Below are 53,681 nucleotides of genomic sequence, written 5' to 3' on the forward strand. Positions count from 1 at the left end.
GGCACGTGACGCCGCCGGCGGCGGGCGCGTCGCCGGCGCGGTGGGGCCGATCGGCGCGTCCTACCGGCCCGACCTGTGCCCGCCGGTGGCCGACGCGGTGAAGCTTTACGAGGAGCCGGTCCGCCACCTGCGCGACCATGTCGACCTGCTGGCCTTCGAAACGATGGCCTCGGTCGAGCAGGCCGAGGGCGCACTGATCGCCGCCCGCGCGCACAGCGACCTGCCGGTCTGGCTGGCGCTGACGGTCGAGGATGCCGATGGCACACGGCTGCGGTCGGGCGAAAGGCTGGATCGCGTGGCGCCGCTCATCGAGCGGCACCAGCCGGCCGCGGTGCTGGTCAACTGCTCCCCGCCCGAGGTGATCGGCGACGCGCTGGAGATCGTCCGCGGCTTCGGCAGGCCCTTCGGCGCCTACGCCAACGGGTTCACCCGGATCAGCGCCGGTTTCCTCCAGGACGCATCGACCGTCGACGCGCTGGAAAGCCGCGAGGATCTTGACCCGGCCGCCTATGCAGAATTCGCCATGGGCTGGGTCGAACAGGGCGCGACCATCGTCGGCGGCTGTTGCGAGGTGGGACCCGCACACATCGCGGAACTATCCCGCCGGCTGCGGGCCGCCGGCCACGATATCGTCTGAACACGAACGGGAACCGGGGCGGCACGCGGCACGTCGGGCCAGTCTTCCCGCCCCGCCAAAGAACGGAGAAAGACATGGACCTTCCCAACAAAGCGCGCGTCGTGATCATCGGTGGCGGCGTCATCGGCTGCTCGGTGGCCTATCACCTGGCAAAGCTGGGTTGGCGGGATATCGTCCTGCTGGAACGCAAGCAGCTGACTTCCGGCACCACGTGGCACGCCGCGGGCCTGATCGGGCAGCTGCGCGCGACCGCGAACATGACCCGGCTGGCGCGGTATTCCGCCGAGCTCTACACCGGGCTGGAGGCCGAGACCGGGGTGGCCACCGGGTTCCGGCAGGGCGGGTCGGTGTCGGTCGCGCTGACCGACGAGCGGCTGGAGGAACTCTACCGCAACGCCGGCATGGCCCGGGCCTTTGGCGTGCCGGTCGAGGAGCTGAGCCCGCAAGAGGTCAAGGACCGCTACGCGCACATCAACCTCGACGGGGTCAAGGGCGGCGTATGGCTGCCCACCGACGGGCAGGCGGACCCGGCCAACATCGCGCTGGCGCTGGCCAAGGGCGCGCGGCAGATGGGCGCGACGATCAAGGAGCGGGTGAAGGTCACCGGCATGCGCCGCGAGGGACGCCGCATCACCGGCGTCGACTGGACGGCCGACGACGCAGAGGCCCAGGGCCATCTCTCCTGTGACATGGTGGTGAACTGCGCGGGCATGTGGGGCCGCGAGGTGGGCCTAATGGCCGGCACGAACGTGCCGCTCCAGGCCTGCGAGCATTTCTACATCGTCAGCGAGGCGATCGAGGGGCTGGGCCAGATGCCGGTGCTGCGGGTGCCGGACGAATGCGCCTACTACAAGGAGGACGCCGGCAAGATGATGCTGGGCGCATTCGAGCCCAACGCCAAACCGTGGGGCATGAACGGTATCCCCGATGATTTCGAGTTCGACCAGCTGCCCGAGGATTTCGACCATTTCGAGCCGATCCTGCAGGACGCCTGCAACCGGATGCCGATGCTGGCCGAGGCGGGCATTCACACCTTCTTCAACGGCCCCGAGAGCTTCACGCCGGATGACGCCTACCACCTCGGGCTGTGTCCGGAGATGGACAATGTCTGGGTCGCCGCGGGGTTCAACTCGATCGGGATCCAGAGCGCCGGCGGCGCCGGCATGGCGCTGGCGCAATGGATGGAGGACGGCGAGAAGCCCTTCGATCTGGGCGATGTCGACATCGCGCGGATGCACGAGATGCAGGGCAACAAGCTCTACCTGACGCGGCGGGCGTCGGAATCGCTCGGGCTGCTCTACGCGGATCACTTCCCTTACCGTCAGGTGGAAACCGCGCGGGGCGTGCGGCGTTCGCCCTTCCACGCGCAACTGCTGGAGCACGGCGCGGTGATGGGCGAGGCGCGCGGCTGGGAGCGCGCCAACTGGTTCGCCGCGCCCGGACAGGAACGGGAATACCGCTACACGTGGAAACGGCAGAACTGGTTCGACAACGCGGCGGCCGAACACCGTGCCGTGCGCGAGGGGGTGGGCATGTACGACATGTCATCCTTCGGCAAGCTGCGGGTGGAGGGGCCGGACGCCGAGGCCTTTCTCAACCACGTCTGCGGGGGAAACATGTCCGTTCCGGCCGGCAAGATCGTCTATACCCAGTTCCTCAACAGCCGCGGCGGGATCGAGGCGGACGTCACCGTGACCCGCCTGTCGGAGACCGCCTATCTCGTGGTCACCCCCGCCGCGACGCGGCTGGCCGACCAGACATGGCTGCGCCGGCACGCCGGCGACCTGCGGGTCGTCATCACCGACATGACCGCGGCCGAGGGCGTGCTGGCGGTGATGGGACCCAAGTCGCGCGACCTGCTTGCGCGGGTCTCGCCGAACGATTTTTCCAACGCGGCGAACCCGTTCGGCACGGCGCAGGACATCGAGATCGGCATGGGGCTGGCCCGGGCGCACCGGGTGTCATATGTCGGCGAGCTGGGTTGGGAAATATACGTCCCCTCCGACATGGCCGCGCACGTCTTCGAGACACTCGTCGAGGCGGGCGAGGCCGTGGACCTCAAGCTTTGCGGCATGCACATGATGGACAGCTGCCGCATCGAGAAGGCGTTCCGCCATTTCGGCCACGATATCACCTGCGAGGATCATGTGATCGACGCGGGCCTGGGCTTCGCGGTGGACCTGTCCAAGCCCGATTTCATCGGCAAGGCGGCCGTGGCCGAGCGCAGGGAGGCCGGGCCGCAGAACCGCATGGTGCAGTTCCTGCTCGACGATCCGGAACCGCTACTGTTCCATAACGAGCCGATCATCCGCGACGGCGCGTATGTGGGTTATCTAAGCTCGGGCAATTACGGTCATCACCTCGGCGCAGCGGTCGGCATGGGCTACGTGCCCTGTGCGGGTGAGAGCGCGGCAGAGGTGCTGGCCTCGACCTACGAGATCGACGTGATGGGCACACGCGTGAGCGCCCGGTCCAGCCTGAAGCCGCTCCACGACCCGAAGGCGGAGCGCATGAAGGCGTGATGCCTCCGGCGGGAGTATTTGGGGCAAGATGAAGCCCGGGGTGGAATCCACCGGGGCCCGGGTGTAGACGCCGGCCATGTCCGGGGAATACGCGCCGCCGCAGGAGCCATTGACCGTCCTCCATGACGATCACGAGATCGTCGTGGTGGACAAGCCCGCCGGCCTGCTGAGCGTGCCCGGCAAGGGGGCGCATCTGGCCGACTGCCTGTTGGCCCGCGTGCAGGAGGCATTCCCCACCGCGCTGCTGGTGCACAGGCTGGACCGCGACACCTCGGGCGTGATGGTCTTCGCGCTCAGCCCGCACGCGCAGAGGCACCTTGGCCTTCAGTTCGAGAAGCGGCAGGTGAAAAAGACCTATGTCGCCCGGGTGGCCGGCCGGCTGGAGCCGAAAACGGGCACGGTGGACCTGCCGCTGATCGTGGACTGGCCCAACCGGCCGCGCCAGATGGTCTGCCATGAGACCGGCAAACCCGCCGTGACGGACTGGCGGGTGCAACGCCACGGCGACGACGAGACACGCGTTCTGCTGATGCCCCGCACGGGGCGGAGCCACCAGCTGCGCGTGCACATGCAGGCCCTCGGCCACCCGATCCTCGGCGACCCGTTTTACGCGGACGGGCCGGCGGGGGACCACCCGCGACTGATGCTGCATTCCGAGGAATTGCGCCTGCGGCATCCCGATGGCGGCGCCGGGCAAAGGTTTCGCGTCAAGGCGCCGTTCTGACGTCGCCCGGCGGCGCCGGCAAGGAATTGCCGATCCTGCCGCGAAACTTGATCCTTGCGCCCCGTTCCGCCAGCGTCACCGCGTGGGCCGGACAGCGCGGCGCGCTTCGCACACGGGGGGCAGCCGCCTGAAAACACGTCACGATTTCCGCCCGCAGCAACATGGGAGGTCCGTTTTGAATACCACCGTCCGGTTTATCGTGGCCCTTGCGGTCGCAGGCTGCACGCTGGCCCTGCCAGTCACGGCACAGGAGGCGCCCGCGGCCCGTACAATGCTCATCCTCGACGGATCGGGCAGCATGTGGGGGCGAATCGACGGCACGCCCAAGGTCGAGATTGCGCGCGGCGCCGTCGGCGCCATGCTGGAGGATTGGCCCGAGGACCGCGAGATCGGGCTTATGGCCTATGGCCACCGGCGCGAGGGCGATTGCGGTGACATCGAGGTGCTGCACGCGCCCGCGCCGCTGGATAAGTCGTCGATGCGAGAGACCATGGCGGCGATCTCGCCCCGCGGCAAGACCCCGATCGGCGCCGCCGTCAGGCAGGCCAGTTCATCGCTGGCCGGCGTCGATGCCCCGGCCTCGGTCGTGGTGGTAACCGACGGGCTGGAGACCTGCGGCGCCGACCTTTGTGCACTGGGCGAGGAGCTGGCGCAGCGGGGCACACCCTTGACCGCGCATGTCATCGGTTTCGACATCGCGGAGTCCACGGGCCAGCTGGCCTGCCTCGCCGAGGCCACCGGTGGGCAATACCTGAGCGCGGCCAACGCCGACAGCCTGACCGGCGCGTTGCAGAAGGTCAGCCGGCCAGAGCCCGAACCGGCCCCGGAACCGGCCGGACCGCTCTTCGAGGATGATTTCGACCGCGCCGAGCTGGGCGGCAAATGGCAGGTGCAAGCGCCTGACCCGTCTGGATACATTCTCGAGGACGGCGCCCTGCTCACCATGACGGTCGAGCCGGGCTACATGGGCAAGTCCGCGGACCAGCCCAACGTGTTCCGCTGGCACGCGGCCGAGCTGCCGCAGGGCGACTGGGAGATCGCGGCCGACTTCACGGCGCGGATGGGCGAGGTGCAGACGCTGGGCGGCCGCCGCGCGATCGTGCAGGTGGCCCGCTATGCCGATCCGGAGAATTTCATCGCCGCCGAGATCTATCGGCAGGGCAATTCCAACGACGACATGTGGCTGAAGCTGCTGGCCGTGTCGGGCGGAACGACGAGCGAGGCCAAGCTGGAGATCGCGGGGGATGTGCGGGGCTATGACCTGGCACAGATCCTGACGGATTTCGCGGAGAAGGGCGCCCGGCTGAGCGTGGTCAAGCGCGGGCGCGATTACACGGCGCGGCTGAAGATGAACGGCTGGACGATGCAGGAGGGCGGCCCGCAGGTGCTGGAGACCGACCCGGTGACCGTGCTGCGCAGCAAAGGGGCGCCGGCGCTTTATGCCGGCACGATGGGTTCGGAACAGACGCTGGCGTGGTTCGACCGCATCGAGGTGCTGGCGCCGGGCGACTGACGCGGCGCCGCGCTCAGGCGCGCAGCACCCGATCGGTCAGGTTGAGGCGTTCGGCGATGACGGGTTTCAGTGCTGCGGCGAGGCCGGGGTCGGATTTCTGCAACTCTTCCAGCTCGTCGAGCCGATTGGTGGCGACAAGGTGCAGGGCATCCATTCTCGGTGCGCCGTCGGGGTGGCGTGGCAGCTGTGCCACGGGCTGAATGAGGTCGGGCTTCGGTTCGGGCGCGCGGGCGCGCAGCGCGGGCTCGGTCAGGTCGGTTTCGACGAAGGCGTACAGCCCCACGCCCTTGGCCGGCATCGCGTAGGTGCAGAGCGCCATGTCGGAAATGCGCGGATCGGCCAGCCACGCCGCGCGGAGGGCGGGGCCGTCACGTTCGATGCGGTCCTCGGTGCCTTCGCCGTCGGACCAGTTCATCAGCCGGCGGGTGACGAAGTTGTAAAGCTTCTTGCCGGTGGCCATCCAGATGCGCGCGGGCAGGGCCTTGCGCGCCAGCATCCGCTTCTCCGCCGAAGTCAGAAGATGCGGCGCGAAGGCGCGTTTCTGTTTGAGAAGGTGCCGCAGATCCTCGCGTGCCATCGTACGGAACATCCGGCCGCGGCGGCGATGCACCGAGGCGAGCTGGAAATCGATGACCGCGGCGCGGCCCGTGGGTGTCATCAGCCAGTTCTGCGGCTTGGCGATGTCGTTATGGGTGACGCCCGCGCGCCGCATCTCGCGCAACAGGCGCCGGGCATCGCGGTACCAGGCCGGATCGTCGGGCCTCGCCAGTTGAAGCGGCACACCCCTTGTCCAGCTGCGCAGGAGCCCGGTGCCGTCGACCCGCACCAGAACGGGGCAACCCTCGATCCCCTGCACGGCGCGCAGCGCGCGGATTTCCCGGCGCGCCAGTGCCCATGCCAGCGGGCGGGCATAGACCGGCACACCGTCGATACGGCGCAAGACCACCGGAAAGTCAGCCACCCCGTCGAGATGGCCAGAGATCGTCTCGGAGAAGGCATCGCGCTTGTGCACGGTTTCCGGCACGAAGCGTGCCTTGGCGATATCAGGCGCAGTGATCATGGGCGCGCGTCTTACAGCGTTTCGGAAACCGGGAAAAGCCGCGCCATCAGAGCCGGACCCATTCCGGCGGGCAGATATCGGGGTTGGCCGGCTTGCCCGGCGCGAACCACCGGCTCGGCGCGATCACGGTCTTGCCGGGGGTCTGGTTCAGCCATGCCCCCCACCATGAAAAGGTCGAGTTGGCGATGATGTTGTGGTCGCAGAGCGACTGCAGGTACATGTCGAAATGGCCCCGGGTTTCGTCGTTGATGTCGACGACGACCGTCTGCTGGCCGAGCACGAGGTTGTCGCGTGCCCAGCCGGGATCATTGGAGAACACGAAACAGGTGAGCGGTTTCCCCACCTTGGCGGTGAGGTGGTCGACAGCGGCGGCGTAATACCCCGGCGGACAGGCCGCGAAACCGCCATCGGCCACGTAATCGCCCCGCCGGACATGTACCGAAACGGCCACGGTGGCGGCCTCGATCCGCGCGGCCATGTCGGTGTTCGGCGCGTCAAGCGGCGTGGTCAGCGTCAGGTCATGGCGCAGGCGATCGGCCGAGGCGCCGAAATAGCGTTCGGATTGCCAGTAGCCGTGCAGATAGGTGTCGTCGGGCAGGTCGAAAAAGCCCGGGTCGAAGCCGAGCCCATCCTCGCGGTGCAGGCGCGGGGGCCGGCGCAGGTACCGCCAAGCCGCGTAGCGCAGGGGCCCGTCCATCTTGGATGGCGGCAGGCGGTCAGCCTCGACGAAGCGCGCGTTGCGGTAGTGCGGAAAGCACTCTGCACGCTCGTCGCCCCAGCGGATCATGTAGCGCCGGTCAAGCACGAGATCCGTCCCGAGGTGATCGGCCAGCGCCCGCCCGGCAGCATATTGAAAAAGCTGGTTGCCGGCCCCGCCGAATAGCCGCGTGACGATCATGCGCGCACCTCCGGCACGGATGCGTCGCTGTGACGGGCATGGCGCGCGGCACGCCGGCGATAGGCAAGACGCGCCCACTCTCGCCAAACCCGTTCCCGCAGCGATTTGCCTCCGCCCTGGATGGTGGAGCCGTCGAGCTCCCCGCCGATGTCGCGCACGCCCGAGGGAAATATCGCGCCGGGGCGCAGCCCCGTGTGCCAGTGGCTTTGCACCAGCGTGTCCACGGGGCGGTCAAAACGCGGCGCGGCACTCAGCAGGCGGGCCGCCGCGGCGGGGGTAACGATCTGCGCCGTGGTGCGCAGGTCTGGCAGCTGCGGAACGAAGAGGGCGCTGCCATCGCGCGTGTCGACCTGCCATGCCTGTCCCTGGTGCGGACGGGTCTGCAACTGGATGTAGCCCACCGCCGGCAGGTGATCCGCCGCCAGCCCGAGCGCCGTGGCGAAGCGCGGGTGGTCCAGTGCGGCGTCATCCTCGATGATGAGGGCCGCGTCGATTTCCCGCCTCTGGATCTCCGTCCAGATCGCCTGGTGGCTGAGCGCGCAGCCCAGCTCTCCCGTCTTGAGCGGGAAGGGATAGCGCGGCGGGAACAGACCGGTGGCACGGGCCGCGGCGGCCTCGTCTCCTGTCAGCGCCGCGCCATCCACGGCCGGCCATATCTCGCCCTGCACGCCGCACTCCTGCAACAGCCGCCGCGCGTTGTCGCGCCGCGCCGTGGCGCGCGACAGATGCAGGATAAAGGCGTGCAAGCGCATGTCAGGCGTCAGGCGTCCACCCGGACACCGCCTTGACCTCGAGGAAATCCTCGATCCCCCACTTTCCGCCCTCGCGGCCGTTGCCGGATTGCTTCATCCCGCCGAAGGGCGAGCCCAGCCCACGGGGCTGGCCGTTCATCTCGACCATGCCGGAGCGCAGCGCACGCGCGCAGCGGTTGGCGCGCGCGCCATCCTGTGTCTGGACGTAGTTCGTGAGGCCATAGGGCGTGTCGTTGGCGATTGCGATACCGTCCTCTTCGGTCTCGAAGGGGATGATCGACAGCACCGGGCCGAATATCTCCTCGCGCGCGATGGTCATGTCGTTGCGCACATCGGCAAAAACGGTGGGCTTGCAGTAAAAGCCCCGGTTGAAGCCCTCCGGGCGGCCGGTGCCCCCAGCGACCAGGCGCGCGCCCTCGTCGATGCCGGTCTGGATGAGGTCCTGGATCTTGTCGAACTGGACCTGGTTGACCACGGGGCCGATATGGCGCCCCTCCTCCCGCGGCGAGCCGACCTCGACGCCTGCGGCGATCTCGGCTGCGGCTTCCACCGTCTGGTCGTAGATTTCGCGCTGCACCAGCATCCGCGTGGGCGCGTTGCAGGACTGGCCGGAGTTGTTCATGCAATGCAGGACGCCGCGCTTGACCGCCTTCTCGTCGGCATCCGCGAAGATCAGGTTGGCGCCCTTGCCCCCCAGTTCGAGGCTCACCCGCTTGAGCGTGTCGGCGGCAGACTTGGAAATCAGCCGGCCCGCCCGCGAGGACCCCGTGAAGGAGATCATGTCGACATCCTCGTGCGCCGACAGTTGGCTGCCCACGCCCGCGCCATCGCCGTTGACGAGGTTGAACACCCCCGGCGGCAGGCCGGCCTCATCCGCGATCTCGGCAAAGATCAGCCCGCACAGCGGCGACTCCTCTGACGGCTTGAGCACCATGGTGCAGCCCGCGATCAGCCCGGCCATCACCTTCAGCGTGATCTGGTTCATCGGCCAGTTCCAGGGCGTGATCATGCCGACGACGCCGACGGGCTCGTGGATGATCCGGTCATTCGGGGCGTGCTCGCCGAGCGGCTCGATGAACTCGAATGCCTTGGCGGCCTCTAGAATGCCCTTGGTGTTGCCAAGACCGGCCGGCGCCTGCGCCTGCCGTGCCAGGTCGATGGGCGCGCCCATCTCGAGGCTGATCGCCTGCGCGAGATCCTCGATCCGGGTCTTGTAGACCTCGTAGAGCTTCTCGACACGGGCGATGCGTTCTTCCGGCGGCGTTGCCATCCAGCCGGGAAAGGCGGCGCGGGCCGCGGCCACGGCCGCGTCGGTGTCGGCCTGTCCGCCGAGGCTGATGATCGCGCACGGGTCCTCCGTGGCAGGGTCGATGACGTGATGATCCGTTCCGGCCCTGGGGTCCACCCAGGCGCCGTCAATGTAGAATTGACGTTTCTCGATCATGTATGGCTCCGCTTGTTCATGGGCTGGCCGGCCGGGCGGTCGCCCGCGCCGAGGGTCGCGTCACCTTGTCACCCGTGTATCACGGCTGCAAGGGACGGGTTCAAATTCCCGAGCCTGAACGTATGTTGGCGACGAGTCGCTTCAACCTTTACAGGAGACACTTCATGGCACTGCGCATCAACGATACCATCCCCGACCTGACGGTTGAAACCGATCAGGGGACCTTTTCGCTGCATGACTGGATCGGCGACAGCTGGGCCATCCTGTTCTCGCACCCCAAGGATTTCACGCCGGTCTGCACCACCGAGTTCGGCGCCGTCGCGCGGCTGGCCGACGAATGGGAAAAGCGCGGCTGCAAGGTGATCGGTGTGTCGGTAGACGGCGTCGAGGAGCACAAGAAATGGAAAGGTGACATCGAGAAGGTGGGCGGCGCGAAGGCCGGATTCCCGATCATCGCCGATACGGGGCTCGAGGTTTCAAAGGCCTTCGACATGCTGCCGGCCGAGGCTTATCTGCCGGATGGCCGCACGCCCGCCGACAGCGCCACGGTGCGCAGCGTCTTCATCATCGGACCGGACAAGCAGCTCAAGCTGATGATGACCTACCCGATGACCGTGGGCCGCAACTTCGCCGAGGTGCTGCGCGCGCTCGACGCGGTGCAGACCAGCGCGTCCAAGGGCGTGGCGACGCCGGCTGACTGGACCACCGGGCAGGACGTGATCATTCCGCCCTCGGTCAGCGACGAGGACGCGAAAGCCAAGTTCGGCGAGTTCGATACCGAACTGCCCTATCTGCGCTGGACGAAGATGCCCGGCTGAGGGGCAAGGTCCGGCCGGCCGGTTCCGGCCGATATGCGCCGGCCCTCGACAGGGCCGGCATGGACTTCGGGCCGTGAATTGCCTATGCGGACGCGGCAGCAGGGGATCGACATGGGCAGGCGCGACGCGTTCAAGATCGACGGTCACGTGATCGAGCCGGGACGGCGGCGCACAGTCGAGGTGCCCGTCAGCACCCTTTCGGATCACACCCCGGTCAGCCTGTCGGTGCATGTCATCCATGGCCGCAAACCCGGCCCGGTTCTCTTCGTGTCCGCCGCGGTCCACGGCGACGAGGTCATCGGCGTCGAGATCGTTCGGCGGCTGCTGCGGGCCGGGGCGCTCAAGGGGATGGCGGGCACGCTGCTGGCCGTTCCGATCGTCAACAGCTTCGGCTTTCTCAACCACTCCCGATACCTGCCGGACCGGCGCGACCTGAACCGCTGTTTCCCCGGGCTCAGCGAGGGGTCGCTGGCCTCTCGGCTGGCGCACATCTTCATGCGCGAGGTGGTCAGCCGGTCGGACCTTGGCATCGACCTGCATTCGGCGGCGATCCATCGGCTGAACCTGCCGCAGATCCGGCTGACCCCGGGAAATGACCGGCTGGCGGATCTGGGGCACGCATTCGGCGCGCCCGTGATCCTGCCCTCCAAGCTGCGCGACGGGTCGCTGCGGATGGCCGCGGAAGAGGCCGGCGTGGACGTTCTGCTCTACGAGGGCGGCGAAGGGCTGCGCTTTGACGAGCTTGCCGCGCGCGCCGGGGTCAGCGGGATCCTGCGCGTGATGCAAAAGCTCGACATGGTCGGGCGCAAAGGCGTGCCAAAGGTCAAGCATTCCCCGGTCGTGGCGCAGGAATCGCGCTGGTATCGTGCGCCGGTCGGGGGTGTTTTCCGTGGCTACGTGGCCATCGGCGAAGCCGTGTCGCCCGGCACGGTGCTGGGCACGGTTTCGGACCCCTTCGGCGACATCGAAACCGAAGTCGCGGCCGAGGAACGGGGCATTGTCATCGGGCGCACGAACATGCCGGTGGTCTACGAGGGCGACGCCTTGTTCCACATCGCCAAGACCCAGAGCGCGGAACGCGCCGCAGAGGGCGTGAACGCCCATCTGGAAGCCGCACCGCTCTATGACGAGGACGAGATCATTTGACGGATCGGGCACGGCGAACGACCGACGTCAACGACATCACCATCGAAATCATCCGCACCCGGATGAGGCTGCATTTCATGCTGACGCCCAAGGGTGACCGGCAGGCCGGGAAGATCTTCGTCATCGGTCATCCCCGCAACGGCACGACCACGCTGCACCGGCTGTTCCTTGCCAACGGTCTGAACAGCTTTCACGACTCCAGGGATTGGCGGACGGGCCGGTTCGACGCGTTTTCCGATTTTGGACAGGTACGGCCGGTGGCTGCCTATGACCGGACCTATCCCAATGCCCGGTTCATCCTGAATTTCCGCCCGCTGCGGAAATACCTCGTGAGCATCGCCGCTCACCACCGCAGGGTGTTCAGCGTCCAGAATTTCGTGAACGAGGTCTATCGCCGCGCCGACTGGTTCGCATGGTGCCTGCGGCATTTCCGGGGGCGTCCGGATTTCATGGCCGTCAACATCGAGGCCCCCGGCGCGGTGGAACGGGTCGCCGAGTTCTGCGAATTCCCGGTCAGGTTGCCGCCCGAGGGTGCGGTCAACAACGTGTCAAACCGCCCCAAGCTGGCGGAGAATACCCGCAACATCGAGGCCGCGCTCGACGCGCTCGGTCTCTCGGAAGAGGCCGGTCGTGGCTGTCTGGTATCACGCCTGCACCCCGCACCCGAACGCGCCGAATTGCTGGCGGCGCGCGACACACTGCGCGTGGTCGAATAACGCGGCGCCGACGCTCAGGTGACGCGCCCGGCGTTGCGCGGGGCAAGGACGATCGACACGCAGAGCAAGCTGAACACGAATTCGTAGGTTTCCCATTTCGCCATCATGGGCAGGATGCCTATCACCACGGTCGCAACCAGCGTCAGGACCGTGTGGCGCATGGCCGGCACGGGAATCGCCAGACCGTCGCCGAGGCGGCGGAACGCCGACAGGCGCGAATAGAGCAGCGGCAGCACGACGAGATACAGAAGAACCACGAAGGTGAGGATGGGGCCGAAAAGGGTGTTAACCAGCTTCACGTCCCCGACCACGAGGTTGTGAATATTGGTCTCGCGCTGCGCGTTGTGTTCGCGGAAGAATTCGCCGGCCTCCCATCCGAAGACGCGTTGGCCCCACGAAATCTCCTCGCCGGCGCCGAACAGGAACACCACACCGTAGATCAGCGTCAGAATGCCCGCGATACCCGCACCGCGCCCCATCAGGCGCGCCGCATTGCGAAACAGCACAAGCCCGGCAAACAGCAGGCAGATCGCGGTTCCCCATTCGATGGGGCCGTCCTCGGTCGCGAAACCTTGGCGGTACTCTACCTGCAGACCTGTCAGGTAATACCCCAGCGTGAAGAGCAGGCTGGCATTGTAGAGCCCGAAGAGGACCATGTCGGCCATGCCGAGGCGCAAACGTTCCATCGGTTTCATCCGCATTTTCCCTTGCGCGGCCGGTTAGCCGATCCCGGCCCGGCGCACAAGCCGCGCTGGCGGCTCATCCGGCACTCAGCCACCGAGGACGACGCCCGACGGTCGCTGCGGCCTCAGGAAGATCGAGCAGGCAAGCAGCGAGAAAACCAACTCGTAGACCTCCCAGTTCCGCGGCACGTCGATCACGGCCACGACGAGGCTGGCAAGAATCGCGATGAGGCCATGACGGGGCCAAGGCACCGGCACGGCGAGCCTGTCCGCGAGACGGGCGAGCGCCCCGAACCGGGTGTAAAGCAGTGGAAGCACGACGAGGTAGAGCAGGAGAACCGTGGTCAGCACGCTGCCAAAGAGCGTGCGGGCGAGACGGTGCTCGCCGACCATCAGGTTGTGCAAGTTCGTTTCCTGCTGGTAGTTGTGCCGGGCAAAGAATTCAGGGGTGCCCCAGCCGAACAACCTCTGGCCCCACGAGATTTCCTCGCCCGACGCGAAGAAGAAAAGAAGCGCGTAAAGGATGCTGAGCCCGGCCGCACCCCATGCGCCGGCCCTGTGGAAACGGCGCGCGCGCCACGCCAGCAACACGGCGGCGGCGAACAGGAACAGGGCGGTCGCGTTCTCGACCAGCTTGTCCTCGGCCGCGAACTCGGTCGAGAACGCGACTGGCGCAACCTGCCATATCACAAGTGACGCCAGCAACGTCAGAAGGATCGCCAGTAGTGCGAGACGGTCGAGTATCATGTCGGCGCGCATGTCACTGGGTCCGTGCCGGTGGCTGCCTGGGGCGGGGGAGAGAACGACAACCCCCCGGGAAATATCCCGCGGGGGCCGTCTAGTGGTGTCGCAAGAAACTGCGGGCGCGTGTCAGAGAAGACCTTCGCGCTGTGCCTTCTTCCGCGCGAGTTTGCGGGCGCGGCGAATGGCCTCGGCCTTCTCGCGGGCGCGTTTTTCCGACGGTTTCTCGAAATGCTGCCGAAGCTTCATTTCACGGAAAACGCCCTCGCGCTGCAGCTTTTTCTTCAGGGCGCGAAGCGCCTGATCGACGTTGTTGTCGCGAACACTGACCTGCATGTGGTTGTCACCACCTTTCTGAGTTGGAGTTGCATGAAAAATGCAGGAAGTGGCCGTATAGCAAAGCGGGAATAGTTTGTCTAGGGTGACCGGCGTAACCGCAGGAGGTGCCATGACCGACGAGGACGTAAAGGCGAAGCTTCTGGAGGCCGCCAAGATGCACGTGCCTTTCGACGGCTGGGGCGAGTCCACGTTCCGCGCCGCCATCGAGGACTCCGGCGTCGCGCCGGGGCTGGCACGGGCGGTCTTTCCGCGCGGCGGGGTCGACCTTGCGCTGGCCTATCACGAGGAGGGCGACCGCGAGATGATCCGGCGCATCGAGGAGACCGACATGAGCGGCATGCGGTTTCGCGACAAGATCGCTCTGGCGGTGCGTTACCGGCTGGAGGCCGCGGAGGACAAGGAACTGGTCCGCCGCGGCATGGCGCTCTTCGCGCTGCCACAGCACGCCATGGACGGGGCACAGGCGCTGTGGCGCACCGCCGACCGCATATGGACCGCGCTCGGCGACACCTCGGACGACGTGAACTGGTACACCAAGCGGGCGACCTTGTCCGGCGTCTACGGGTCGACCGTGCTCTACTGGCTGGGTGACGAAAGCGAGGGCAGCGCCCGCACATGGGCCTTCCTCGACCGGCGCATCGCCGACGTGATGCAGTTCGAGAAGGTCAAGGCGCAGGCGCGTGACAACAAGTTCGTCGCCGGGCTGATGAAAGGCCCGCTGGCGTTTCTGGGAAACATAAAGCCGCCCCGCGGTCCGCACACGCCGGACATGCCGGGGCGCTGGCCGGGAACGCGCTGAACCCCCAGGAAAACCACATCACCCCGGAGGGAACGAGGGAATGAGCGAGTCGATGAACGCCGTGGAAATCACCGAGGCCGGCGGGCCGGAGGTGCTGCAACTCACCACCCGGCCCGTTCCGCAGCCGCGCAATGACGAGGTGGTCATCCGCGTGGCATGGGCCGGTGTGAACCGGCCCGACGCGCTGCAGCGGGCCGGTATGTACGCGCCGCCCCCCACGGCCAGCGACCTGCCGGGGCTGGAGGCCGCCGGAGAAATCGCCGCGGTGGGTGCAGGCGTCACCGGCTGGTCCGTGGGCGACCGTGTCTGCGCCCTGTTGCCCGGCGGGGGATATGCAGAGTACGCGGCCACACCCGCCGCGCACTGTCTGCCCGTTCCCGCGGGGCTCGACCTGAGGCAGGCCGCCTGCCTGCCGGAAACCTTCTTTACCGTCTGGAGCAACGTCTTCGGGCGCGGCGCGCTGCAGGGGGGTGAGCGGTTTCTCGTTCATGGCGGCTCTTCGGGCATCGGGACGACCGCGATCCAGCTTGCCAGCGTGTTCGGCGCCCGGGTCTTCGCGACCGCTGGCTCGGCCGAGAAATGCGCCAAGTGCACGGAGCTGGGCGCGGAACGGGCGATCAACTACCGCGAAGAGGATTTCGTCGAGGTGCTGCGCGCCGAGGGCGGCGCCGACCTCATCCTGGACATGGTCGGGGGCGGCTACATCCCGCGCAACATCAAGAGCCTTGCCGATGATGGGCGGCTGGTGATGATCGCCTTTCTGCAGGGGCCGAAGGCAGAGCTGAATTTCGCACAGGTGATGACGCGCCGGCTGACCATCACCGGCAGCACGCTGCGGCCTCAGAGTGATCTTGCCAAGGCGGAAATCGCGGACGGGCTGCACGCACATGTCTGGCCGCTGATCGAGGCCGGGCGCGTCGGCCCGGTGATGGATTCCGAGTTCCCGCTGGCCGAGGCGGCGCAGGCTCATGCCCGGATGGAATCGAGCGGGCATATCGGCAAGATCGTCCTCAAGGTGGGCTGATCCCGTGGGGCCTGCGCAGCTTGCGGTTCTCGGGCTCGCTGCGCTGAGCGTGGGGCTCGGTGCATGGGCCATGCGGCGCGACACGCCCCCCGTCTGGAGGTTTGCAGCCCCCGCGCCGGTTCCGGCAGGGGGTGCGCCGCGGTTCGAGACGGTGCTCGACTACACCCCCGGGCGCGGCCAGGCGCATTCCCCCGGCATCGTGGTGGAAAGCGATGGTTTCTCGGTCCTTTGGTTCGAAGGATCCGAGGAGGCACAGGCGGATGTCGATATTCATCACGCCCGCTTTGTCCGCGACGGCGGGGCATGGATGGTCGCAGACAGCGGCCCGCGCCTCACCCGCGGCGGGCTGGGGGCGGTGATGGAACCCCGCCAGATCGTGGTAACGCTCGGCAACACGATCGAGAACGAGGGGGAGACGAACGCGCTCTATGCCACGGTTGCATCGGTGGGAGGCTGGGCCATGGCCTCGGTCGCCGACGTACGCTTGGCAGCGGACGGACCGACCCGGGCGCACAAGCTGAACCTCTCACCGATCCTCAACCGCTCGCACCTGGTGAAATCCCCGATGGTGGCCTATGCCGACGGGCTGCCGGCCCTGCCCGCCTATTTCGAGATGGGGGCGATGCACGGGCTGCTGGTGCGGTTCGACCCGCGCGGCAGAGTGCGCGACACGCGGCGCATCGACGGCGCGGGCCAGCCCATCCAGCCCATGATCGTGGCGCTGAGCGAGACGCGCGGCGTGGCCTTCCTGCGCGATTTCGGCGACAGCCGCAAACTGCTGGTCAGCCGGACGCAGGATGGCGGGCAAAGCTGGTCGCGCGTCGAGATGACGGAGATCGAGAATCCCAGCTCGCCCATCGCCGCGCTCGGGCTGGGCGGCGACAGCATGTTGCTGGCCGTCAACGACGACGGCGACCGACCGGAGGTGCTGCGGCTGGTGCTGAGCGATGACGCCGGGCAGAGCTGGCGCGAGCTGCACCGGTTCGAGGGCGACGGCGCGCTGCGCTACCCGATGCTGCGGCGCCTGGACACGGGGGAGATCGTGTTGGCCTACTCCAAGGGCACCAAGCAGGGCGTGATGGCGCATGTCTTCAACCCGGCCTGGGTGGCGGCGCAATGAGCGGGCTGGGGGCATCGGCCGGGCTGGCCATCGTGCTGGGCTGGGTGATCTTCGCGCTCGCCGGCTGGGCGCTGTCACCCGTGCCGGCGGTCGTTCTCGGCGGGGTGGCCGGCGCAGCACTCGTGGCGGCGTTTCGCGACAGCGTGGCGATCGGCGGGATGATGGCGCTGCTGGCGCCGTTCGGCGTGATGCTGCCGGCACTCGCGCTCCGGCATGCGGCCGTCAAGCTCGGCGTGGCGATGCCGCCCTTCGCCACGTGGGAGCTGCTGGTCTTCGTCGGGCTTTACACCGCGTTCCTCGCCACGGCCTTCGGCGTGATACCGTTGGAGGTCTACAGGCTGGGCTACGCCCCCCTGCCCGTCACCCTGATGGCGCTGGCGGTCTGCGCCTACGCGCTCGCCACCGGGAACTGGTTCGTCGCGGTCGTCGCGGTGACGGGACAGGCGGCGTGGACGTTCGGCTGGGGCAGCAGCAACTGGTTCGACCACGTGCTGCACGCGGCGTTGTGGCCGGTTGCCGTGGTGGCGCTTGTCACACGGCTCTTCTGACGTGCCCTAACCGTCCTCGCCAAGCCTCGGCGAAGGACGCCCAAGGGCGAGCTCGGCATCGGAGAACCTGAACGGCCCGCGCACCCCGGGCACGCCGTCAGGCTCGATCCGCAGCCCGCGCGCCTGCACCTGCGGGTCGTCGAACACCTCGGCCAGGTCGTTGATCGGCCCGGCGGGTATGCCCGCGCCCTCGCAGGCGGCCAGCAGATCAGCCTTGGAGAAACCGCGCGTGCGCGCCGTCAGCAGATCGTTGAGCGCCTCGCGGTTTGTCACGCGGTCGGCGTTGGTCTTGAATTCCGGCGCTTGCGCCAGCTCGTCGCACCCCAGCACGGTGCAAAGCCGCTGGAACTGCGGGTCGTTTCCCGTTGCGATGATGATGTAGCCATCGGCGCAGTCGAACACCTGGTAGGGCGACAGGTTGGGATGATAGTTACCGGTCCGCCCGGGCGGCGTGCCGGTGGCAAGGTAGTTCATTGCCTGGTTCGCGGTGGCGGCGACAGCGCAATCCAGCAACGCCATGTCGATGTGCTGTCCCCGGCCGGTGCGTTCCCGCTGATGCAACGCGGCCAGAATCCCCGCCACGGAATACAGCCCCGTGAAGAGATCGGTTACCGCCACGCCCACGCGCTGCGGCTGCCCCCCCGGCGCGCCGGTTATGGACATGAAGCCCGACATGCCCTGTATGATGTAATCGTATCCCGCGCGGTCGGCATACGGCCCGTCCTGCCCGAAGCCGGTGATCGAACAGTAGATGAGACCGGGATTTATCGCCGACAGGCTGTCGTAATCCAGCCCGTACTTTGCCAGCCCGCCGACCTTGAAATTCTCGATCAGGATGTCGGCGTCACGGACGAGTTCGCGCACCCTGGCCTGCCCCTCGGCCGTGCGGAAATCGACGGTGACGCTGGCCTTGCCCCGGTTGCAGCCGTGGAAATAGGCGGCCGAGCAGTCGCCCTCGCGCTCGATGAAGGGCGGCCCCCAGTTGCGCGTGTCGTCGCCATCGGGGCTTTCGACCTTGACCACCTCCGCCCCGAGATCGGCAAGCGTCTGTCCCGCCCACGGCCCCGCAAGGATGCGGGCCAGTTCGACAACCTTGATACCGGCAAGCGGCGCCTCGCTCATCCCTCGAGCTCGGCGTCGATGATGTCCTTCAGCTCGTCATACGACTGGTTGGAATGCTTCTCGCCGTTGATGATCAGGGTCGGGGTCGAGGTCACGTCGTCGGCGCCGGCGTTCTCGCGATACCATGCGAAGAGCGTCTTGGCCCACTGGTCATCCTTCAGGCAGGCGTCGAGCGTGTCGTCGTCCAGCCCCGCCACCTTGCCTATCTTGCGCAGCCGGTCGGCGATGGCGACCGGGTCCTGCCCGTTGCCGATCCAGTCCTTCTGCTGGTCATAGATCATCTCGGCGATCCCGAAGAACCGTTCCTGCCCGCCGCAGCGCGCCACCATCGAGGCCCACAGGCCGAAGCGGTCGAAATAGACGTCCCTGTAGATGAAATGCACCTTGCCGGTGTCGATGTAGTCCTGCTTGAGCTTCTTGAACTGGTTGTCGTGAAAGCTGGCGCAATGCGGGCAGGTAAAGGATGCGTACTCGATGAGGGTCACGGGCGCCTCGGGCTCGCCCAGCGTCATCTCCACGACCGACGAGGTGTCGACATCCTCCATGTCCGTCGCGCTGTCGCCGGAATTCTCCTGCGCGTTGACGGCCCCGAAGGCCATTTCGGCCTGCGAGGGCGTCGGCGCCGAATTGAGCCAGAACGCCACTCCGGCGACGAGGGCAAGGGCCGCGGCCCCGACTGCGATGAAACGGTTCATGAGTATATCCTTCGCTCAGGGTTTGTGTCTGGATAGAACGTTGCGGCCCAAGGCTGCAAGCGCTTCCCGCAGTCCGTCATCGTCCACGGGCGCGACGAGGTCCGAGGCGGCCCTCTCCACCTCGGGGTCGGGCCGAGGCACCTGCCGCCCGGCAGGCTCGGGCCCCGAGAAGCTGGCCTGCCCCTCGGCAAAGCCCGTCGGTGCGGTTTGCGTGATGCGGAGGCGCGCGATCGCGTTGTAGCCGTAGGCCGCGTTCACGCGTTCGCGCAGCATCTCTTTCTGCATTTCAAGCATGGGCGCCTGCGCGCCGGTGGTCAGCACGGTCAACGTCGCGCCGAATCCCTGTCGTCCGTAACTCACCTCGACGGGGCGGGCGATCGCGGCAATGTCATCGCCCGCGATCTCGGCCCAGCGGGTCAGCACCCGGCTGACGGCGAAGCCGCGCGTTTCGGACACCTTTCTTATCTGCGGCCCCAGAAGGGTCGCGCCGCGCTTGAAGCCATGTGTCGTGCCATTATTGTCAGGCATGGCGGACCTCCCGGTTTGCCGTCCCAATCTATGCGAAACGGCGCGCGGTGCCAGCCCCGCGCCGCAAGTCGGAACGGTAAAAGATGCGTGACACAGCGGCCGCGGAGATCCTCGACTGGTATGATGCCCATGCGCGCGACCTGCCATGGCGTGTTGGCCCCGCGGCGCGGGCCCGGGGCACGATGCCTGATCCCTACCGCGTCTGGCTGTCGGAAGTGATGCTGCAACAAACGACCGTCGGCGCGGTCAAAGGGTACTACGAGCGTTTCACGGCCCTTTGGCCGCGGGTGACGGCACTGGCCGCGGCCGAGGACGGCGACGTCATGGCCGAATGGGCGGGGTTGGGCTACTACGCGCGGGCGCGCAACCTGTTGAAATGCGCGCGCACCGTGGCCGAAGCGCACGGGGGCACGTTTCCGGACACGCGCGACGCGTTGCAGAAATTGCCCGGGATCGGCCCCTATACGGCCGCCGCGATCGCCGCCATCGCGTTCGACGCCCCGGAAGTCGTCGTCGACGGGAATGTTGAGCGCGTCATGGCACGCCTTTTCGACATCCGCACGCCGCTGCCCGACGCCAAGCGCGACCTCGCGGCGGCGGCGGCGCAACTGACCCCGACCACCCGGCCAGGCGATTATGCCCAGGCCGTGATGGATCTGGGGGCGACCATCTGCACCCCGAGGACCCCAGCCTGCGGCATCTGCCCGTGGCAGGCGCGATGCGCCGCGCGGGCGGCCGGCGGGCAGGCCGAGCTTCCCCGCAAGAGACCCAAGCAACCCAAGCCCACCCGTCACGGCATCGCCTATGTCGCCCGCCGTGCCGACGGCGCGTGGTTGCTGGAACGCCGGCCCGACAGCGGGATGCTCGGCGGAATGCTTGGCTGGCCCGGCAGCGATTGGGGCGACAGCCCTGTGCCGGCGCCGCCGGTAGAAGCCGACTGGCGCCGCCTTCCGGCCGAGGCGCGCCACACCTTTACCCATTTTCATCTCCGGCTCGCCGTCGAGGTGGCGGAAGTGCCCGGGCATTCGGATCCTTGGCGCGGCAACTTTCTCTCCCACGGCGAGTTCCGCCCGGCGGCACTGCCCACGGTGATGCGAAAGGTTTTTGACTTGGCCCGTGGAACCTTGGAAAATATCGACCAAGACCGGAGCGGGCGGATGTGAGCAGACAAGGAGAACGGCAATGATACCGGCGAACCGGGTGGCGCGGCTGCACAACGCCCTTCCCTTCTGGATGTCGCTGCTGCTCGTGCCCGTGGCAGTCTTCGGCGCCTTGCAGGGCGGATGGGCGGTGATCCTGCTGCCCGTGGTGACATGGTATTTTTTCTCGGCGCTCGACGCGGTTCTCGGCCTCAACCTGGAAAACGCGGATCCCCGGACCGGCGAGGAGCATCTGAGCTGGTACAAGGTCATCACGCTGATATGGGCACCGGTCCAGTTCTGCCTGCTTTACTGGCTGATATGGTACGTGACAGGGCCGGGCGACGCGCATCTCTCGGCGCTTGAGACAATCGTTCTGTTCTTCGGCGTCGGCGTTATCACCGGCACGGTGGGCATAAATTACAGCCACGAGCTCATGCACCAGAAAGACCGCGGTGAACGTTTCCTCGGCGATGTGCTTCTGGCGATGGTGCTCTACTCGCATTTCCGGTCCGAGCACCTGCTTGTGCATCACCGGCATGTCGGCACCCCGCGCGACCCGGTGACGGCGCGCTACAACGAGGGCTTCCACCGCTTCTTCCCGCGCGTTCTGCGGGAATCGCTGCGCTCGTCCTTCCGGGCCGAGAAGGAGATGCTGGCCCGCAAGGGCAGGCCATGGACAGACCCGTCGAACCCGTTCTTCCGCTACTGGGCGCTGCAGGGTTTCATGCTGCTGCTCGCCTTGCTGATCGGCGGGTTGGAGGGGGTCCTGCTGTTCCTGCTGCAGGCCGGCACGGCCATATGGCAGCTGGAACTGGTGAATTACGTCGAGCATTACGGCCTGACGCGCAAGCACCTGGGCGACGGCAAGTACGAGCACGTCAAGCCGCAGCACAGCTGGAACGCGGCGCACAAGGCGTCCAACTGGCTGCTTATCAACCTGCAGCGCCACTCCGACCATCACTACAAGCCCGACCGCCGCTTTCCGCTGTTGCAGAACTACGGCGAGGACGAGGCGCCACAGCTGCCCTATGGCTATCCGATCATGACCATGGCGGCGATGGTGCCGCCCGTCTGGCGCCGCGTCATGAATCCCCGCGTGCGGCGCTGGCGCGAGATGTACTACCCCGAGATCACGGATTGGCGCCCCTACAGCAAGGCCCTGAACCCGATGCCGCGCTGATGGTCGCATCACGCCGGGCCACCCGGACGGGACCGGCAAGCCGAGCAAGGCCCAGAAGGGTCGGCAGTTCCCCGGCACTCAGGCCACGACCGGGCTGATCCCGCTCAGGACGCGCGCCGGCCTGCGGCAGGCCGAAGGTTGCTGACGGGTGGCCGGCAGGTAGATCGCGTCCGCCGGAAAAGGCGCGGCCACTCCGAAGAACGCGGCAGACCGGCACAGGACCGTGCATTCCCGGCGATCCCGTGCGAACGGGCACGCCCTCAGGTGACCATCCCGTGCACAGGATCGACCAGACGGATACGTATTGTGCGCCGGACACCATGCCGCAACGGGCGCCTGATCACCGCGCCCCGAACCATGCTGGCGCGCTTGGCCGCCACGCCACTCCCGCCGGATCGCGCTTGCGCCGTCACGCCTGACAAAACGCCGGTGAGCTCATACCCCGACATAGCGTTCGACGATGGAATGATCGGCCCGCAGCGCATCGGCGGACAGGATGTCACCGTTGCGCCCGTTCTCGATGAAAGCGACGCGGTCGGCCACCGAGAGAACGGCGTCCACCCGCTGCTCCACCAGGAGGATCGCCACGCCGGACTCGCGCATCTTGACGATGACCTGCCGTATGGCCGCGATCATGGAAGGCTGCAGCCCCTCCGTCGGCTCGTCCAGCAGCAGCGCCTTGGGCCGAAGGCAGAGCGCCCGGGCGGTGGCCAGCATCTGCTGCTCCCCGCCGGAAAGGGTTTCCGCCTTCTGATCCATACGCTCCCGTATTCTCGGGAAAAGGTCGAGCACCTCCTCCAGCACGTCCGCGCCGGACCGGCGGACGCGCAAGCCGATCTCGAGGTTTTGTGCCACGGTCAGCCCGGCAAAGAGCCGCCGGCCCTGCGGGATGTACCCGATGCCGGCCTTGGGCACCTTGTGGGCGGGCAGCCGGCTGACCTCGCGCCCGTCCAGCACCACCCGGCCGGCCATCAGCGGCAGCAGGCCCATCGTCGCCAGCATGGTCGTGGTCTTGCCCGCCCCGTTGCGCCCCAGAAGACACAGGATCTCGCCCCGGTCCACGCGCAGGGACAGGTCGCGCAGCACCTGCGCCCGCCCGTATCCGGCATTGACACCATCAAGTTCCAGCATCACCCGGTTCCCAGATAGGCCGCCTGGACAGCCTCGTTTGCGTGTATTTCCGCGGGCGTTCCCTCGGCAAGGACTTCGCCGAAATTCAAGACCGTCACCCGGTCGGCGGTTTCCATGACCACGTTCATGTTATGCTCGATCAACAGTATCGTGGCCTCGGCCGACAGCTCGTCGACAAGCGCCTTGAAGGCGTCGATCTCCGCATCGGCCAGCCCCTGTGTCGGCTCGTCGAGGATCAACAGGCGCGGACGCTGCACCAGCCCCATCGCGATCTCCAGCAGGCGCTGGTGCCCGTAGCTTAGATTTCCCGCCTCGGCGTCTATCCGGTCGCGCAGGCCGACCCGCGCCAGCGCCGCGTGCACGGCCTCTTCCACCGCCGCCGCGCGTTTCAGCCGCCGGCGCGCGGCAAGCGCCACGTTTTCGCGCACAGGCAATCGCGCAAAGACCGACGTGATCTGGAAGGTATAGGCCATACCGCGCATGATGCGCTTGTGCGCGGGCAGGCGCGTGATGTCGTGACCATCAAAGCAGACACTGCCGGCCGAGGGCTGGATGCGCCCGCATATCATGCCGACCAGCGTCGTCTTGCCGGCGCCGTTGGGGCCGATCAGCGCCCGAACCTCGCCCTCGGGCAGGTCGAAATCCACGCCGCTGACCGCCGTGAGACCGGAAAAGCTCTTGGACAGGCCCCGTGTCGCCAACAGCGTCATGGCAGCCATCCCCAAAGGCGGCGGCGCACCTCACCGGTCAGCCCCTGCGGCGCAAACAGGGTGAGCACCACCAGCGCAACGCCCACGATCAGCATGTAGGCGGTCGTCAGCCCCGAACCGAGGTCGATCAGGTAAAACATGAAGAGCGTGCCGACGAACGGCCCGAGCACAGTGCCCGCCCCGCCAAGAAGCACCCACAACAGCGGCAGGATCGAATATTCCACGCTGGCAAAGGTGGCCCCGACATACCCGAAAAGCAGCCCGTAGCCCGCGCCCGCCGCGGCGGAAACCGTGCCGGAGACAACCATCGCCCCCAGCTTGTGCGCATAGACGTCATAGCCAAGCATACGCACCCGCTCCTCGTTCTCGCGTATGGCGACCAGCGTCTTGCCAAAGGACGTCCGCACGAACCAAAGACAAAGCATGAGGGAAACCGCGAAAAGCAGCCAGGCCGCGAAATACCGGTTCACAGGGTCGCTGAGATCGACACCCCACAGGACGCGTTCGCCCGCTTGTATCACGAACCCCTCGTCGGCGCGCGTGAGCTCGCCGAAATACAGCACGGTCAGATGCCCGGCCTGTGCGAACATGAGCGTCACGATCAGGAACGCGACACCAGAGGTGCGCAAGGCCAGCACCGCGATCACGACCGATACCGCCGCGCCGCCGACGATCCCGGCAAGAAGGGCCGGCGCCGGGTTGAACCCGCCATGCTGCATCGCGAGCCCCATACCGTACATGCCCGCGGAGAAGAACAGGGCATGCCCGAGGCTGAGCAGCCCGGTGTACCCGAACAGGATATTGTACCCCACCGCATAGGCGGCCAGCACCATGATGCGCGCAAGGTTTCCGTGGTGATAGGCGGGCAGGACGAACTGCAGCCCGAACAGGACCGCCAGGAGCCCGCCATGCAGGATGATGATCTTCGCCGTGGCGCTCATGCCGCCCGTGTCCCGAACAGGCCCTGCGGGCGGAACACCAGCACGAGCCCGACAAGCAGTGTTGCGAGGATCTTGGCCAGGGTGGGCGAGAAGAAGACCGAGATGATCCCGTCCGACAACCCGATGAACACCGCGGCAAGCACCGTTCCGGGCAGACTGCCGAGCCCGCCGATGATGACGACGATGAAGCTCAGCAGCAGCGGGTCGGCCCCCATCAAGTAATGCGCCTGCTGGATCGGCACGATCAGCACGGCGGCCAGCGCGGCCAGCCCGGCGCCGAGGCCGAAGACCAGCGCATAGACCCGCTCGACGGGGATGCCGAAGGCCAGCGCCATGTCGCGGTCGGCCTGGGTGGCGCGCATCAGAAGGCCGATGCGCGTGCGCGCCATCATCCCCCAGACACCGGCCAGCACCACCGCCGCCGCCCCGATCACGGCCATCTTGTAGGTCGTGGTGGACAGACCCCAGGGATAGTAGAGTTGGAGCCCGCCATCGGCCCGCTCGACCCAGGGAATGGCGAGGCGCTGGTTGAACGGCGCCTCGACAGGCCGCGCCTCGGGCCCGTAAGTCATGAGCGTCAGTTGCTGGATGATGTAAAGAAGGCCGATGGTGGCCACGATCGTGCGCTCGGGATCATAGCCGATGCGCCTGAGGATCGTCATGTCGGCCGCCGCGGCGACCGCCCCCACGACCAACGGCGCGACAACCAGCGCCGCGGCGAACCCGAGTGCCGGTGGGCCGCCCACGCTGTTGGCGACGTACCAGGCGATCACGGCGCCCAGCATGAAGAATTCGCCGTGGGCGATGTTGACCACGCGCATCACCCCGAAGACGAGGCTGAGCCCCACGGCCGTCAGTGCCAGCACGGCCGCGGTGACCGCGCCCTCGAGCGTGGCCAGCAGGATATAGGGTCCCAGATCCATCCTGCGCGAAGCAATGCCCTGCCGGCCCGTCGAGGGCAAGCGAAATGCCCGGCCCGTCGCGCGATGGCGCACCGACGATCCGGCGCTTGGTGGGCCGTGGCGGCTCGCAAGCTGCCGCATCGGCACGAGTGCGCGGGGGCGCTGCCCCCTCGGCCTTCGGCCTCACCCCCGGGATATTTCAGGGCCAGAAGATCGCGGAACCCGTCTTGCCGGGCCACGCGATCTCCGGGCCTGCTGGAGGATCACATCTCGGCGATCATCTCGGCCTGTTTCACGATGTTCTCGGCCTGCTTGATCGACGCGATGTCCACCAGGCGGCCCTTGTAGGTCGTGGCGCCCTCGCCGCGGGCCTTGGCCTCTTCCATCGCCTTGAGGATCTCGCGCGCCTCCTGAACGGCGGCGTCGGTGGGCGTGAAGATCTCGTTGGCCAGCGCCACCTGCTTGGGGTGGATGGCCCATTTGCCGACCATGCCCAGCGTCGCCACCCGGCGGGCCTGCGCGCGGAAACCGTCATCGTCGGAAAAGTCGCCGAACGGACCGTCCACGGGCAGCACGCCATGTGTGCGGCACGCCGCGACGATGGCGGCCGTCGCCCAGTGCCAGGGGTCGGGCCAGTAGTTCTGGCCGTCGTGGCGCATGTAGTAGTTTTCCTGCGTCCCGCCGATCCCGGTCGTGGACATGCCCATGGAGGCCGCGAAATCGGCGGCGCCAAGGCTCATCGCCGTCAGCCGCGGCGAGGCGGCGGCGATCTCCTCGACATGGCTGATGCCGGCGGCGGATTCGATGATCACCTCGAAGCCGAGCGGCTTCTGCCGGCCTTGCGCCTTCTCCACCGAGGTGACCAGGGCGTCGACAGCATAGATATCCGCGGCACAGCCGGCCTTGGGGATCATGATCTGGTCCAGCCGGTCGCCCGTCTTTTCCAGCAGCTCGACGACGTCACGGTACCACCAGCCGGTATCGAGGCCGTTGATGCGCACCGAGAGCGTCTTTTTGCCCCAGTCGATATCGTTGATGGCCGCGATGGTGTTGGCGCGGGCCACGTCCTTGTCCGTGGGCGCCACCGAGTCCTCGAGGTCAATGTTGATCACGTCCGCCGCCGAGGTTGCCATCTTTTCGAACAGCTTGTCGTTCGACCCCGGGCCGAACAGTTGGCAGCGGTTGGGGCGGGCGGGCGCGGGGGGCTGCAGGCGAAAACTCATCTCTTGACCTCTCTGGCAGGAACTTCTGAAAATATCACGTCAACCGGTATAAAATCCCATGCCCTGCCGCAAGGTGGTTGTGCGCTGCCTCGGGGGTGTCGGCGGCGCCGGGCCGCGCGGCGCAAAGATACCGGCCGCCGCCCAATCAGTGCGCAATTTCTTCGACTCTTTGGCAAAATTTTCGAATTATCTTGCACACATCGATGTTTGGCAAAACGATTCCAAGAACATTTCGCGCCGATTCCATCGGAAACTGCGGCGAATTGATTCCCGGGCCGTGCCCGGGCCCGCGCAAGGAGATTTGGCATGATCGAAACCCCGTACCTTCTCTTCCTCGGCGACGCACCGGACATGCTGGCCGCCAAGGTGGCGATCGGCATCCGCGACTGGCGGCCCGAACACGCGGTCGGCCAGATCCGCCTGCCGGGCTGCGGCGCGGACCTGGGCATGACCGACATGACGCTTGAGGAGGCCAAGGCCGCCGGCGCGAAGACGCTGGTCATCGGCGTGGCCAATCGCGGCGGCGTGATCTCGAAGGAGTGGAAGAAGGTGCTCGTCGCTGCGCTGGAGGAAGGCTTCGACCTTGCCGCCGGACTCCACAACCGCCTGCGTGACGAACCCGATCTCGTGGCCGTCGCGGAGGCGACAGGCCGCGCGCTGCACGACGTCCGAGTGCCGGAGGTCGACTATCCCATCGCGAACGGAAAGCCGCGGAGCGGCAAGCGGTGCCTTGCCGTCGGCACAGACTGTTCCGTCGGCAAGATGTACACGGCCATGGCCATGGAGCGGGAAATGAAGGAGCGCGGAATGGACGCGACCTTTCGCGCCACGGGGCAGACCGGCATCCTGATCACCGGCGACGGCGTGCCGCTGGACGCTGTCGTGGCCGATTTCATGGCCGGCTCGATCGAGTGGCTGACACCGGACAACGATGCCGGTCACTGGGATCTTATCGAGGGACAGGGGTCGCTGTTTCACGTCTCGTATTCCGGCGTGACCATGGCGCTCGTGCATGGCGGCCAGCCCGACGCGCTGATCCTGTGCCACGAACCGACCCGCAGCCACATGCGCGGCCTGCCGGACTACGCTCTGCCCTCGCTCGGGGCGCTGCGGGACACCGCGCTGCCGCTGGCACGCATCGCCAACCCCGCCTGCGAGGTCGTGGGCATCTCGGTCAACACGCAGAACATGGGCGAGGACGAGGCCAAGGCATACCTTGAAAAGGTCGCGGCCGAGATGAACCTGCCGGCAACGGACCCCTACCGGTTCGGTCCGGGCAAGCTGGTCGACGCATTGGCCGCGGTCTGATCCGGCGCCGGGCGGCGGCCGCCCCGCCGGGATGCCTCCGGCGGGAGTATTTCCAGCAAGATGAAGGAGAGGACAGTGCAGCTTACCGTCACGCGCGACACGTTCCGGCTGGCGCAGGTGTTCACGATCAGCCGCGGGTCGCGCACGCTGGCGCAGGTCCTGACGGTCACGCTGACCGACGGCGACGCCACCGGCCGCGGCGAGTGCGTGCCCTACGCGCGCTATGGCGAGACGCTCGACAGCGTGGTGGCGCAGATCGAGTCCCTGCCGGCCGCGCCGGACAGGCTGGCGCTCTACGACCTGTTGCCGGCCGGCGCGGCACGCAACGCCGTCGACTGCGCCTTGTGGGACCTCGAGGCCAAGCGGACGGGCAAGCGGGTCTGGGACCTTGCCGGCCTGCCCGCGCCGGGGCCGGAGGTCACGGCCTACACGCTGTCACTGGACACGCCCGAGGCGATGCGCGCGCAGGCCGCGGTGAACGCGCACCGCCCGCTGCTCAAGATCAAGCTGGGCACACCGGACGACATGCCGCGGCTGGAAGCCGTTCGCGCCGGCGCGCCCGACGCGCGGATCATCGTCGATGCCAACGAGGGCTGGACCGCAGAGGTCTACACCGACCTTGCCCCCCACCTTGAGAGGCTGGGCGTGGCGCTGGTAGAGCAGCCGCTGCCGGCGGACGCGGACGATGCGCTGGCATCCATGGACCGCCCCGTGCCCGTCTGCGCCGACGAGAGCTGCCACGACCGCGCCAGCCTGCCCGCCCTCGCCGGCAAGTACGACGTCATCAACATCAAGCTGGACAAGACCGGCGGGCTGACCGAAGCGCTGGCGCTGAAGGAGGCGGCGCGCGCCGAGGGCTATGGCATCATGGTAGGGTGCATGGTGGGCTCCAGCCTCGCGATGGCGCCCGCGGTGCTGGTGGCGCAAGGCGCCATGGTGACCGACCTTGACGGGCCGCTGCTGCTCGCGGAAGACCGCGAACACGCCTTGGAATTCGACGCGGCCGGCGTGCACCCGCCGAGCCGGGAACTATGGGGATGACCACATGCGCACAGTATACGTGAACGGAGAGTACCTGCCCGAAACCGAGGCGACCGTATCGATCTTCGACCGGGCCTTCCTGATGGGCGACGGGGTCTACGAGGTGACGAGCGTATTGGGCGGCAAGCTCATTGATTTCGACGGTCACCTCGCGCGTCTTGAACGTTCCCTGACCGAACTCGACATGGCCAAGCCCGCGGCCTTCGACGCGCTTCTGGACATCCACCGGGAGCTTGTGCGCCTCAACGACATCGACGAGGGGCTGGTCTATCTGCAGGTCACGCGCGGCGCTGCGGAGCGGGACTTCGTCTTTCCCGACCCCGGGCAAACCGAACCGACGCTGGTGCTGTTCACCCAGTCCAAGCCGGGGCTGGCCGACAGCCCGGCGGCGCGCAAGGGCCTGAAGGTCATAAGCATCGACGATCTCCGCTGGGGGCGGCGCGATATCAAGACGACACAGCTGCTCTACCCGTCCATGGGCAAGATGATGGCCAAGAAGGCGGGAGCCGACGACGCCTGGATGGTCGAGGACGGCGCCGTGACCGAAGGCACCAGCAACAACGCCTACATCGTCAAGGGCAACAGGATCATCACCCGGCACCTCAGCAACGACATCCTTCACGGCATCACGCGCGCGGCGGTCCTGCGCTTTGCGCGCGAGGCGCAGATGGAGGTCGAGGAGCGCCCATTCACGATCCAGGAGGCCCAGCAGGCCGACGAGGCGTTCATCACCTCGGCCAGCACCTTCGTCATGCCGGTGGTGGAGATCGACGGGGTGCCCCTGGGCGAGGGGACGCCCGGCACGGTGTCCAGACGACTGCGCGAGATCTACATCGACGAAAGCCGAAAGGCGGCGATCTGAACCGGCGCCGCGACCGCATCAAGCAGTCAGCCACACCCGGGCGGCCTCGTACGCGTCGCCCGCGAAATGGCGCGCCTCGACGCCGAAGACGCGTTTGCCGACGCTCACAGCCATGTCCTGCCATCCGGCGTCGCCGACCACGGCGGCGCGCTCCACCCGGCCGACATGCCCACGGACCAGTTCGAAATGATCGCGCAGCGCGTCAAGACCCTGCCACCCGTCGAAATCACGCAGATCGATCAACAGGCGGACCGTGTCGTGACGCGCGAGATAGCGGTTGAGGTCCTCGATGTCGTTTTCATAGGCGGCTGCATCCAGCTTGCCGCGCAGGCTGACATGCAGGACGCCATCGCCGATCTCTTCCTGCTGTATCGTGCCGAGGCTTTCGCGCAGCCAGCGGCGGGCCGCCTCCAGCTCCTTCATCCCGAACCGTGCGACCGGGCAAGGCATGAACACAGAAAACGCGGCGACCGCCGTCCTGAGCGCGGCGTTGTCCGTGACCACCGCGGCGCGGTCGAAACCGCGCCAGTGCTTGAGACCCGCGCGCGCGTCCTGCAGCATGGCGCCGAGCGTGAAATCCGCGAACCCGGCCTCGACGATCGCCAGAATGCGCACACGCACACCGCTGGCGATGGCCGCATCGATGGCCGGCAGCAGTGTTTCGGTATAGTCGCTGTCGGTGACGGGCGGGGTCATCCGGACTTCGAGGATACCGGTATCAGTGGCGGACTCGACTTCGATCATGACAGATCCTTTCATTCGCGTTTCACTGTGCGTGTTGGGGGATCACGGCACCAGAACGGCAGCGCCCTGAAGCCGCCCGGCACGCAGGTCATCGAGGGCCCGGTTCGCCGCGCCGAGGGGATACGGCACGGCCTGTGTCTTTACGCCTGCCTGCATCGCCAGCGGAAAGAACGCCGCGCCATCCGCCCGCGTCAGGTTGGCGACAGAGCGGATCTCGCGCTCTTGCCAGAGGTCGGCATAGGGAAACGAGGGAATGTCGCTCATGTGGATGCCGCCACACACCACGCGCCCGCCCTTGCGCAGCGCCTTCAGCGCCGCCGGAACGAGCGCCCCCACGGGCGCGAAAATGATCGCTGCATCCAGGGGGTCCGGTGACGGTTGCGAAGAGCCGCCGGCCCACGCGGCCCCCAGCTGACGGGCAAAGTCCTGCGCGGCGGTGTCGCCGTCGCGGGTGAAGGCCAGAACGCGGCGGCCCTGCCAGACGGCGATCTGGCACAGGATGTGCGCGGCCGCGCCGAAACCGTAAAGGCCGATCGTGCGCGCATCGCCGGCGAGCGACAGGCTGCGGTAACCGATCAGCCCCGCGCAGAGCAGCGGCGCCAGCGTCACCGGGTCGGCCTCGTCATCAAGCGGGAACACGAAATCCGTATGAGCAAGACAGTACTCCGCGTATCCGCCATCGAAGGTATAGCCGGTAAACAGGGGCGCATCGCAGAGGTTTTCGCGGCCCATCCGGCAATAGGGACACGCGCCACAAGCATGGCCCAGCCACGGCACGCCGACGCGCGCGCCCTTGCGCAACCCGGTCACGCCGGCGCCCAGCCCCTCTATGCGGCCAACCACCTCGTGCCCCGGCACGAGCGGCAGCTTTGGGGCGGTCAGTTCACCATCCACGATGTGCAGATCGGTCCGGCAGACGCCGCATGCCTCGACCCTGATCAGAACCTGCCCAGCACCGGGTGCCGGCACGGGCATGTCGCGCGGTTCCAGCGGCTGGCCGGGCGTTTCGAAGATCATCGCGCGCATGTCGACCCCTCCTAGCAGGCGGGAGGCACCGTATCATGGACATGGCGGACGCAGCTTGAGGCAGATCAAGAGCCGGGCGGTGTCACTCGCTATCGCCCACGTTCCGCGCAAAGGCGGTGCGGAACGCATCCTGCTTATCGGGAGAGGCATCCGCCTGGAATTCCGCCTTCCACTGGTCATAGGGCATGCCGTAGAAGATTTCCCGCGCCTCTTCCTTGCCAAGGTCGATGCCACGTTCGTTGGCCGCCTCCTGGTACCAGCGGCTGAGGCAGTTACGGCAGAAGCCGGCGAGGTTCATCAGGTCAATGTTCTGCACGTCGGTGCGCTTTTCCATCAGGTGCTCGCGCAGCCTGCGGAACGCCGCGGCCTCGAGCTCGGTACGGGTTTGGTCGTCCATCGCTGCCTCCTTTCCGCCTACAACATGCGCTTGAGGTAGGGCGGGTTCAAGTCGGCCAGTCGCACGGTCAGGCTGCCTGCATCCGGCAGGTGGGCCTGCAACTGGTCCATGATCATCTGCGCCAGCTCGGCGCGCGTGGCCGCGTCACGGCCGGGAATCAGAAGGAGTGTCGCGTGGGCGAATGTCTGCGGCTCCACCCCGAGTCTGCTGGCGGTGGCGGCGATGGAGCGCACGCGCACGGTTTCGGGACCGCTGACCGAGGGATGGGCCGCGAAGCTTTCCCACAGCCGGTCGCAGAGCGCCTGCAGATCGTGGCTCCGGTCGAGCCCCCTGGAATGTTCGATGACGATATGCGGCATGCGGGGTCCTTTCACCATGGTCCGGGATGCCGCCCGGCGGCGGCTGCATCCGGGAATTTCAACAATTGCGGGAGGACAACGGTTCACACCCCCGCGCGCTCGGCCGCCTCCTGCAGGATCGGGGCAAGACGCCGGGCCCATTCACGCTGTTGCTCTTCGGTCTCGATCAGGTCGTTGCGCAGTTCCAGCAGGACGTTGGGGCGCTCGTGGGCGATGGCGTGGCGGGCGATGGCATCCCCCGGCAGGTGGCCGCCGTAGGGCTCGTTCTCGCCGACGCAAAGGCCGGGTTCTTCCCGCAGGCGGCCGATGAGGGGGCGGGTTAGCCGCTCGTCGGCGGCATAAAGGATGCCCAGGTGCCACGGGCGCGGCGGCCGCCCGTGCAACTGCCGCGTGAAGCTGTGGACCGAGACGATCACCGTGTCGTCCCGCCGCGCCGCCAGCCGGGCAAGCGCAGTGTGATACGGCCGGTAGCAGCGGTTCAGACGACGCTCGCGCTCGGCCTCGTCGGCATGACGGTTCCCCGGGATGATGGTGCCGTCATAGAGTTTCATCAGCAGGGTCGGGTCATCCTCGCCACGGTTGGGGTCGATGACGAGACGCGAGAAATTCGTGCCGATATAGGGGGCGTCGAGTTGCCGGGCGAGTTCCCGCGCCACGCCGTCCGCCCCCACGTCGTAGGCGATGTGCCGTTCCATGTCGGCCTCGGCCAGTCCGAGCGTACCGCCGTTGACAAAGGGCGGCACCGTGTTGGTGGCGTGATCGCAGGTGACAAGCCAGCGCGCCGGCCGGCCGGTGCCCTCGGTAAGGAACGGTTGGTAGGTCATCGGGGTTTCATGCCTCTTGCCGCCCCTTTAGGACAGTTGCGCCGGGAAGTGAAACTGGTAATACGCGCGGCAACGACTGTTAGCGATAACGTGAAAGACTGACGACCATTGACACGCAACAACCGCCCGCGATGATCGGGCGTGAGGGAGCTTGAGGACATCCGCATGAGACGCCACCGCAACGTCAAGATCGTGGCCACGCTCGGCCCGGCATCGGAAACCTACGACATGATCCGCGCGCTGCACGAGGCCGGGGCGGACGTGTTCCGCCTCAACATGAGCCATGGCAGCCACGAGTCGATCCGCGAAAAACACCGAATCATCCGTCAGATCGAGGAGGAACTGAACAGCCCCATAGGCATACTGGCCGACCTTCAGGGGCCGAAACTGCGGGTCGGCACCTTTGCAAACGGCGAGGAGGAGCTGCACGAAGGCGCGTGCTTCCGTCTCGATCTCGACGAAAGCGAGGGCGACGCAACGCGCGTCTGCCTGCCTCACCCCGAGATATTCGCCGCGCTGGAACCCGGCGCGACGCTGCTGGTCAATGACGGCAAGATCCGCCTGAAGGTCACGGCCTGCGGTCCCGATTTCGCCGATACCGAGGTCATGGTCGGCGGCACCGTGTCGAACCGCAAGGGCGTCAATGTGCCGGACGTCGTGCTGCCGCTCGCGGCGCTGTCAGACAAGGACCGCGAGGATCTGGAATTCGCCTGCGAACTCGGCGTCGACTGGCTGGCGCTGAGCTTCGTTCAGCGGGCAGCGGATGTCGAGGAGGCGCGCGAGCTGGCCAATGGCCGCGCGGCGATCCTCAGCAAGATCGAGAAGCCCTCGGCAGTGGAATGGTTCGACAATATCCTCGCCGCGTCGGACGGGATCATGGTGGCGCGCGGCGATCTGGGCGTCGAGCTGCCGGTGCAGAACGTGCCGCCCATCCAGAAACGGCTGGTGCGCAAGTGCCGCACCGCCGCCAAGCCCGTCATAGTGGCCACGCAGATGCTGGAATCGATGATCGAGAGCCCGGTACCGACGCGGGCGGAGGTGTCGGACGTGGCCGCCGCGATCTACGAGGGCACCGACGCCGTCATGCTGAGCGCGGAAAGCGCCGCGGGCGCCTATCCGGTCGAGGCCGTCACCACGATGGACAATGTCGCGCGCGAGGTCGAGGACGACCCGACCTATACCCAGATCATAGAGGCGTCGCGCGTGGTGAACCGCAACAGCGTCGCCGACGGGATCGTGGTCGCCGCGCGAGAGATCGCCGAGGCCACCGACATCGTCGCGATCTGTTGTTTCACCCAGTCGGGAACCACCGCGCTGCTCACCGCGCGCGAACGTCCGCGCGTGCCCATCATCGCCATGACGAACATGCGCCAAACCGCGCGCCGGCTGGCGCTGTCATGGGGCGTGAACTGCGTGATGACCGGGCCGCTGGACCGCTTCAAGATGGCCGTGGTCAACGCCGCCCGCGCCGCGCGGGAACAGGGCTATGCCGAGGCGCTCGACCAGATCGTTGTCACGGCAGGGGTGCCCTTCAACGTGCCGGGCACCACCAACATCCTGCGCGTCGCCCCTTGCCAGGAAAGTTTGATATACTCCACGGATCCGGGCTAGGGTCGGGAGCGACTGGAAACCGACGGCCCGAAAGGACATCCCGGATTGGACCCTGACCTGCTGTTCACCAGCGGTATCGTGCTGGCCGTTCTGGCCATGCCCGCGGCTCTATCGGCTCTGGCCGAGGGGCGCCGGCCCCGCGGGGGCATCATCATGGGCGCGGCCGCGGGTTGCCTTGTCGCATGGGCCAGCATGGAACGGCCAGAGGGCTATTCCCTGAGGGAAATACCCGAAGCCTTCGTGAGGGTGGTCGCGCGCTACCTGATCTGAACGCGGCGGCGCCTAATGCTCCGTCTCGCACAGCCCGTGATCCGCCAAGGAGGCAAGCACGTAGCAATCGCCCGCCGGGCCATCGCCGCTGCAGCCCTCGACGATCCGGGCCAGTTCGCGCTCCAGCGCCTGCAGGCGCCGTATCTTGCCGCGGACATCGCCAAGCTGGGCCTGCGCAAGCTCCGAGGCGTCGTGGCAGGGCCGGTCCGGGTGGCGCTGCAGGTCGATCAGGGCGGCGATCGATTCCAGCGAGAACCCCAGCTCGCGGGCATGGCGGACGAAGGCGAGCTGTTCCAGTTCGGTCTCTCCGTAACGGCGCTGGTTGCCGGTAGTCCGGCCCGACGGCGCGATCAGCCCCATTGATTCGTAGTAGCGGATGGTAGGCACCTTGACCCCGGTCCGGCGTGCGAGATCCCCGATGGAAAACATCGTATACCCCTTGAAGCTATAGCCACTATAGAGACTATGTTTCGGCGCGTCTGAATCAAAGAGGTGATCAATGGCGGGATGTTGCGGCCACGCGGCGCGCTTCGACGGGGTGTCGCGTGACTACAGGCGACGCCTCTGGGCGGTCATCGCGATCAACGCGGCCATGTTTCTCGTCGAGATGGGGGCGGGCCACATGGCCGGGTCGCAGGCGCTCAAGGCGGACGCGCTGGATTTCGCGGGCGACGCTTTGACCTATGGCATTTCCCTCGCGGTGATCGGGGCTTCGGTGCGCGTGCGCACCGCGGCGGCGCTTGCCAAGGGCATCAGCCTCTTGCTCATGGGCGCATGGATTTTCGGCAGCACGGTGCACAAGGTGTTCGTCGTCGGGGTTCCGGAGGCCGGGATCATGGGGGCGATCGGCTTTCTCGCGCTGGCCGCGAACATGGCCAGCGTGCTGTTGCTCGTTCGCTACAAGGACGGCGACGCGAACGTGCGGTCCGTCTGGCTGTGTTCGCGCAACGACGCGATCGGCAATGTGGGGGTCATGATCGCCGCGCTCGGGGTGTGGGGCACGGCGTCAGGCTGGCCGGACCTCATCGTCGCGACGATCATGGCGGGCCTTTTCCTGTCCTCGTCAGCCCAGATCATTCGGCAGGCGTTGCAGGAACGGAACGCCGGCACGGCACGGGGCTGATGCGGCGGCCCGATCCCGCCGCCGACCCCCTTGCCTTGGCGGCGAGACACGCGTATACGGCCCGCTCACCCACGCGTCCGGCCCGAGTGGCATGCCGAGTCGCGTGCAACGACCGACCGAGAGGAGCCGGAAATGCCCAAGATGAAGACCAAGTCGAGCTGCAAGAAGCGGTTCAAGGTGTCGGCCAAGGGCCGCGTGATCGCCGCACAGGCGGGCAAGCGCCACGGCATGATCAAGCGCACCAACAAGTTCATCCGCAACGCGCGGGGCACCACCACGCTGTCGAAGCCTGATGAGAAGATCATCAAGCCGATGATGCCCTATTCGCGCTGAGGAGGACCTGAACCATGGCACGCGTCAAAGGTGGGACCGTTACCCACGCCCGTCACAAGAAAATCACCAACGCCGCGAAAGGCTATTACGGCCGCCGCAAGAACACGTTCAAGGTGGCCACGCAGGCCGTCGACAAGGCCAACCAGTACGCCACGCGCGACCGCCGGAACCGCAAGCGCAATTTCCGCAGCCTGTGGATCCAGCGGATCAATGCCGCCGTGCGCGCCCATGACGAAACCCTGACCTATTCGCGGTTCGTCAACGGGCTGAGCCTGGCCGGCATCGACGTGGACCGCAAGGTTCTGGCCGACCTTGCCGTGCACGAGCCGGATGCCTTCGGCGCCATCGTCGAGCAGGCAAAGAGCGCCTTGGCCAAGTAAGCCGGTCGCTTCGAGGGACCAGACAAGGGCGCCGTCGGCACATCGCCGGCGGCGTCTTTGCGTCGTGCACCATTGACGTCGTGACACGGCGATCAGACATTCGTGCCATGGATCACAAGCAATTCGCCGCCTCCCTTCCGCGCGAGACGCTGGCGCGGCTCTGCCAGACGCGGGACGCGCCCGGGCTGTGGCATCTTGCGGGACATCTCGGGCTGATCGCCTTGTTCGGCACCTGGATCGCGCAGGGCTGGTGGCTGTGGCCTCTGGCGCTGGTGGCGCAGGGGATCGCGCTGTGCTTTCTCTTCACCCTCCAGCACGAGGCGACGCACAAGACGCCGTTTGCCACGCCTTGGCTGAACGAATGCGTGGGGCGGCTCGCCGGGCTGCCGATCGTCCAGCCGTTCGAGTGGTTCCGCTATTTCCACCTCGCCCATCACCGCCACACCAACATCCCCGGCAAGGACCCCGAGCTGATCGCCGGGCAGAAGCCCGAGACGCGGGCGGACTATATCCGTCACGTGTCGGGCCTGCCATTCTGGACGGCGATGATCCGGCAGACGCTTGCCAACGCGGCCGGGCGCGATCCGGGCCCCTTTGTTCCGGAGCGCGCGCACCCGCGGGTACGGGCGGAGGCGCGGCTCATGCTGCTTGTCTATGCGCTGGCGCTCGCCAGTCTCACAGTGTCGCCGCTGCTGTTCTGGGTATGGCTCCTGCCATGCCTCCTGGGCCAGCCGTTCCTCCGGCTCTACCTGCTGGCCGAGCACGGGCGCTGCGCCTTCGTCACGGACATGTTCAGCAACACGCGCACGACACTCACCAACCGGGTCGTGCGGTTCCTTGCGTGGAACATGCCCTACCACGTCGAGCATCACACGCTGCCCAACGTCCCGTTTCACAAGCTGCCGGAACTGCATGACCACATGAAAGGGCGGCACAGGGTCACGGCCGACGGCTATGCAGCCTTTACCGCAGAATATGCCGCCGGCCTGAGATAGCCGTCACAGCATCGGCGGGCAGCTCGCCTTGGCGGGTGGCTGGCCGATATGGTGGGGATTGATGATCAGGTGCCATGTCACGCGGTACCCCGGTGCCCTTGCCCGCGAGTAGGAGCATCCCCCGGGGGTGGTGTACCACTGGCCGCTGTATCCCTCGGGTGGCCGCGGATGGTGCCCATCCTCCCCACGGGGCGACAGGACAAAGGCGGCGGCCTGTCCGGCGACGGCCATGGCGGCGGCGAAGGTTACAAGCGAAAGCATCGGTTTGTGCGGCATTACGGTCTCCGGTCTGTGGATGCGCCCCCGCCCCGCGCCCGTGATGCCATTCCCCTGCCCGCGCGCCGTGGCGGCGCTCCGGCGTTTTCATGGCGCTTCGTCTGCATTCTAGGCGGATTTTACGGGCCGTGCCCGCCGCTTGCATTCACCCGCCCGCACCGCTAGCAGATGCAGCGACGACACTGCCGGAGGCCAGCCGCCATGGACGATCTGCGCGACAAGTATCTTTCCCTCATCGCAGGGGCCGCCGACGAGGCCGCGCTGGAAGAGCTGCGCGTGCAGGCCGTGGGCAAGAAGGGCGAGATCAGCCAGAAGATGCGCGAACTGGGCAAGATGAGCCCGGAGGAACGCAAGGAGGCCGGCCCGAAACTCAACGCGCTCAAGGACGAGATCAACGCCGCGCTGGCCGCCAAGAAGCAGGCACTGGCAGACGCCGCGCTGGACGAGAGGCTGCGGGCCGAATGGCTCGACGTCACGCTGCCCGGCCGCCCCCGCCGGCAGGGCAGCATCCACCCCGTGTCCCAGGTGACCGAGGAGGTCACGGCGATCTTCGCCGACATGGGCTTTTCCGTGGCCGAGGGGCCGCAGATCGAGAGCGACTGGCACAATTTCGACGCGCTCAACATCCCCGGCCACCACCCCGCCCGGGCCGAGATGGACACCTTCTACATGTGCCGCGAAGAGGGCGACACGCGGGCGCCGGACGTGCTGCGCACCCATACCAGCCCGGTGCAGATCCGCTCGATGGAGCTCGCCGGCGCGCCCCTGCGGGTGATCTGCCCGGGTCGCGTCTACCGCGCGGATTACGACCAGACGCACACGCCGATGTTCCACCAGGTCGAGGGGCTGGCGATCGACACCGACATTTCCATGGCCAACCTGAAATGGTGCCTGGAAGAGTTCGTGAAGGCGTTCTTCGAGGTCGACGACGTTGAGCTGCGCTTCCGCGCGTCGCATTTCCCCTTCACCGAGCCCTCGGCCGAGGTCGACATCCGCTGCTCGTGGCAGGGCGGCACGCTGAAGGTGGGCGAGGGCGACGACTGGCTGGAAATCCTGGGCTCCGGCATGGTGCACCCCAAGGTACTGATGGCCGGCAACATCGACCCGGCCTACTGGCAGGGCTTCGCCTTCGGCCTCGGGATCGACCGGATCGCGATGCTGAAATACGGCATCCCCGACCTGCGGGCGTTCTTCGACAGCGATTTGCGCTGGCTGCGGCACTACGGCTTTGCCGCGCTCGACGTGCCGACGCTGCATGGCGGGTTGTCGCGGTAAGCCCAAGGGGCGACAGCAATCGTAGGGTGGGTCGCGCATCGACGGGCAGCGTGCATGTGGCCACCAAATCTCCGCCGCACGCCTCGATCCCGCGCGCAGGCATCACAGCAGACGAGCCTTTGGGGCGGGCAGGATTGCCCACCCTACCCGTCCGCGCCCGCCCATCGACAAACCCGGCATCTGCCCGTAGCCTGATCGCGAAAGGATCTCGCCAATGGCCCTGCATCAGCTTGTCTACGCCTCGCGCCCGTTCGGTTACGACCAGTCGATCCTGTCCAACATCCTGATGGATGCCCGCCGCGCCAACGCGCGCGACGACATCACCGGGGCGCTGATCGCCCGTCAGGACCTTTACCTGCAACTGCTGGAGGGCCCCGGGGACAAGGTGCGCGATGCCTACCGCCGGATCGCGCGCGACGACCGGCATGTAGAGGTGACCTGTCTCGTGGACCGCCCCGTTGCCGCACGCCTCTTTCCCGGCTGGGCGATGCGCGACGACCCCGCGGAAAGCTGGGTCTGGAGCATGGAGGCCGTGCGCGATGGCGCCGTGGAGCGCGCGACCGAGGCCGAGGTGCTGAACATCTTCGAAACGCTGGCATCGCGCAACGTCGTGCCCCCGCGCGACGGCTGATGCCTGCCGCCCAGCGGGGGCGAGGGACGTCGCGCACCGGGAATGGCCCCTGCCCGGGCCACGCCGCCTCATGCCGATAAACCCCTGCGCGGACGCGGGCGGCATCACGCGACCAATGGGCAACCTACCGTCACCCGCCCCAGAGGTGAGCTAACCGCCGCGGAATGACAGCAGGAAGCTTTCGATGAAAACGTGGCAGGCCGGGTCGCTGCTGGCGCGGCGCATCGTGTCACTCTTATGCAGCCGGCGCAGGTTGACAAACCCCTCGCGTGCCTCGGCCGGCGCCTCCTCCAGCGGTATGGCTGCCATCTCCCAGTCACCGAAGATGCGGGCCTCCACCTCTTCCGCGATGACGCGCGCGCAACCGTGATGACGGGGGTCCTGCTCGATCCGTGCATAACATGCCTCGACGGCATCGCGGGGGCCCTCCAGAACCTGCAGGAAACTCCCGTCTTGGTAGATCAGCAAACCTGTGATCCCCGCGGGCGGGTTCGCGCCGCGCGCCGTGCGAAGGATGCTGTCAATATCTTGGGGCCGGAACGCCCCGGATGCCGAGCTGAGATAGATGAGCCTGTAAAGCATAACCAGCCTTCTCCCCGGGAGGCGTGGATTCCAAATGCCGCCGACGAACTGTTGCAAGGGCTTGTGATTTCAAGGGCGTCCAACCGAGGTGCCGGACGCAGAATCCGGCCGCCGCACATGTTGACGCCCCGCACCGGCCCATGCAGGGCTTGGTGAAACGCCCAGCCGGAGGATCGCCCATGCCCCGTCCCCTCACGCTCGCCGCCGCGCAATTCGCCAGCGCCATAGGCGATCTGAAGGCCAATTTCACCGCGCATCACGACTGGGTCGACAAGGCCCGGGCCGCTGGTGCCGACCTGCTGGTGTTTCCCGAGCTGAGCCTTGTGGGCCATTACGGCGCCGAGGAGTTGCTGGACGTGACCATGAACAGCCGCGACCCGCGCCTGCTGGAACTTTCCCGTGCGGCGGGCGAGATGATCGTCATCGCGGGCTTCATCGAGGAGGGGCCGGGCGCGCAGTTCTACAACGCCGCGGGCGTCTACAAGAATGGCAAGCTGGTCTACATCCACCGCAAGATCAACCTGCCCTCCTACGGCAAGCTGATCGAGACGAAGTATTACGCGCAGGGCCGTTTCGTGGACACGCTGGAGATCACGCGCGACTGGCGGCTGGGGTTGCTTATCTGCGCGGACCTGTGGAACCCAGCGTTGACGCATCTGGCGTTCCTGCACGGTGCGACGCTCCTGGTGTCCCCCATCTCCTCCGGGGTCGAGGCGGTGGGGGAGGCCTTCGACAACCCCAGCGGGTGGGCCGCAACGATGCATTTCTACTCGATGATGTACGGCGCGCCCTCGGTGATGGTGAACCGCGTGGGGCCGGAGATGGACCTGACCTTCTGGGGCGGCTCGCGCATCCTCGGACCCTTCGGCGAAACGCTGGCGGTGGCGGGTGATGCGCCGGAACTTATCACGGCGCAGGTGGATTACGGCGAGGTGCGCCGCGCGCGCGCCCTGCTGCCCACCGTGCGCGACAGCAATATCGGGCTGGTCGAGCGCGAGACGAACCGCCTGATCGAACGGCTGGGCGTGCCGGACATCATCCGCGACGACGACCACTGAGCCCCGGCAGGCGGCAATTTGCCCCTTTTATCGGTGCCGGTGGACAGTACCCTGCACACGGCATGGTTCAGGGGGGGGCCGCAGATGCGGACATTGATCGCTGCAACTCTTCTGACCGTTCTGTCGGCCGTGGCCGTTCTGGCGCACGCGTCCGAACAGGGCTTTGTCCTGCTGCTGCCCACCGACATCTACATCTCCGCCGGGGCGGCGAGCGTGGCGCTGACGGTCGTTCTGCTTGCCATTCTGCCCCCCGGCACGGCGCATGCGCTATTCCGGACCGCCCCGCTGCCCAAGGTGCCCGCCACGACGACACGGCATGTCACGAGCTGCCTGGCCACGCTGCTTGTGGGATTTCTGGTCTGGCGCGGCTTTACCGGCCCGCGCGACCCGACGGCGAATCCCATGCCGCTCTTCGTCTGGACGGTTTGGTGGATCGCCATGGTCACCGTGCAGGGGTTGATCGGCAATCACTGGCGGTGGACGAACCCGTGGACCGGCGTCGCCGCCCTGCTGGCGCGCGCGACCGGCACGCGGGCGCCGTTGCGCTACCCGCGCCGGCTGGGTCACTGGCCGGCATTGGCGGGGTTCCTCGCCTTTGCCGGGTTCCTGCTGGCCGATACCGCACCCACCGATCCGGCGCGGCTCGCGGCCGTCGCGGGGTTCTACTGGTACGCGATGCTGATGGGGCTGGTGCTGTTTGGCCCGGCATGGATGACACGGGGCGAGGCGCTGACCGTGCTGATGCGCGCCTACCGGCGCACGGCGATGCTGGGCCGGTCGCGGGGCCGGGCGGCGATCGGTTTGCCGGGCTGGCAGGTGCTGGCCCGGCCGGCGCCGCCGCTGGCGCTGGCCGTTTTCATGGTGGTCCTGCTCGGAACGGGGAGCTTCGACGGGCTGAACGAAACTTTCTGGTGGATCGGGCTCATCGGGCTCAACCCGCTCGAATTTCCGGGCCGGTCGGTCGTTGTCCGCGAGAACCTGATCGGGCTGGTCGTGGCCAATGCGGCGCTGTTGTCCATCTTCGCCGCGTCGCTCTGGCTGGGAGAGCGGCTTGCCGGGACAGGGCGGCCGCTTGGCCACGCCATACGGCTGTTCGCCCCGTCAATCCTGCCGATCGCGCTTGGATATCATGTCGCCCACTACCTGACCGTTCTGCTGGTGGAGGGCCAGTATGTCGTCAAGCTGCTCAACGACCCGATGAATACCGGTGCGAACCTGCTGGGGCTGGGCGACTTCTACGTGACGACCGGTTTCTTCAATACGCCCGGCACCGTCAGGGCGATCTTTCTCGCGCAGGCGGGCGCGGTGGTTATCGGCCACGTCGTCGCCATCCTGCTGGCCCACGCGCTGGCTGTGCGGGACTCGGGGAGCACCCGACGGGCGGTGCTGGGGCAGGCGCCGCTGGCCGTTTTCATGGTGGCCTACACCTTTTTCGGGCTGTGGCTGCTGGCGTCGCCCCGCGGGGTATGACCGGCGCAAACGACTGGACAAACCGCGACACGCTCCGCAGAGTCGGGGCAACTCGCGTCGGGCAACGATGTCTCACGCACGCAACAAGGAGATTTTGCCATGACCAGACGGGTCCAAGGCACGACGCGCCGCGGCGCGCTCAAGACACTGGCGGGGGGCGCCGCGGGGGCCGCAACGCTTCCGCTCTGGGCGAGGTTCACGCACGCGCAGTCATCCGCGCCCATCAAGGTCGGCTTCCAGGTGCATCGCACGGGAATTGGCGCGGCATATGGCCGCTGGTACGACCGCACCACGCAGGCCGCCGCGCAGCTCATCAACGCGGCGGGCGGGATCAATGGCCGCGAGGTGCAGATCATCGCCGAGGATGATGGCACCGATCCCAAGCGCGGCGCCGAGGTGATCGAGAAGTTCGCCAACCAGCACCGGTGCGACGTGGGTTTCGGCACGCTGTTCTCGCACGTTGTCATCGGCTCCGCTCCCCGCGCGGGAGAGCTGAAACTGCCGTATTTCGTCGTCTCGGAGGGCACGCATGTCTCTTCGGGCCAGCTCAACCGCTACACGCTTCAGCCCGGCATCACGGACGTCAAAAGCCAGGTCATCGCAATGGCGCCATACATCGCCGGGAACCTTGGCAAGAAGGTCACGATGATCTTTCCCGATTACGGGTTCGGCTATAACCACCGCGACAACCTCGAGCCGGCGATCGAGGAACAGGGCGGAGAGGTGCTGGCCAAGATCGCCATCCCGCCGTCGGAGACATCGTTCACAAAGTACTTTCCGAAGATCCCGCGTGACACCGAGGTGCTTTATCACGTGATGGTGGGGCCGGCGGTGCTGACCTTCGTCAAGGAGCTGGGCGAATTCTTCGGGCCCTCGCGCCCCGAGATTTTCGGCTTCATCGACAGCCTGGAAGCGGTCGACATGGCCAGCCCGGGGCTGGAATTCCTCGACGGCACGTATTTCTGGGAGGGAATGCCGCGCCACGCACAGCCCGACCAGTCGGAGTACGACAGGTTCTATCGCGAAAAGGTCGGCGTGGATGACCGCGGCGCCTCGGTCAGCGCCCCCACCGACGTGTCGACCTATGGCCACATGTTCGGATGCTGGGAAACGCTGCACATCCTCAAACGCGGCATGGAGGCCGCAGGCTACGCCGGTCCCAAGGATCGCCCTGCCCTGATCGAGGCGGTCGAGGCGATGACCGACATGCCCCATTCCCGCGCGCATCCACAGGGCGCCAAGGTTTTCAACGGCAAAACGCACCAGGTGTTCGGCCACCAGTACATCAGCCGGGTCGAGGACGGGTTCCTGAGGCGGGTGCACACCACGCCGATCGAGGCTTCCTTCTATCCTGACGAGGTGGATTACACGACGCAGCCGCTCTGAGAAGCGGCTGTTCCAAGCTGCGCGCCCACGGGTGGATGCGCCGGGCGGCACCGTCGGCCGGGCCGGATACAGCCGCGCGTGCCAGCGCCATTCCAAGGAGGCAACAGGTGGACCTCACCGACTTCACGACGCTGACCTTCGATGTCTACGGCACGCTGATCGACTGGGAAACCGGAATGGTCAATGGCCTGAAACCGCTGACCGACAGGGTGGGCGGGCTGGACCGCGATACCGTTCTGGAGGCCCACGCCCATCACGAATCGACCGCGCAGGCCTGGACGCCGTCCCGGCCCTACCCCGAGCTTTTGGCCGTGGTCTACAAACGGCTGGCCGAGGAATGGGGAGTTTCCGCGCCGTGGGAGGAATGCCTTGCCTACGGCAACTCCGTCGGTGACTGGCCGGCCTTCGATGACAGCGCGGCGGCTCTGGCCTATCTGAAACAGCACTACCGGTTGGTGGTGCTTTCCAACGTGGACAACCACAGTTTCGCCCTGTCCGAGCGGAAGCTCGGGATCATCTTCGACGCGGCCTACACGGCTGGCGATATCGGCTCCTACAAGCCCGCCGACCGAAATTTCGACTACATGCTCGAAAACCTCGCCCGGCTGGGCGTTGAAAAGCACGGGATCCTGCACGTGGCCGAGAGCATGTTCCACGATCACGGTCCGGCAAACCGTCACGGGTTGGCGAATTGCTGGATCTACCGCCGCCACGACACGCCGGGATTCGGCGCCACACGTCATCCCGGCGACATGCCCCGTTACGACATGATGTTTCACTCCATGGGCGAACTCGCCGCCGCGCGCCGGGCCGGCACGCAGGGCTGAACGCAAACGAAAAGGGGCGTCCCGCGGGACGCCCCTTTCTGATCGCAAAGCGCGGGAAAACGTGCTTAGCCGTCGTTGTCCTGATCGACCGACAGCGCCACGAAGCGCGGCTCGCCCGCGCGGCGGACCAGAAGCAGGATGGACTTGCGGCCAGCCTCTCTTGCCTCGGCGATCTTGTCCTCGAAGTCGGAAATGCTGCGCAGTTTCTCCTGGCCGGCCTCTGCGATCACATCGCCCGCACGCAGCCCCTTGTCATACGCCTCCGACAGGCTCTCGATGTCCTTGACCACGAGGCCGGTGGCGTCCTCGCCCAGATCAAGCTGGCTGCGCAGCTCGTCGTTGAGCGGGGTCAGGGTCAGCCCCATCATGCTCTTTTCTTCCGGTTCCTGCGGGTCCGTGCCGGGTTGCGCAGCCGGCACCGACCCCTCGGCAACCTCGCGCCGGCCGAGCGTCACCTTCAGCGTCTTGGTCTTGCCGTCGCGGAACACCACGACTCGCACCGTCTTGCCGACCTCGGCGTTGCCGACGATCCGCACGAGCTGACGGGTGTCATCGACTTCCTTGCCATCAAAGGACAGGATCACGTCCCCCGCCTTGACGCCGGCCTCGGCGGCAGGGCCTTCGGGCACGTCCGTCACCAGGGCCCCGGCAACCTCCTCCAGGCCAATCGCTTCGGCCACGTCCTCGGTCACGTCCTGGATACGGACGCCCAGCCAGCCGCGGCGCGTCTCGCCATATTCGCGCAGCTGGTCCACGACGCGCGTCACGACATTGGACGCCATCGAGAAGCCGATGCCGATCGAGCCGCCGTCGGGGCTGAGGATGGCGGTGTTCACGCCGACCACGTCGCCGTTCATGTTGAACAGCGGACCGCCCGAGTTGCCACGGTTGATGGCCGCGTCGGTCTGGATGTAGTCGTCATACGTGCCGCTGAGCGCGCGGTTACGCGCCGACACGATGCCGGCGCTGACCGAGAACCCCTGCCCCAGAGGGTTGCCCATGGCGATCACCCAATCGCCCACGCGCGCCGTGTCGCTGTCACCGAAACTGACGAAGGGCAGCGGCTCTTCCGCCTTGACCTTGAGCAGGGCTATATCCGTCTTGGGGTCGGTTCCAACGACCTCGGCCGTCAGCTCCTTGCCCGAAAAGAATTCGACGATCACCTCGTCGGCCTTTTCGATGACGTGATTGTTCGTCACCACGTAGCCGTCCTCGGATATCACGAACCCCGAGCCGAGCGCCGAGGTCCGGCGGGGACGATCACCGTTACGGTCCTGGAATTCGCGGAAGAAATCCTCGAAGGGCGACCCCTCGGGGACGATCGGCGAGGGGCCCGTGCCCTGCGAAACCACGGTGGAGGTGGTGATGTTCACAACCGCCGGGCTGACCTTTTCGGCAAGGTCGGCAAAGCTTTCGGGGCGCGCTTGCGCGGCAATGGCCTGAGCAATGATGAGCCCCATCGCCAGGGCCGTCAGCCAGAACGCCCGCAGCGCGCCCGGATGATCGTTTCGAATCGATATGGCTTTTGAAGACACTGCGTTTCTCCTCCGGTTTCCCGGCCTCTGGGCCGGTCTGGAAAATGGTTGCTTCCAATGTAGGCAGCGGCGTGGCGTTCTCAAAGGGGCATGAATGTTGTCACGAACACGTGACCGCCGTTCCCGACGCTCAGGCGCCAAGCATTTTCGCGCACCACAGCAGCACCAGACCGAACGCGATGGAGCCAAGGCCGATCAGGCGCCGGCGATCTTCCGGCACCGCCCTGAGAGCGGCCAGCAACTGCTCCACGAGCGAAGGGGCCAGCGCATAGACCAGCCCCTCCACGACGAGAACCAGACCGATGGCCAGGAAAACGGTTCCCATTACTGCTCGGCCTGGTCACCGGCTCCTTCGTCCGGTTGCTCGGGCGCTGCGTCGCTGTCGCCGGTCGCGCCGGAGGTATCGCCCTCCTGCAGGCGCTCCTGCTCTTCCTTGATGCGCTCGCGCTCGCGCTCGGGCAGGTCCTCGGAAATCTCCGGCGACGGCGCCATGTCGCGCAGGGTGTCGATATCGACCGAATCCGCATCGACCTTGCCGAGACCGCTGGCACGGATCGGGTCGAACATTTCCGCCAGCAAGCCGCTTTCCGGCGTGAAGACCAGCGACGAGTTGCGCTCGGCCAGCGACCGCTCCACCGCCGAAAGGGACCGGTAGAAGGCGAAGAATTCCTCGTTGCTACCGAAGGCTTCCGCGTAGATCCGGCTGCGCTCGGCATCGGCCTCGCCTCGGATGATCTCCGCCTCGCGCTTGGCGTTCGACACGGTTTCGGTCACGGTCCGGTCGGCGGCGGCGCGCACGCGCTGTGCCGCCTCGTTACCACGTGCGATCTCGTCAGCGGCCTCGCGTTCACGCTCGGCCCGCATCCGCGCGAAGGTCGCTTCGAGGTTCTGCCGGGGCAGGTTGGTCTGCTTCAGCCGGACATCGACGATGTCGAGCCCGAGGCTGTCGGCACTGATGCTTGCCGCTTGCTGGATGCGCCGCGCAAGGTCACCCCGCTCCGCTGACAGGATAGTGTCGGATGTCACTTGGTCAGAGCCGAGCACCTCGCGGATCTGGGCATTGAGGATCGAGGACAGGCGATCTTCGGCGGCCCGTATACCACCGATACCAACGGCCTGGCGGAACTGCACCACATCATCGATGCGATACCGGGCGAACGCATCCACCACGAGGCGGCGATCATCCGACGGCGTCACCTCGATCGTTTCGCTGTCGAAGGACAGGATCCGGTCGTCATACCGCACCACTTCCTGGATGACGGGCAGCTTGAAGCCCAGCCCGGGCTCTTCCACGACCTGCTTGATCTGGCCGAACTGAAGCACGAGCGCCTTTTGCCGTTCGTCCACGACGAAGATCGCGGACAGGAAGACAATGAGAAGGACGACCAGCGCCGGAAGGATTAGGATCGATTTGCGCATGTCACTGGCCTCCGTCTTGGCTGTTACTCGACGCGCCGTTCTGGGTGGTGCCGGAGCGCTTCAACTGGTCGAGCGGCAGGTATGGCACGACGCCATTGCCGTCGCCGCTGCCGGCGAGTGATTCGTCGATGATCATCTTGTCGACGTTGCCAAGCGTCCGCTCGACAGTCTCGAGATAGAGGCGCCGCTGCGTGACGGCAGGGGCCTGGTTGAACTCCCGTGCGACGGAGACGAAGCGGCTCGCCTCGCCGATCGCCTCGTTGACCACGCGTGCACGATACCCCTCGGCCTCCTGCACGATCTGCGCGGCCTGGCCGCGGGATTCGGCCAGAACCCGGTTGGCATAGGCGTCGGCCTCGCGTTGCAGCCGGTCACGCTCCTGCTCGGCGGCCTGCACCTCGCGGAACGCGTCGATCACCTGTTGCGGGGGGTCGGCCGTGTCGAGGTTGAGGCGCACGACGTTGATGCCGCTATCGTACGCGTCCAGCGTCTCTTGGATGCTCTGGCGGGCGGAGTCGGCAATGATGCCGCGGTCACGGTTGAGAATGGGCGACAGGTTGCTGCGCGCAATGATCTCGCGCATCGTCGCGTCCGACACCGCCCGGACCGTCAGTTGCGGGTCGCGGATGTTGAACAACAGCTTCGACGGGTCCTTGACGTTCCAGACGACCTGGAAGTCGATGTCGACGATGTTGGCGTCGGTCGTCAGCATCAACCCGTCGCTGTTCCGGCCGCCGGTGGTGCCGATGTCCTCGGTGCGTTCCGAGGTGACGTTGACCACTTCGTAAGTCATCAAGGGCCATGGCGCGAAGTTGAGGCCCGGCGTGCCCACCGACGAGAAGCTGCCGAGGAACAGCTCGACGGACTGTTCTTCCGGCTTGACGGTGTAGAAGCTCGCCGCGCCCCACAGGACGAGCGCGATCGCCCCGCCAAGCAGCACGCTTCCCCGGCCGAAAGACGGGCCGCCCCCGTCCGGGCCGCCGCCGCCGCGGCCACCGCCACCGCGGCCGCCCATCAGAACCTTGAGCTGGTCCTGACCCTTCTTCACCAGTTCGTCGATCTCGGGCATCTGCGAGCCGCCCTCCGGCGGGCGCCGCCCGCCGCGATTGCCGCCGCGGCCATCGTCGCCGCCGCCGCCGCTGTTGCCGCCCGAATTTCCGCCGCCCCCCCAGGGACCGCCAGAATGTCCAGCCATGTAACCTCTTCCTCTGTTAAGGCGTTGTCATACGCATTTGGTTGTTACCTGTGTGTTGCAGGTCAAAAATCAACCTGTCCGAACCGGTGTCTTCATGGTCACTATCTCCTCGGACATGGTCGGATGCACGGCCACCGTCCGGTCGAAATCCTCCTTCGTCGCGCCCATCTTGACAGCCACGCCGGCAAGCTGGATCAGCTCGCCAGCACCGGGCGCGACGATATGACAGCCAAGCACACGACGCGACTCCCGACTGACGACCAGTTTCATCAGAACACGGTCCGCGCGTCCCGCGAAACTCTGCTGCATGGGCTTGAACGAGGTCGCGTAGATCTCGACAGGCCCCTGATCGCGGGCGTCCTCCTCGCTCAGCCCCACCGTGCCGAATTCCGGCTGCGTGAAGATCGCGGTCGGGATCAACTCGTGATCAACCGGGGTGGGATTGCCGTTGAAGACCGTTTCGACGAACGCCATCCCCTCGCGAATGGCCACGGGGGTCAGGTTGACGCGGTCCGTCACGTCCCCGATGGCATGCACGGAGGGCACGCTCGACTGGCTGTAGCGGTCCACGCTCACCTCGCCGCGGCGGCCGAGCGTGACGCCCGCCTCCTGCAACCCCATGCCGGCGGTGTTGGGATCGCGGCCCGTCGCGAACATGACCTTGTCGAAAACGCGCTCGGTCCCGTTGGTGGCCTTCACGCGATAACCGCCCTCTGCCGGCTCCATCGACAGGATGTTCGTGCCGAGGTGCAGATCGACGCCCGACTGTATCATCTCGTCGGCGATCAGGCCGCGCGCCTCCTCGTCGAAGCCGCGCAGGATCTGCGCCCCGCGGTAGTACTGGGTCACCTCGACACCGAGACCGTTCAGGATGCAGGCGAACTCGCAGGCGATATAGCCACCGCCGACGATCAGCATGGACCGCGGCAGTTCGTCCAGGTGAAAGACATCGTCGGACACCAGCCCGTGCTCGGCACCCGGAAGATCGGGCCTGACCGGGTGGCCGCCCGTCGCCACGAGGATGTGGCGGGCCGACATGGTTTCGCCGGTGGACAACTCGACGGTGTGCGCGTCCTTGAGAACCGCGCGCGCATCGAAACTCTCGACCCCGTTGGAGGACAGGATGTTGCGATAAACCCCCTCCAGCCGGTCGAGTTCGGCATGCAGCCGGCCCTTGAAGGCGTGCCAGTCGAATCCCCCGGCATGAACCGTCCAGCCATAGGCTTTCGCGTCCTCGACGTGACCCGGGTACTCGCTGGCGAAAACCATCAGCTTCTTGGGCACGCAGCCGCGGATGACGCAGGTGCCGCCATAGCGGTCCTGCTCGGCCAGCGCGACCCTGGCGCCGCCCTGCGCGGCCACGCGGGCGGCGCGCACGCCGCCCGATCCGCCCCCGATCACGAAAAGATCATAGTCGAAACTCATGCATCACCCCTGTCTGTTTCCGTGCCGGGCCGCCGGTCGGGCAGGTCCGGCCGCGCGGCGGCGATCGCCGCGCGCAGTCTTTCCAGCCCCTCGGCCCCGACGATCCTGTGCGCGAAGGCGACGTAGCGCTCCTTTTCCCCGGGCGGCCTGTAGGCGAGGATGCTGGCGCGGCGCCCGCCATCGAGCTTGGCCCAGGTCATCTGCGCGAAGGGGACGTGAACATCCCGCACCACGTGCCGTATCGTGAGGCCGTCCTCGCCGACCCGCACAGGCACGCCCCGCCGCGCGAGATCGAGCAGGAGGTACGCCGCCCATGCCGTGAAAACGCCCCCCAGGACCAGCAGCGCGGTGCTGTCCATGCGCAGCCCGTCGCGCATGTTCCACGCCGCCAGCGCCCCCGCGACCAACGCGGTCACGGCCACGAATATCGTCTGCTGTGGCGTGCGGCGTATCTGCATACTCAGTCCTGCAGGTCCGTGAAAAGGTTCTCGGATTCGACGAAATCCAGCCGGTCCTCCTCGACGGTGCCCTCGTTGATGTCGCGCGTCTCCACCCTGCCGTCGCCGTGGCCGAGGATCACGATGTCGCAGATGTCCATGAACAGTCCGTTCTCGACAACTCCGGGCATCTGGTTGAGCACCATCGCCATCTGATGCGGGTTGCCGATGCGCCCCAGGTGCAGGTCGAGGATATAGTTGCCCTCGTCGGTCACGAAGGGATGATCGCCGTTCATCCGCAATGACGCGTCCCGCCCCAGCACGTCCATGCTGACGAGCAGTTCCTCGATCAGCGCCCGCGTTGTCTGCCAGCCGAACGGGATCACCTCCACCGGCAGGGGAAAGGCACCAAGGTTCTCCACTTCCTTGCCGATATCGGCGATGACGATCATCTGGTCGCTGGCCGTCGCGACGATCTTTTCCTGCAACAGCGCGCCACCGCCACCCTTGATGAGGTTGAGGTTGCCATCGAACTCGTCGGCGCCGTCGATCGTTATGTCGAGCCACTTGGCCTCGTCGAGGCTGACGACGTCGATGCCCACCTCGCGCGCCAGCTCGGCGGTGCGGGCCGAGGTCGGCACGCCGCGGATACGCAGCCCGTCCTCGCGCACCAGCTCGCCCAGGCAGCGCACCATCCACGCGGCCGTGCTGCCGGTGCCCAGCCCCACGCGCATGCCGTCCTCGACGAAATCGACGGATCGCTTGGCGGCGACGAACTTGGCCTTGTCGATGGGCGACAGCTCTCCGGACATCGTGCGCAACTCCCAACTACCTCACCGCGCTTATAAGTGAGATGCCAGAACGGTGCGAGCGGAAATCCCGCCCCACGGCACCGCGATGCCAGGCCGCGCAGCCCGCTTGCGCGGACTACGCGGGACAGGTCGCAAACCGGCAATTCATCCGGCCAGCGGCCGCCTAGACTGCCCGCATGACCCGCTATCGCCTTCATTACGCACCCGACAATGCCTCCCTCGTCATACGGCTGGCGCTGGAGGAGCTCGGCCAACCCTATGATACGGTCCTCGTCGACCGCGCGGCGCGCGGCCACAAGTCGCCCAATTACCTTGCGATCAATCCGGCGGGGCTGATTCCCGTTCTGGAAACGCCCGATGGCCCGATCTTCGAGACCGGCGCGATCCTGCTGTGGCTCGCGGACCGGCACGGGGCGCTGGCCCCACCGGCCCCAGGCGCCGCGCGCGGCGCCTTTCTCAAGTGGCTTTTCTTCACCTCCAATACCTTGCATGCGGGGATGCGGATGCGCTTCTACCCCGATCAGTACGTGGGCGCGGACACCGCGGCGCAGGCGGCGCTGCTGGATCACATGAAAGGGGAGATCACGCGCCACCTGTCCCTGCTGGAGACACAGGCCGCGGACGCGCCCGGCTGGCTCGGCGGCGCGCAAGTCTCGGCGCTGGATCTCTACCTCGCCTGCCTGCTGCGTTGGCTCCAGCTATACCCCGCTCTGCGTTACGGGACGAACGGCAATGACTGGTGCGATCCGGCGAATTGGCCGCATCTGCGGGCGATGGCGACGCGTCTGGAACATTGCACCAGCGTTTCCGCTGCCATAAATGCCGAGGGGCTGGGGCCGAAACCGTTTACCGCCCCGCGGCATGCGACACCACCAGAGGGCAGTGCGACCTGATGTTCCTTTCGGTCTTCGAGATGTTCAAGGTGGGCATCGGCCCGTCCTCGTCGCACACGATGGGGCCGATGGTGGCGGCGGGGCGGTTCCTGGACCTCATGCGCGCCTCGCCGTTCGAGTTCAGCGGTG

At 66.9% G+C, this 53,681-nt stretch carries 60 protein-coding genes (1 of these 60 running past the window's edge); 30 read left to right on the top strand and 30 right to left on the bottom strand.

Annotation, left to right across the window (positions count from 1 at the left end; all coding sequences use genetic code 11):
• From ACH13J_RS07810 to ACH13J_RS07825, 4 genes are all read left to right on the top strand, one after another.
• Positions 1-637 (top strand): homocysteine S-methyltransferase family protein (locus ACH13J_RS07810; protein ID WP_397542766.1); only part of this gene is annotated, 637 nt, incomplete at its 5' end.
• A 74-nt stretch (positions 638-711) separates the two neighbouring features.
• Complete coding sequence (locus tag ACH13J_RS07815; protein WP_397542767.1) at positions 712-3,159, top strand: FAD-dependent oxidoreductase; 2,448 nt, start codon at positions 712-714, stop codon at positions 3,157-3,159.
• A gap of 76 nt (positions 3,160-3,235) precedes the next feature.
• Positions 3,236-3,883, top strand: coding sequence for an RluA family pseudouridine synthase (locus tag ACH13J_RS07820; RefSeq protein ID WP_397542768.1), 648 nt, complete (start codon positions 3,236-3,238; stop codon positions 3,881-3,883).
• 175 nt (positions 3,884-4,058) lie between these two features.
• The gene (locus tag ACH13J_RS07825) at positions 4,059-5,396 is read left to right on the top strand and encodes a vWA domain-containing protein (RefSeq protein WP_397542769.1); all 1,338 of its coding nucleotides are present in this window, start codon (positions 4,059-4,061) and stop codon (positions 5,394-5,396) included.
• Positions 5,397-5,409: 13 nt separating this feature from the next.
• Here ACH13J_RS07825 and ACH13J_RS07830 read toward each other — a convergent pair whose 3' ends face one another.
• From ACH13J_RS07830 to ACH13J_RS07845, 4 genes are read right to left on the bottom strand one after another with little or no spacing between them, the layout of a single operon-like run.
• Positions 5,410-6,456, bottom strand: a complete 1,047-nt coding sequence (locus tag ACH13J_RS07830; protein ID WP_397542770.1) for a serine/threonine protein kinase — start codon at positions 6,454-6,456, stop codon at positions 5,410-5,412.
• A gap of 46 nt (positions 6,457-6,502) precedes the next feature.
• Entirely contained in the window at positions 6,503-7,354 is an 852-nt protein-coding gene (locus ACH13J_RS07835) for an alpha-1,2-fucosyltransferase (protein ID WP_397542771.1), read from the bottom strand.
• A complete protein-coding gene (locus tag ACH13J_RS07840) occupies positions 7,351-8,106 on the bottom strand; it encodes a glycosyltransferase family 25 protein (protein WP_397542772.1) in 756 nt (251 codons plus the stop codon). The genes ACH13J_RS07835 and ACH13J_RS07840 overlap by 4 nt, the downstream gene beginning before the upstream one ends.
• 1 nt (position 8,107) lies before the next feature.
• Positions 8,108-9,550, bottom strand: coding sequence for an aldehyde dehydrogenase family protein (locus tag ACH13J_RS07845; protein WP_397542773.1), 1,443 nt, complete (start codon positions 9,548-9,550; stop codon positions 8,108-8,110).
• Between the two features lie 164 nt (positions 9,551-9,714).
• Here ACH13J_RS07845 and ACH13J_RS07850 point away from each other — a divergent pair, with 164 nt between their 5' ends.
• From ACH13J_RS07850 to ACH13J_RS07860, 3 genes are all read left to right on the top strand, one after another.
• Positions 9,715-10,368: a redoxin domain-containing protein gene (locus ACH13J_RS07850; protein ID WP_397542774.1), complete on the top strand. Its 654-nt coding sequence runs from the start codon at positions 9,715-9,717 to the stop codon at positions 10,366-10,368.
• 111 nt (positions 10,369-10,479) lie between these two features.
• The gene (locus tag ACH13J_RS07855) at positions 10,480-11,514 is read left to right on the top strand and encodes a succinylglutamate desuccinylase/aspartoacylase family protein (protein WP_397542775.1); all 1,035 of its coding nucleotides are present in this window, start codon (positions 10,480-10,482) and stop codon (positions 11,512-11,514) included.
• On the top strand, positions 11,511-12,230 hold the full coding sequence (locus ACH13J_RS07860; RefSeq protein ID WP_397542776.1) for a hypothetical protein: 720 nt from the start codon (positions 11,511-11,513) through the stop codon (positions 12,228-12,230). Before ACH13J_RS07855 ends, ACH13J_RS07860 begins: the two co-directional genes overlap by 4 nt.
• 14 nt (positions 12,231-12,244) lie before the next feature.
• On the opposite strand, the gene ACH13J_RS07865 is transcribed toward ACH13J_RS07860, so the two are convergent.
• From ACH13J_RS07865 to rpsU, 3 genes are all read right to left on the bottom strand, one after another.
• Entirely contained in the window at positions 12,245-12,916 is a 672-nt protein-coding gene (locus ACH13J_RS07865; protein ID WP_397542777.1) for a hypothetical protein, read from the bottom strand.
• A gap of 84 nt (positions 12,917-13,000) precedes the next feature.
• Positions 13,001-13,672, bottom strand: coding sequence for a hypothetical protein (locus tag ACH13J_RS07870; RefSeq protein WP_397542778.1), 672 nt, complete (start codon positions 13,670-13,672; stop codon positions 13,001-13,003).
• A 111-nt stretch (positions 13,673-13,783) separates the two neighbouring features.
• Positions 13,784-13,990, bottom strand: a complete 207-nt coding sequence (gene rpsU / locus ACH13J_RS07875; protein ID WP_057812606.1) for a 30S ribosomal protein S21 — start codon at positions 13,988-13,990, stop codon at positions 13,784-13,786.
• Positions 13,991-14,102: 112 nt separating this feature from the next.
• On the opposite strand from rpsU, the gene ACH13J_RS07880 reads away from it, so the two are divergent.
• The 4 genes from ACH13J_RS07880 to ACH13J_RS07895 are packed head-to-tail and all read left to right on the top strand — an operon-like array spanning position 14,103 to position 17,484.
• Positions 14,103-14,792: a COQ9 family protein gene (locus ACH13J_RS07880; protein ID WP_397542779.1), complete on the top strand. Its 690-nt coding sequence runs from the start codon at positions 14,103-14,105 to the stop codon at positions 14,790-14,792.
• 40 nt (positions 14,793-14,832) lie between these two features.
• Positions 14,833-15,816 carry a zinc-binding dehydrogenase gene (locus ACH13J_RS07885; RefSeq protein ID WP_397542780.1) on the top strand — a complete coding sequence of 328 codons (984 nt, stop codon included), beginning with the start codon at positions 14,833-14,835 and terminating at the stop codon, positions 15,814-15,816.
• A 4-nt stretch (positions 15,817-15,820) separates the two neighbouring features.
• Entirely contained in the window at positions 15,821-16,936 is a 1,116-nt protein-coding gene (locus ACH13J_RS07890) for an exo-alpha-sialidase (protein WP_397542781.1), read from the top strand.
• Complete coding sequence (locus ACH13J_RS07895) at positions 16,933-17,484, top strand: hypothetical protein (protein ID WP_397542782.1); 552 nt, start codon at positions 16,933-16,935, stop codon at positions 17,482-17,484. Before ACH13J_RS07890 ends, ACH13J_RS07895 begins: the two co-directional genes overlap by 4 nt.
• 6 nt (positions 17,485-17,490) lie before the next feature.
• Here the strand turns inward: ACH13J_RS07895 and ACH13J_RS07900 are convergent, their stop codons facing one another.
• Genes ACH13J_RS07900 through ACH13J_RS07910 form a run of 3 tightly spaced genes read right to left on the bottom strand, consistent with a single transcriptional unit; the run spans position 17,491 to position 19,829 of the window.
• Positions 17,491-18,606: a CoA transferase gene (locus ACH13J_RS07900; RefSeq protein ID WP_397542783.1), complete on the bottom strand. Its 1,116-nt coding sequence runs from the start codon at positions 18,604-18,606 to the stop codon at positions 17,491-17,493.
• Positions 18,603-19,301: a thioredoxin domain-containing protein gene (locus ACH13J_RS07905; protein ID WP_397542784.1), complete on the bottom strand. Its 699-nt coding sequence runs from the start codon at positions 19,299-19,301 to the stop codon at positions 18,603-18,605. Before ACH13J_RS07905 ends, ACH13J_RS07900 begins: the two co-directional genes overlap by 4 nt.
• 15 nt (positions 19,302-19,316) lie before the next feature.
• Positions 19,317-19,829 (bottom strand): DUF721 domain-containing protein, encoded by a 513-nt coding sequence (locus ACH13J_RS07910; protein ID WP_397542785.1) that lies wholly within the window; start codon positions 19,827-19,829, stop codon positions 19,317-19,319.
• An 83-nt stretch (positions 19,830-19,912) separates the two neighbouring features.
• Here ACH13J_RS07910 and mutY point away from each other — a divergent pair, with 83 nt between their 5' ends.
• Positions 19,913-20,992 carry an A/G-specific adenine glycosylase gene (mutY, locus tag ACH13J_RS07915; RefSeq protein WP_397542786.1) on the top strand — a complete coding sequence of 360 codons (1,080 nt, stop codon included), beginning with the start codon at positions 19,913-19,915 and terminating at the stop codon, positions 20,990-20,992.
• A gap of 19 nt (positions 20,993-21,011) precedes the next feature.
• A complete protein-coding gene (locus ACH13J_RS07920; RefSeq protein WP_397542787.1) occupies positions 21,012-22,151 on the top strand; it encodes a fatty acid desaturase in 1,140 nt (379 codons plus the stop codon).
• Between the two features lie 435 nt (positions 22,152-22,586).
• Here ACH13J_RS07920 and ACH13J_RS07925 read toward each other — a convergent pair whose 3' ends face one another.
• The 5 genes from ACH13J_RS07925 to ACH13J_RS07945 all read right to left on the bottom strand — a co-directional run bounded on the left by ACH13J_RS07925 (position 22,587) and on the right by ACH13J_RS07945 (position 27,058).
• Positions 22,587-23,282, bottom strand: coding sequence for an ATP-binding cassette domain-containing protein (locus tag ACH13J_RS07925; RefSeq protein ID WP_397542788.1), 696 nt, complete (start codon positions 23,280-23,282; stop codon positions 22,587-22,589).
• On the bottom strand, positions 23,282-23,992 hold the full coding sequence (locus ACH13J_RS07930) for an ATP-binding cassette domain-containing protein (RefSeq protein ID WP_397542789.1): 711 nt from the start codon (positions 23,990-23,992) through the stop codon (positions 23,282-23,284). The genes ACH13J_RS07925 and ACH13J_RS07930 overlap by 1 nt, the downstream gene beginning before the upstream one ends.
• Positions 23,989-24,933, bottom strand: a complete 945-nt coding sequence (locus ACH13J_RS07935; RefSeq protein ID WP_397542790.1) for an ABC transporter permease subunit — start codon at positions 24,931-24,933, stop codon at positions 23,989-23,991. The genes ACH13J_RS07930 and ACH13J_RS07935 overlap by 4 nt, the downstream gene beginning before the upstream one ends.
• Positions 24,930-25,856 carry an ABC transporter permease subunit gene (locus tag ACH13J_RS07940; RefSeq protein ID WP_397542791.1) on the bottom strand — a complete coding sequence of 309 codons (927 nt, stop codon included), beginning with the start codon at positions 25,854-25,856 and terminating at the stop codon, positions 24,930-24,932. The genes ACH13J_RS07935 and ACH13J_RS07940 overlap by 4 nt, the downstream gene beginning before the upstream one ends.
• A 242-nt stretch (positions 25,857-26,098) precedes the next feature.
• Positions 26,099-27,058: an L-malyl-CoA/beta-methylmalyl-CoA lyase gene (locus ACH13J_RS07945; RefSeq protein WP_397542792.1), complete on the bottom strand. Its 960-nt coding sequence runs from the start codon at positions 27,056-27,058 to the stop codon at positions 26,099-26,101.
• A gap of 306 nt (positions 27,059-27,364) precedes the next feature.
• On the opposite strand from ACH13J_RS07945, the gene dgcN reads away from it, so the two are divergent.
• The 3 genes from dgcN (at position 27,365) to ACH13J_RS07960 (ending at position 30,269) form a co-directional block, all read left to right on the top strand.
• Positions 27,365-28,366, top strand: coding sequence for an N-acetyltransferase DgcN (gene dgcN / locus ACH13J_RS07950; RefSeq protein WP_397542793.1), 1,002 nt, complete (start codon positions 27,365-27,367; stop codon positions 28,364-28,366).
• Positions 28,367-28,441: 75 nt separating this feature from the next.
• Entirely contained in the window at positions 28,442-29,407 is a 966-nt protein-coding gene (gene dgcA, locus ACH13J_RS07955; RefSeq protein WP_397542852.1) for an N-acetyl-D-Glu racemase DgcA, read from the top strand.
• A 4-nt stretch (positions 29,408-29,411) separates the two neighbouring features.
• On the top strand, positions 29,412-30,269 hold the full coding sequence (locus ACH13J_RS07960; protein ID WP_397542794.1) for a D-amino-acid transaminase: 858 nt from the start codon (positions 29,412-29,414) through the stop codon (positions 30,267-30,269).
• 18 nt (positions 30,270-30,287) lie between these two features.
• Here ACH13J_RS07960 and ACH13J_RS07965 read toward each other — a convergent pair whose 3' ends face one another.
• From ACH13J_RS07965 to ACH13J_RS07985, 5 genes are all read right to left on the bottom strand, one after another.
• Positions 30,288-31,013 carry an STAS/SEC14 domain-containing protein gene (locus ACH13J_RS07965; protein WP_397542795.1) on the bottom strand — a complete coding sequence of 242 codons (726 nt, stop codon included), beginning with the start codon at positions 31,011-31,013 and terminating at the stop codon, positions 30,288-30,290.
• A gap of 42 nt (positions 31,014-31,055) precedes the next feature.
• On the bottom strand, positions 31,056-32,039 hold the full coding sequence (locus ACH13J_RS07970) for a zinc-binding alcohol dehydrogenase family protein (RefSeq protein WP_397542796.1): 984 nt from the start codon (positions 32,037-32,039) through the stop codon (positions 31,056-31,058).
• Positions 32,040-32,121: 82 nt separating this feature from the next.
• The gene (locus tag ACH13J_RS07975) at positions 32,122-32,436 is read right to left on the bottom strand and encodes a DUF1244 domain-containing protein (RefSeq protein ID WP_397542797.1); all 315 of its coding nucleotides are present in this window, start codon (positions 32,434-32,436) and stop codon (positions 32,122-32,124) included.
• A 17-nt stretch (positions 32,437-32,453) separates the two neighbouring features.
• Entirely contained in the window at positions 32,454-32,795 is a 342-nt protein-coding gene (locus ACH13J_RS07980; protein ID WP_397542798.1) for a 5-carboxymethyl-2-hydroxymuconate isomerase, read from the bottom strand.
• Positions 32,796-32,878: 83 nt separating this feature from the next.
• Positions 32,879-33,619: an N-formylglutamate amidohydrolase gene (locus ACH13J_RS07985; RefSeq protein ID WP_397542799.1), complete on the bottom strand. Its 741-nt coding sequence runs from the start codon at positions 33,617-33,619 to the stop codon at positions 32,879-32,881.
• 165 nt (positions 33,620-33,784) lie between these two features.
• Between ACH13J_RS07985 and pyk the strand changes: the two genes are divergently transcribed.
• Positions 33,785-35,230 (top strand): pyruvate kinase, encoded by a 1,446-nt coding sequence (pyk, locus tag ACH13J_RS07990; RefSeq protein WP_397542800.1) that lies wholly within the window; start codon positions 33,785-33,787, stop codon positions 35,228-35,230.
• A gap of 45 nt (positions 35,231-35,275) precedes the next feature.
• A complete protein-coding gene (locus ACH13J_RS07995; RefSeq protein ID WP_397542801.1) occupies positions 35,276-35,500 on the top strand; it encodes a hypothetical protein in 225 nt (74 codons plus the stop codon).
• A gap of 12 nt (positions 35,501-35,512) precedes the next feature.
• On the opposite strand, the gene ACH13J_RS08000 is transcribed toward ACH13J_RS07995, so the two are convergent.
• Complete coding sequence (locus ACH13J_RS08000) at positions 35,513-35,929, bottom strand: MerR family DNA-binding protein (RefSeq protein WP_397542802.1); 417 nt, start codon at positions 35,927-35,929, stop codon at positions 35,513-35,515.
• Positions 35,930-35,999: 70 nt separating this feature from the next.
• Between ACH13J_RS08000 and ACH13J_RS08005 the strand changes: the two genes are divergently transcribed.
• From ACH13J_RS08005 to ACH13J_RS08020, 4 genes are all read left to right on the top strand, one after another.
• On the top strand, positions 36,000-36,623 hold the full coding sequence (locus tag ACH13J_RS08005; RefSeq protein ID WP_397542803.1) for a cation transporter: 624 nt from the start codon (positions 36,000-36,002) through the stop codon (positions 36,621-36,623).
• Positions 36,624-36,755: 132 nt separating this feature from the next.
• Positions 36,756-36,956, top strand: coding sequence for a 50S ribosomal protein L35 (rpmI, locus tag ACH13J_RS08010; protein ID WP_397542804.1), 201 nt, complete (start codon positions 36,756-36,758; stop codon positions 36,954-36,956).
• Positions 36,957-36,970: 14 nt separating this feature from the next.
• Positions 36,971-37,336: a 50S ribosomal protein L20 gene (gene rplT, locus ACH13J_RS08015; protein WP_397542805.1), complete on the top strand. Its 366-nt coding sequence runs from the start codon at positions 36,971-36,973 to the stop codon at positions 37,334-37,336.
• Between the two features lie 107 nt (positions 37,337-37,443).
• Entirely contained in the window at positions 37,444-38,331 is an 888-nt protein-coding gene (locus tag ACH13J_RS08020) for a fatty acid desaturase family protein (RefSeq protein WP_397542806.1), read from the top strand.
• 3 nt (positions 38,332-38,334) lie between these two features.
• On the opposite strand, the gene ACH13J_RS08025 is transcribed toward ACH13J_RS08020, so the two are convergent.
• Positions 38,335-38,607 (bottom strand): hypothetical protein, encoded by a 273-nt coding sequence (locus ACH13J_RS08025; RefSeq protein WP_397542807.1) that lies wholly within the window; start codon positions 38,605-38,607, stop codon positions 38,335-38,337.
• 201 nt (positions 38,608-38,808) lie between these two features.
• Here ACH13J_RS08025 and pheS point away from each other — a divergent pair, with 201 nt between their 5' ends.
• The gene (pheS, locus tag ACH13J_RS08030) at positions 38,809-39,882 is read left to right on the top strand and encodes a phenylalanine--tRNA ligase subunit alpha (protein WP_397542808.1); all 1,074 of its coding nucleotides are present in this window, start codon (positions 38,809-38,811) and stop codon (positions 39,880-39,882) included.
• A 214-nt stretch (positions 39,883-40,096) separates the two neighbouring features.
• Positions 40,097-40,513, top strand: coding sequence for a BLUF domain-containing protein (locus tag ACH13J_RS08035; RefSeq protein ID WP_397542809.1), 417 nt, complete (start codon positions 40,097-40,099; stop codon positions 40,511-40,513).
• 150 nt (positions 40,514-40,663) lie between these two features.
• Here ACH13J_RS08035 and ACH13J_RS08040 read toward each other — a convergent pair whose 3' ends face one another.
• Positions 40,664-41,095 (bottom strand): BLUF domain-containing protein, encoded by a 432-nt coding sequence (locus tag ACH13J_RS08040; protein ID WP_397542810.1) that lies wholly within the window; start codon positions 41,093-41,095, stop codon positions 40,664-40,666.
• A gap of 179 nt (positions 41,096-41,274) precedes the next feature.
• Here ACH13J_RS08040 and ACH13J_RS08045 point away from each other — a divergent pair, with 179 nt between their 5' ends.
• The 4 genes from ACH13J_RS08045 (at position 41,275) to ACH13J_RS08060 (ending at position 45,836) form a co-directional block, all read left to right on the top strand.
• Complete coding sequence (locus tag ACH13J_RS08045; protein ID WP_397542811.1) at positions 41,275-42,153, top strand: nitrilase-related carbon-nitrogen hydrolase; 879 nt, start codon at positions 41,275-41,277, stop codon at positions 42,151-42,153.
• A gap of 84 nt (positions 42,154-42,237) precedes the next feature.
• Positions 42,238-43,623: a hypothetical protein gene (locus tag ACH13J_RS08050; protein ID WP_397542812.1), complete on the top strand. Its 1,386-nt coding sequence runs from the start codon at positions 42,238-42,240 to the stop codon at positions 43,621-43,623.
• Positions 43,624-43,722: 99 nt separating this feature from the next.
• Complete coding sequence (locus ACH13J_RS08055) at positions 43,723-45,009, top strand: ABC transporter substrate-binding protein (RefSeq protein ID WP_397542813.1); 1,287 nt, start codon at positions 43,723-43,725, stop codon at positions 45,007-45,009.
• 107 nt (positions 45,010-45,116) lie between these two features.
• Positions 45,117-45,836, top strand: a complete 720-nt coding sequence (locus ACH13J_RS08060; protein ID WP_397542814.1) for a haloacid dehalogenase type II — start codon at positions 45,117-45,119, stop codon at positions 45,834-45,836.
• A 65-nt stretch (positions 45,837-45,901) separates the two neighbouring features.
• Here the strand turns inward: ACH13J_RS08060 and ACH13J_RS08065 are convergent, their stop codons facing one another.
• From ACH13J_RS08065 to rpiA, 7 genes are all read right to left on the bottom strand, one after another.
• Positions 45,902-47,296: a Do family serine endopeptidase gene (locus tag ACH13J_RS08065; RefSeq protein WP_397542853.1), complete on the bottom strand. Its 1,395-nt coding sequence runs from the start codon at positions 47,294-47,296 to the stop codon at positions 45,902-45,904.
• A gap of 205 nt (positions 47,297-47,501) precedes the next feature.
• Positions 47,502-47,696, bottom strand: a complete 195-nt coding sequence (locus tag ACH13J_RS08070; RefSeq protein WP_397542815.1) for a DUF2065 domain-containing protein — start codon at positions 47,694-47,696, stop codon at positions 47,502-47,504.
• Positions 47,696-48,790: an SPFH domain-containing protein gene (locus ACH13J_RS08075; RefSeq protein ID WP_397542816.1), complete on the bottom strand. Its 1,095-nt coding sequence runs from the start codon at positions 48,788-48,790 to the stop codon at positions 47,696-47,698. The genes ACH13J_RS08070 and ACH13J_RS08075 overlap by 1 nt, the downstream gene beginning before the upstream one ends.
• Position 48,791: 1 nt before the next feature.
• The gene (hflK, locus tag ACH13J_RS08080; RefSeq protein ID WP_397542817.1) at positions 48,792-49,985 is read right to left on the bottom strand and encodes an FtsH protease activity modulator HflK; all 1,194 of its coding nucleotides are present in this window, start codon (positions 49,983-49,985) and stop codon (positions 48,792-48,794) included.
• Positions 49,986-50,054: 69 nt separating this feature from the next.
• The gene (gor, locus tag ACH13J_RS08085) at positions 50,055-51,410 is read right to left on the bottom strand and encodes a glutathione-disulfide reductase (RefSeq protein WP_397542818.1); all 1,356 of its coding nucleotides are present in this window, start codon (positions 51,408-51,410) and stop codon (positions 50,055-50,057) included.
• Positions 51,407-51,868, bottom strand: coding sequence for a hypothetical protein (locus ACH13J_RS08090; RefSeq protein WP_397542819.1), 462 nt, complete (start codon positions 51,866-51,868; stop codon positions 51,407-51,409). The genes gor and ACH13J_RS08090 overlap by 4 nt, the downstream gene beginning before the upstream one ends.
• 2 nt (positions 51,869-51,870) lie before the next feature.
• Positions 51,871-52,659 (bottom strand): ribose-5-phosphate isomerase RpiA, encoded by a 789-nt coding sequence (gene rpiA / locus ACH13J_RS08095; protein WP_397542820.1) that lies wholly within the window; start codon positions 52,657-52,659, stop codon positions 51,871-51,873.
• 176 nt (positions 52,660-52,835) lie between these two features.
• Between rpiA and ACH13J_RS08100 the strand changes: the two genes are divergently transcribed.
• A complete protein-coding gene (locus ACH13J_RS08100; RefSeq protein ID WP_397542821.1) occupies positions 52,836-53,552 on the top strand; it encodes a glutathione S-transferase N-terminal domain-containing protein in 717 nt (238 codons plus the stop codon).
• Positions 53,552-53,681: the start of an L-serine ammonia-lyase gene (locus ACH13J_RS08105; RefSeq protein ID WP_397542822.1), read on the top strand. 1,244 nt of this gene lie beyond the right edge of the window; only the first 130 of its 1,374 coding nucleotides appear in the window; the start codon lies at positions 53,552-53,554; its stop codon lies beyond the right edge, outside the window. The genes ACH13J_RS08100 and ACH13J_RS08105 overlap by 1 nt, the downstream gene beginning before the upstream one ends.

It is taken from the genome of Roseovarius salis, from assembly GCF_044472985.1.
Lineage (GTDB): Bacteria > Pseudomonadota > Alphaproteobacteria > Rhodobacterales > Rhodobacteraceae > Roseovarius > Roseovarius salis.

What these genes read in the sequence shown, in the direction of transcription:
- ACH13J_RS07885 (WP_397542780.1), top strand. Translation starts at nt 14,833, where the DNA reads ATGAGCGAGTCGATGAACGCCGTGGAAATCACCGAGGCCGGCGGGCCG.
- ACH13J_RS07945 (WP_397542792.1), bottom strand. Translation starts at nt 27,058, where the DNA reads ATGAGTTTTCGCCTGCAGCCCCCCGCGCCCGCCCGCCCCAACCGCTGC.
- pheS (WP_397542808.1), top strand. Translation starts at nt 38,809, where the DNA reads ATGGACGATCTGCGCGACAAGTATCTTTCCCTCATCGCAGGGGCCGCC.
- ACH13J_RS08025 (WP_397542807.1), bottom strand. Translation starts at nt 38,607, where the DNA reads ATGCCGCACAAACCGATGCTTTCGCTTGTAACCTTCGCCGCCGCCATG.
- ACH13J_RS08005 (WP_397542803.1), top strand. Translation starts at nt 36,000, where the DNA reads ATGGCGGGATGTTGCGGCCACGCGGCGCGCTTCGACGGGGTGTCGCGT.
- ACH13J_RS07815 (WP_397542767.1), top strand. Translation starts at nt 712, where the DNA reads ATGGACCTTCCCAACAAAGCGCGCGTCGTGATCATCGGTGGCGGCGTC.
- ACH13J_RS07975 (WP_397542797.1), bottom strand. Translation starts at nt 32,436, where the DNA reads ATGGACGACCAAACCCGTACCGAGCTCGAGGCCGCGGCGTTCCGCAGG.
- ACH13J_RS07930 (WP_397542789.1), bottom strand. Translation starts at nt 23,992, where the DNA reads ATGACGCTGTTGGCGACACGGGGCCTGTCCAAGAGCTTTTCCGGTCTC.
- ACH13J_RS07835 (WP_397542771.1), bottom strand. Translation starts at nt 7,354, where the DNA reads ATGATCGTCACGCGGCTATTCGGCGGGGCCGGCAACCAGCTTTTTCAA.
- ACH13J_RS07855 (WP_397542775.1), top strand. Translation starts at nt 10,480, where the DNA reads ATGGGCAGGCGCGACGCGTTCAAGATCGACGGTCACGTGATCGAGCCG.
- ACH13J_RS07900 (WP_397542783.1), bottom strand. Translation starts at nt 18,606, where the DNA reads ATGAGCGAGGCGCCGCTTGCCGGTATCAAGGTTGTCGAACTGGCCCGC.
- ACH13J_RS08045 (WP_397542811.1), top strand. Translation starts at nt 41,275, where the DNA reads ATGCCCCGTCCCCTCACGCTCGCCGCCGCGCAATTCGCCAGCGCCATA.
- ACH13J_RS07820 (WP_397542768.1), top strand. Translation starts at nt 3,236, where the DNA reads ATGTCCGGGGAATACGCGCCGCCGCAGGAGCCATTGACCGTCCTCCAT.
- ACH13J_RS08065 (WP_397542853.1), bottom strand. Translation starts at nt 47,296, where the DNA reads ATGGGGCTCATCATTGCTCAGGCCATTGCCGCGCAAGCGCGCCCCGAA.
- rpiA (WP_397542820.1), bottom strand. Translation starts at nt 52,659, where the DNA reads ATGTCCGGAGAGCTGTCGCCCATCGACAAGGCCAAGTTCGTCGCCGCC.
- gor (WP_397542818.1), bottom strand. Translation starts at nt 51,410, where the DNA reads ATGAGTTTCGACTATGATCTTTTCGTGATCGGGGGCGGATCGGGCGGC.
- ACH13J_RS07920 (WP_397542787.1), top strand. Translation starts at nt 21,012, where the DNA reads ATGATACCGGCGAACCGGGTGGCGCGGCTGCACAACGCCCTTCCCTTC.
- ACH13J_RS08020 (WP_397542806.1), top strand. Translation starts at nt 37,444, where the DNA reads ATGGATCACAAGCAATTCGCCGCCTCCCTTCCGCGCGAGACGCTGGCG.
- ACH13J_RS07935 (WP_397542790.1), bottom strand. Translation starts at nt 24,933, where the DNA reads ATGAGCGCCACGGCGAAGATCATCATCCTGCATGGCGGGCTCCTGGCG.
- ACH13J_RS07830 (WP_397542770.1), bottom strand. Translation starts at nt 6,456, where the DNA reads ATGATCACTGCGCCTGATATCGCCAAGGCACGCTTCGTGCCGGAAACC.
- ACH13J_RS07865 (WP_397542777.1), bottom strand. Translation starts at nt 12,916, where the DNA reads ATGGAACGTTTGCGCCTCGGCATGGCCGACATGGTCCTCTTCGGGCTC.
- ACH13J_RS08075 (WP_397542816.1), bottom strand. Translation starts at nt 48,790, where the DNA reads ATGCGCAAATCGATCCTAATCCTTCCGGCGCTGGTCGTCCTTCTCATT.
- ACH13J_RS08055 (WP_397542813.1), top strand. Translation starts at nt 43,723, where the DNA reads ATGACCAGACGGGTCCAAGGCACGACGCGCCGCGGCGCGCTCAAGACA.
- ACH13J_RS08035 (WP_397542809.1), top strand. Translation starts at nt 40,097, where the DNA reads ATGGCCCTGCATCAGCTTGTCTACGCCTCGCGCCCGTTCGGTTACGAC.
- rplT (WP_397542805.1), top strand. Translation starts at nt 36,971, where the DNA reads ATGGCACGCGTCAAAGGTGGGACCGTTACCCACGCCCGTCACAAGAAA.
- ACH13J_RS07985 (WP_397542799.1), bottom strand. Translation starts at nt 33,619, where the DNA reads ATGACCTACCAACCGTTCCTTACCGAGGGCACCGGCCGGCCGGCGCGC.
- rpsU (WP_057812606.1), bottom strand. Translation starts at nt 13,990, where the DNA reads ATGCAGGTCAGTGTTCGCGACAACAACGTCGATCAGGCGCTTCGCGCC.
- ACH13J_RS08100 (WP_397542821.1), top strand. Translation starts at nt 52,836, where the DNA reads ATGACCCGCTATCGCCTTCATTACGCACCCGACAATGCCTCCCTCGTC.
- ACH13J_RS07880 (WP_397542779.1), top strand. Translation starts at nt 14,103, where the DNA reads ATGACCGACGAGGACGTAAAGGCGAAGCTTCTGGAGGCCGCCAAGATG.
- ACH13J_RS07980 (WP_397542798.1), bottom strand. Translation starts at nt 32,795, where the DNA reads ATGCCGCATATCGTCATCGAACATTCCAGGGGGCTCGACCGGAGCCAC.
- ACH13J_RS07905 (WP_397542784.1), bottom strand. Translation starts at nt 19,301, where the DNA reads ATGAACCGTTTCATCGCAGTCGGGGCCGCGGCCCTTGCCCTCGTCGCC.
- ACH13J_RS07870 (WP_397542778.1), bottom strand. Translation starts at nt 13,672, where the DNA reads ATGCGCGCCGACATGATACTCGACCGTCTCGCACTACTGGCGATCCTT.
- ACH13J_RS08050 (WP_397542812.1), top strand. Translation starts at nt 42,238, where the DNA reads ATGCGGACATTGATCGCTGCAACTCTTCTGACCGTTCTGTCGGCCGTG.
- ACH13J_RS08000 (WP_397542802.1), bottom strand. Translation starts at nt 35,929, where the DNA reads ATGTTTTCCATCGGGGATCTCGCACGCCGGACCGGGGTCAAGGTGCCT.
- ACH13J_RS07940 (WP_397542791.1), bottom strand. Translation starts at nt 25,856, where the DNA reads ATGGATCTGGGACCCTATATCCTGCTGGCCACGCTCGAGGGCGCGGTC.
- mutY (WP_397542786.1), top strand. Translation starts at nt 19,913, where the DNA reads ATGCGTGACACAGCGGCCGCGGAGATCCTCGACTGGTATGATGCCCAT.
- ACH13J_RS07925 (WP_397542788.1), bottom strand. Translation starts at nt 23,282, where the DNA reads ATGCTGGAACTTGATGGTGTCAATGCCGGATACGGGCGGGCGCAGGTG.
- ACH13J_RS07965 (WP_397542795.1), bottom strand. Translation starts at nt 31,013, where the DNA reads ATGATCGAAGTCGAGTCCGCCACTGATACCGGTATCCTCGAAGTCCGG.
- ACH13J_RS08090 (WP_397542819.1), bottom strand. Translation starts at nt 51,868, where the DNA reads ATGCAGATACGCCGCACGCCACAGCAGACGATATTCGTGGCCGTGACC.
- pyk (WP_397542800.1), top strand. Translation starts at nt 33,785, where the DNA reads ATGAGACGCCACCGCAACGTCAAGATCGTGGCCACGCTCGGCCCGGCA.
- hflK (WP_397542817.1), bottom strand. Translation starts at nt 49,985, where the DNA reads ATGGCTGGACATTCTGGCGGTCCCTGGGGGGGCGGCGGAAATTCGGGC.
- ACH13J_RS07895 (WP_397542782.1), top strand. Translation starts at nt 16,933, where the DNA reads ATGAGCGGGCTGGGGGCATCGGCCGGGCTGGCCATCGTGCTGGGCTGG.
- rpmI (WP_397542804.1), top strand. Translation starts at nt 36,756, where the DNA reads ATGCCCAAGATGAAGACCAAGTCGAGCTGCAAGAAGCGGTTCAAGGTG.
- ACH13J_RS07850 (WP_397542774.1), top strand. Translation starts at nt 9,715, where the DNA reads ATGGCACTGCGCATCAACGATACCATCCCCGACCTGACGGTTGAAACC.
- ACH13J_RS08040 (WP_397542810.1), bottom strand. Translation starts at nt 41,095, where the DNA reads ATGCTTTACAGGCTCATCTATCTCAGCTCGGCATCCGGGGCGTTCCGG.
- ACH13J_RS08070 (WP_397542815.1), bottom strand. Translation starts at nt 47,696, where the DNA reads ATGGGAACCGTTTTCCTGGCCATCGGTCTGGTTCTCGTCGTGGAGGGG.
- ACH13J_RS07960 (WP_397542794.1), top strand. Translation starts at nt 29,412, where the DNA reads ATGCGCACAGTATACGTGAACGGAGAGTACCTGCCCGAAACCGAGGCG.
- ACH13J_RS07910 (WP_397542785.1), bottom strand. Translation starts at nt 19,829, where the DNA reads ATGCCTGACAATAATGGCACGACACATGGCTTCAAGCGCGGCGCGACC.
- ACH13J_RS07970 (WP_397542796.1), bottom strand. Translation starts at nt 32,039, where the DNA reads ATGCGCGCGATGATCTTCGAAACGCCCGGCCAGCCGCTGGAACCGCGC.
- ACH13J_RS07840 (WP_397542772.1), bottom strand. Translation starts at nt 8,106, where the DNA reads ATGCGCTTGCACGCCTTTATCCTGCATCTGTCGCGCGCCACGGCGCGG.
- dgcN (WP_397542793.1), top strand. Translation starts at nt 27,365, where the DNA reads ATGATCGAAACCCCGTACCTTCTCTTCCTCGGCGACGCACCGGACATG.
- ACH13J_RS07845 (WP_397542773.1), bottom strand. Translation starts at nt 9,550, where the DNA reads ATGATCGAGAAACGTCAATTCTACATTGACGGCGCCTGGGTGGACCCC.